The sequence below is a fragment of the Streptomyces flavovariabilis genome, assembly GCF_000725785.1.
Taxonomy (GTDB): Bacteria; Actinomycetota; Actinomycetes; order Streptomycetales; family Streptomycetaceae; genus Streptomyces; species Streptomyces hawaiiensis.
The window spans coordinates 228,468-286,138 of the sequence record NZ_JNXD01000006.1; the positions used below are offsets into that span (position 1 = coordinate 228,468).

A 57,671-nucleotide genomic window follows, 5' to 3' on the forward strand; every position below is an offset into this window, starting at 1 on the left:
GACCAGACTGGCCCGCTGCGCCAACGCCGCCAGTTCCGCGCCTTGTTCGGTCGCACGGGCCCGCAACTCCGAGGCCCCCAGCGTCATCCGGTGGTCGTCCAGCACGTCCAGACCCCGCCGGCAGGCCTCCAGCACACCCCGGGCCGACCCGGCGGCCTGCGCCCGCAGCGCCTGCGCCGCCCAGCCCGTCATCCGCGCCAGCGGCGGACCGCTGCGGCGGCTGCGCGCGGCCACGGCCAGATGCCGCTCCGCGTCCGCCGTCCAGCCCAGGCCCAGCGCGATCCGGCCCGCCAGCAGCGACGCCTCCGGCGCGGCCGGGGCGCCGAAGGACGCCAGTTTCCCGGCCACCGCGGCGGCGTCGGCGACCAGCCGCCCCGAGCCGCGCCCGGCCGCGTGCCGCGCCTCGATCAGCACCAGCCGGGCGTGCGTCTCCCACCAGGTGCGCCGCTGCCCGGCGAACAGCCGTACCGCGAGGGCGGCACGGGCGATCGCGGTGTGCGGGTCCCCGGCCGGCCGTGCGGCCCGAGCGGCGGCCAGCAGCAGCTCCGCCTTGCGGGTGGACTGCCCGCCGATCCCGTCCAGCTTCCCGATCGCCGCGTCCGCCTCGGCCAGCGCCTCCGGAGCGAGACCGGCCGCCATCAGCACCTCGCAGCGCCGGATGTTCAGCATGAACGTCGGCGTGCCGAGCCGGGCGTAGCGCTCCTCCGCCTCGTCCAGCAGCCGCAGCGCCGCCGGCACGTCCCCGGACCGGAACGCGGCCAGACCCCGGCTCTCCACCGCGTCGGCCTTGTCGTGCTCCTGGCCGGTGGTGTCCCACAGCGCCTCGGCCGCGGTGAAGTCCGCCTCCGCCCGCTCCACCGCACCCAGCGCCAGATGCACGGTGGCGCGCAGGGTCAGCGCCCGCGCCGTCCAGATGACGTCGTCCGCCTGCCGCAGCACGGGCACCGCCCGCCGCACGTCCTCCAGCGCCTCCCTGTGATGGCCGAGCACCCACCACACGTACGCCCGCCGGTACAGCACCCGCGCCCGCGTGTGCCCGCCGCCCCGCGCGACCCCCCGCTCGAATGCCGCCAGCCCTTCCCGGGTGCGGCCCGCGTGCACCAGCGCCACGCCCAGCGTGGCCAGCACATCGGCCTCACGGTCGGCCGAGTCCGCGCGCGCCGCGCACTCCCGGGCCCGCCGCAGATGATGCAGCGCGAGCCGCAGATCGCCGAAGTCCCGCTGCCAGATGCCGATCACCTGATGGGCCACGGACGCGTCCAGCGGGGACGGATCGGCGTCGAGCAGCGCCCGGGCCCTCGTGAGAGCCTCGCCCGGGTCGGCGAACACCATCGGCAGCAGTTCCGTAACCGAGTCGCTTCCCGCTGTCACTCCTCGGATGGTAGTGGCCCCGGAGCGCGCCACACAGGTGTCGAGCTGTATCAAGGGACGGCCCGGCGGCTCTTGCTGTCGACCGCTCAGCGGCACCGACCGACGCCGTCGCACCAACGGGAGGACCCGCATGGCACCTCAGCGATTCCACGAGCAGTTCGACCAGATCCAGCGCTCGATGCCCGACGTACCCCTGGCGATGGGCCCGGACGACTCGGCGGAGTTCATGTACGAGAAGGGCGTGGTCCTCGTCCGCGACGGCGAGGAGGCCCAGGTCGTCGAGGACACGGTACGGGCGCACTTCACGGCGGCACCCGACCTCGACCAGGAGCAGATCCGCCGGGCGGGCCCGCGGAGCAACCGCAGCGGCATCACCCGGATCCGCGTCGGCGACCCCGGCGAGGGCGGCCGGGACGCCGACCGCGCCGTCGCCCACGCCCTGCGCTCCGTCCGGGAGCACGAGTCCCGGGCCGGGCACCGGATGGCCGCCCGCAACCATGTCGTGCACATCGCGGTCAACGCCTGCCCCGGTGACGAACCGGTCCCCGCCCCGCTGAGCGAGCCGCCCAACCCGGCCGCCGCCGACACGCCCCACGACCCGGACACCGCCGTCGGCGTCCTCGTCGTCGACACCGGCCTCATGCACGACTACCGCGCCTGCGGCCTGCTGGCCCACACCGACGGCGACGCCCAGGTCCAGGAGTGCGACGACGGGGGCATCCTCCGGCAGTACGTCGGCCACGGCACGTTCATCGCCGGGCTCGTCGCCGCCGTCGCGCCCAACACCGACATCACCGTCCGCGGCAGCCTCAACGACGCGGGCGCCATCCTGGAGTCCGAGTTCGGCGAGAAGCTCTTCGAGGCCGTCGACGCCGGCGGCTGGCCCGACGTGCTCAGCCTCTCCGCCGGCACCTCCAACGGCCGCACCGACGGCCTGCTCGGCGTCGAGAACTTCATGCGGGAACTGCGCGAGCAGCGCACCCTGCTGGTCGCCGCCGCCGGCAACAACGCCGGCGCCGCCCCGTTCTGGCCCGCCGCCTACGCCGATCTGCCCGGCTGGGAGGACTCCGTGCTGTCGGTCGGCGCCCTGCGCAGCGACGGCGAGTTCGGCGCCTGCTTCACCAACCACGGCCCCTGGGTGAAGGTCTACGCCCCCGGCGAACGCCTCACCAGCGCCCTCACCGGCTTCGACTCACCCGTCCCGTACGTGTACCAGCACTCCACGTACGACGCCTGCCGCTACGGCTTCTCCTACGGCTGCACCTGCCAGCACCCCCGCCACAGCGGCATGCTGAGCGACGAGGGCAACGCCGCCAAACCGGACCAGGTGATGTTCGAGGGGTTCGCGCAGTGGAGCGGCACCTCCTTCGCCACCCCCGTGACCGCCGGCCTGGTCGCCGCCCACATGACGGCGCACAAGGAGACCGACCCGCGCGCGGCCCGGCGGCAACTCCTCGCCGCCAACGCCGAGTTCGCGGAAGTACGGGGCGCGCGCGTCGCGGCCCTGCGTCCGCCCACCTGGCGCCCGGTCCCGGTCGTGCGTCTCGGCCCCGGGCTGTGAGGGCCGAAGCCGTCCCCTCCACGGCGTACGATGACGTGCCGTACTCGAGGGGTGGGGCTGCCGTGGACCGTACTGATGCCGGCGCGCTCGTCCAGGCAGCCGCCGACGGCGACGCGGCGGCCTGGAAGGCGCTCGTGGAAGGGCTGAGCCCCCTGGTCTGGTCCGTCATCCGGGCGCACCGGCTCTCCGACGCGGACGCCCACGAGGTCTATCAGACGGCCTGGTTCCGCTTCGCCCAGCACCTCGGGCGGATCCGTGAACCCGGCAAGGCGGGCGCGTGGCTGGCGAGCACCGCGCGCCACGAGTGCCTGAAGGTCATCAAGAGTTCGCAGCGGCTCACCCTGACGGACGATCCGCGGCTGCTGGACCGGGTCAGCGAGGACGGCACGCCGGAACAGTCGCTGCTCGACTCCGAGGAGGCCGCCGCGCAGAGCGAACGCGTCCGGCGGCTGTGGCAGGAGTTCGAGGAACTGGGCGAGCGGTGCAGGCAGTTGCTGCGCGTGCTGATGGCCACGCCGCCGCCCAGCTACCAGGACGTGTCCGCCGCGCTGGGGATCGCGGTGGGCAGCATCGGCCCGCTGCGCCAGCGCTGTCTGCGGCGTCTGCGGGCCCGGCTCGAGGCACGGGGGGCGATGTGAGCGACATGAACGGTGACCCGTACGGCGACGGCTTCCTCGGCGAAGAGGAGTGGGGCGACGAGGAGTTCGACGCCCGGATGCTGGAGGAGGAGCTGCGGCAGGCCGCCGCCGTCCTCGACCCGGTGCCGGCGGAGCTCCAGCAGATTGCCGTCGACGCCTACGCGCTGCACGATCTCGACGCGCGCGTGGCCGAGCTGACCTTCGATTCGCTGGTCGACGCCCTCCCGGTCCGGGGCGCCACCGACGTGCCCCGGATGCTGACCTTCCGGGCGGGTGAGGTGACCGTCGACGTCGAGGTGACCGCGCGGGGGCTGATGGGGCAGGTGCTGCCGCCGCAGCCGGCCCGGATCGAGGTCCTCGGCGGGCCCCGGCCCGGCTCCCCGCTCACGGCCGACGACCTGGGCCGCTTCACCGGCGACGTAACGCTGTCCGGGCCGTTCGCCCTGCGGCTGCGGACCGGCGGGGACGTGGTGGTGACGGAGTGGCTGCGGGCCTAGGCCCCGCGTCCGCGGCCTGATCCGAACGACGGGCCCGCGTCACCGGGTCGCGAGCCCGACACCGGCCCGTATGCGTGTCACCAGGTGCAGGGCAGTGTCCGCGGTCCCCGGATCATCGTCTTGCGCCGCCACGCGACCTGGTCGGCGGGGACGGCGAGCCGCAGGCCCGGCAGCCGGTCCAGCAGGGTGGTGAGCAGCAGCTCGGTCTGGAGGCGGGCGAGGACGGCGCCGGTGCAGTAGTGCGGTCCGTTGCCCAGCGCGAGGTGCGGGTTGGAGGTCCGGCCGGGGTCGATCCGGTCGGGCTCGGGGAAGACGTCCGGGTCGCGGTTGGCGGCGAGGTACGAGACGTACACCGCATCGCCCGCTCGGATGCGGTGCCCGTGCAGGTGGACGTCCTCCAGGGCGATCCGCGCCAGTCCGACCGAGCTGCGGTGCGGGATGTACCGCAGCAACTCGTCCAGCAGCGCGTCCCGCGCCTCGGGCCGCTCCTGCCACCACTGCCGCAACTCCGGCCGGGTCAGCAGCAGATACAGCATCTGGCCGCAGTTGTGGGTGACGGCCTCCCCGCCGATCTGGAGCGGACCGGCGAGGCCGGCCGCCTCCGTCTCGCTGAGGTCGTCACGGGCCACGGCGGCGCCCAGCAGGGAGTACACGTCCTCGCCGGTGCTGTGCGCCCGGGAGCGGATCGTCTCCGTGATCCAGCCGTACAGACTGTGCTTGGCCCGGTCGGCGGCCTCGGCCCCGCCGGACGTGGAGATGATCTGCCGGGTCCAGGTGTGCACCGCTTCCCGCTCGGCGGCGGGCACGCCCATGACCTCGCTGACCAGGGCGATCGGGAACGGTTCGAGAACCCGCTCGATCAGCTCGGCCGGCGGCCCGTCCCGCATCACCCCGTCCACCAGCTCGTCGAGCATCTCCTGCGCGCGGGGCCGCAGCCGCTTCATCGCGCCGACGGTGAAGGCCCCGGCGACCGCCTTGCGCAGCCGGTTGTGGTCGGGCTGGTCCGCGAAGGCGAGCGAACCGGGACGCGGCTTGAAGTGCGGTGCCATCCGCGTCACTTGGCGGCCGGTCACCTCCGACCGGCTGAACCGCGGGTCGTTGGTGATCAGCTTCACGTCGTCGTGGCGGGTGGCCAGCCACGCCCACCCCTCGCCGAACGGCAGCCGGATCCGGGTCAGCGGCCCCTCGCGCATCAGCTCGGCGAGGACCGGGTCGAACTCCGTACCGTCCAGGTCGAGGGCGGGCCAGTCCCGTACCGGGGGCGGGGCCTGGCCGGTCAGTGTGGTGGTCTCCTCCGTCATGCACCCACCCTCGCCGCGTCCCCGCCCGCTTGTCGCGCGGGAGTGCTCCAGCCGGTGACGGCCCCGGGGACGGTGACGGTTCAGCGGGACACGGCGTCGACCAGCCCGGCCAGCGCGCCCGCGAGACGCTCCAGCCCGGGCCCGGCGGGACCGCCCGGCTCGGACATGTAGGTGTCCCGGCGGATCTCCACCATGAGCGCGCTCACCTCGGGCCGCTTCCCGTGGAACTCCAGGGGGACGTAGGTTCCGCCGAACGGGGTGTCGAGCTCCGTCTCCCCGAACGCCTCCCGGGCGGCGTCCAGCAGCGCGACAGGCGTGTGAAAGGAGTCGGTACCGAGGCAGACGGCGGGGCGGGGACCCTCCCCGTGCAGCTCGTACGGCAGCCTCCGGCTCGGGTAGGAGTGCACATCGATGATCACGGCCCGTCCGGTGGCCGCCAGCCGGTCCGCCACGGTCTGCGCCATCGCTCGCGCGTACGGCTCGAAGTACCGCTCGACGAGCGGCGCGGCATCGACGCCCTCGGGCCGCAGCACCCCGCCGTGCGTGGTGCGCGTGTACACCGCCCCCATCCCGGCGGCCAGCATCTCCTCCCGCTCGTCCGGGAACCGCTCCGGGTCGACGACCAGCCGCGACAGCCGATTGACGAACCGCCACGGGGTGACGCCGGCCGCCCGGGCCGCGAGCTCGGCGATCCGGTCCGTGTGCGCGTCCGTGATGTGGTCCAGCTCCCGCGCCAGTTCCTCGTCCCCGAGCACGATCCCCGCCCGCACGGCGTCCGGTATCTCCCGCGCGGAGTGCGGCACATGGAGGATCACGGGGGAGTCCGTGGCCCCCGGCAGCAGCTCGAAGGGCGGCGGTGCGTCGGTCACGGGGCGACTCCGGGGGGCGTTGTCAGTGGTGTCCGGCAGGATCAAGGTGCCACATCGCCGGACCATCGAGGCCGAGGACGTCATGCCGATCAGCAACGAGCAGGTGAGCACCCATCCGTTTCTCCGGGGGCTGTACGACGACACCTACTACCCGGACCACGTCGTGGACCGCGGCCGCGCGATCCTGCTCGCCCTGTGCGAGCGCATCGAGCGGGAGCGGCCGGCCGGCCTCGCCGCGCTGTACGCGCTGACCCACGCGGCCACGGAGGAGTTCAACGACCTGGAGGCCGCGTTCGTGGCGGCGGGCAGCGAGATCGAGACGGTGGCCCGGGAGGAGATAGCCGGGGACTTCGACTTCCTGGCGCGTGCCTACGGCTTCCCGGACGCGGACGTGGAGGAGCTGATCGCCACACGGGACTGGTGAGGGCCGGGGCGCGAGCGCACAGGGCCGGGGGCGCACAGGGCTCCGCCCCGGCCGGGCGCTGGGCCGGCCGGGGCGGAGTCGGTGGAGCGTGGAGGCCTGGGCGTCAGCTGAGGGACGCCAGGGTCTCGTTCCACGTGGCGGACGGGCGCATGGCCGCCGCGGCCTTCTCCGGGTCGGGCTGGTAGTAGCCGCCGATCTCGACCGGCTTGCCCTGGGCCGCGATCAGCTCCTCGACGATCTTCTGCTCGTTCGCGGCGAGCGTCTCGGCGAGCGGGGCGAAGGCCTTCGCCAGGTCCGCGTCGTCGGTCTGCCCGGCCAGCTCCTGAGCCCAGTACAGGGACAGGTAGAAGTGGCTGCCGCGGTTGTCGATGCCGCCGACGCGGCGGGTCGGGGACTTGTCCTCGTTGAGGAAGGTCGCCGTGGCGCGGTCGAGGGTGTCGGCCAGGACCTGGGCGCGGGCGTTGCCCGTCACCTTCGCGAACTGCTCGAAGGACGGCACCAGGGCGAAGAACTCACCCAGGGAGTCCCAGCGCAGGTAGTTCTCCTTGACCAGCTGCTGCACGTGCTTCGGCGCCGAGCCGCCCGCGCCCGTCTCGAACAGGCCGCCGCCCGCCATCAGCGGGACGACCGACAGCATCTTGGCGCTGGTGCCCAGCTCCAGGATCGGGAACAGGTCGGTGAGGTAGTCACGCAGCACGTTGCCGGTGACCGAGATCGTGTTCTCGCCGCGGCGGATGCGCTCCACCGACAGCTTCGTCGCCTCGACCGGGTTGAGGATCCGGATGTCCAGGCCCTCGGTGTCGTGCTCGGCGAGGTAGGTGTGGACCTTGGCGATCAGGTTGGCGTCGTGCGCGCGGGTCTCGTCCAGCCAGAACACCGCCGGGTCGCCGGTGGCGCGGGCGCGGGTGACGGCCAGCTTCACCCAGTCCTTGATCGGCGCGTCCTTGGTCTGGCAGGCGCGGAAGATGTCACCGGCCGCGACGGCCTGCTCGATGAGCGCGGTGCCGTTCTGGTCGACCAGGCGGACGGTGCCCGTGGTGGGGACCTCGAAGGTCTTGTCGTGGCTGCCGTACTCCTCGGCCTTCTGCGCCATCAGACCGACGTTCGGCACCGAGCCCATGGTGGACGGGTCGTAGGCGCCGTTGGCCCGGCAGTCCTCGATGACGGCCTGGTAGACGCCCGCGTAGGAGGAGTCCGGCAGGACCGCGAGGGTGTCCGCCTCCTCGCCGTCCGGGCCCCACATGTGGCCGGAGGTGCGGATCATGGCCGGCATGGAGGCGTCGACGATGACGTCCGAGGGGACGTGCAGGTTCGTGATGCCCTTGTCGGAGTCGACCATGGCCAGCGCCGGGCCCTCGGCGAGCTCGGCGTCGAAGGAGGCCTTGATCTCGGCGCCCTCCGGCAGGGCCTCCAGGCCCTTGTAGATGCCGCCCAGACCGTCGTTCGGGGTGAGGCCGGCCGCGGCGAGCTTGTCGCCGTACTGCGCGAACGTCTTCGGGAAGAAGGCGCGCAGCACGTGGCCGAAGACGATCGGGTCGGAGACCTTCATCATCGTCGCCTTCAGGTGCACCGAGAACAGCACGCCCTGCGCCTTGGCCTCGGCGACCTGCGCGGTCAGGAACTCGCGCAGCGCGGCGACGCGCATCACGGAGGCGTCGACGACCTCACCGGCGAGCACGGGTACGGACTCGCGCAGCACCGTGGTGGTGCCGTCGTCGCCGACGAGCTCGATGCGCAGCGCGCCGTCCTCGGCGATCACGACGGACTTCTCGGTGGAGCGGAAGTCGTTCTGGCCCATGGTCGCCACGTTGGTCTTGGACTCGGCGGTCCAGGCGCCCATGCGGTGCGGGTGGGACTTGGCGTAGTTCTTGACCGAGGCGGGGGCCCGCCGGTCGGAGTTGCCCTCACGCAGGACCGGGTTCACGGCGGAACCCTTGACCTTGTCGTAGCGGGCGCGGATCTCGCGCTCCTCGTCGGTCTTCGGGTCGTCCGGGTAGTCCGGCAGCGCGTAGCCCTGGCCCTGCAGCTCGGCGACGGCGGCCTTGAGCTGCGGGATGGACGCCGAGATGTTCGGCAGCTTGATGATGTTGGCGGCGGGCGTCTTGGCCAGCTCACCGAGCTCCGCGAGGGCGTCCGGGATGCGCTGGTCCTCGGTCAGGTACTCCGGGAACAGGGCGATGATGCGCCCGGCCAGCGAGATGTCGCGCGTCTCGACGGCGACACCCGCCTGCGAGGCGTACGCCCGGACCACCGGCAGGAAGGAATACGTCGCCAGGGCGGGGGCCTCGTCAGTGTGCGTATAGATGATGGTCGAGTCAGTCACCGGGTGCTCCGCTCCACGTCTGCAACATTGCTCGACATCAAGATATCTCGTGACCGACCTCGTCTCGACAGGGGCCCGCGACCATTTTCGTGCAACCGATCGCCCCGTTCCCATGTCCTGGAGAGAGATCACTCACTCCCAGCCACGGCCGGAACTGACCACCCGGCCGCCCGAGCGAAAGCGGACCATGAGATATCGCACCAGAGTGACGGCCCCCGCGGCCGCCCTGATCGGCACGGCGGCGGCACTGACCGCGGGGACCCCGGCCCAGGCGGCCACCAGGACCGGCGCCACCCCGGGCCCCGAGACCCTCGGCGACCCCGTCTACCCCGCCCTCGGCAACGACGGATACCGCGTCTCGGCCTACCACCTCGACTTCGCGTACGACGCCACGACGAAGCTCGTCGAGGCCACCGCGACCCTGACCATCCGCACCACCCAGGCCCTGAGCCGCTTCTCCCTGGACGCGCGCGGCCTGGACATACGCTCCGTCCGGATCGACGGCCGCACGGCCGCCTTCGAACAGGTGGCCGAGAAGCTGCGGATCACCCCCGCACGCAAGCTCGCGGCGAAGGCCCGGGTCACCGTGTGCGTGGCCTACGGCGCAGACCCGCGCCGGACCCCGCCGCCCGCCGGCGGCTGGGTGGCCACCCCGGACGGATTCGCGGTGTGCTGCCAGCCGGACCTGGCGCACACCGTCTTCCCCTGCAACGACCACCCCTCCGACAAGGCCGACTTCACGTTCCGCCTCACCGTGCCCGCCGGGCTGCGGGGCGTCGCCAGCGGCCGGCTGGTGCGCACCGAGCAGCTGGCGGGCGGCCGGACCGCGTACACGTACCGCTCCGGTTCGCCGATCGCCACCGAGGTGGTGCAGATCACCGTCGGCGACTATGTGATCAAGGACCGGCAGGGCCCGCACGGGCTGCCGCTGCGCGACGTCGTCCCCGTCACCCGGGCCGCCGCCCTGGAACCGGCCCTGGCGCTCACCCCGGCCCTGGTGGCGTGGGTCGAGCAGCGGCTCGGCGCGTACCCCTTCGAGACGTACGGCCTGCTGCCCTGCAACAACGACGCCCCGGACGCCTTCGACTTCACCGGCCTGGAGACCCAGACCCTCACGATCTACAAGCCGAACTACCTCCTCCAGGAGGAGAGCAAGATCGGCTCGCACATGATGCACGAGCTGGTCCACTCCTACTTCGGCAACAGCGTCAGCCCCGCCACCTGGGCCGACCTGTGGCTGAACGAGGGCCACGCCGACTTCTACGGGCTGCTCTACCGCTACGAGCGCGGCTGGCCGGACTCTCTGGGCATGACCACGCTGGAAGCCCGCATGAAGCACACCTACGCCCAGGGCGACCAGTGGCGTCGCGACTCGGGGCCGGTCGCGGCGCCCAATGCGGCCAACCTGTTCGACGGCCAGCGCTATCTGGGCGGCGTGCTCGTGCTGTACGCGCTGCGGCAGCAGGTCGGCGAGGCGGCCTTCACGGCCCTGGAGCGCGCGTTCCTGGAGCGGTACCGCGACTCCGTCGCCTCCACGCAGGACTACATCGCCGTCGCGTCGGAGGTCTCCGGTCAGGACCTCACCGGTTTCCTGCGGGAGTGGCTGTACGGCACGAAGACGCCGCGGATGCCGGGGCACCCGGACTGGACGGTGACGCCGGTGAAGGCGTCCCTCTCGGCGCCGCGCGACCGGAGGGACAGCCACCATCACGAGAACTCCGCGACGCTGTAGGAAGCCGGCGCGCCTCAGTCGAGCCGGGCGGAACCCAGTCCGCCCGGCTCGAGCTCCCCGGACCGCTGCTGCGGGATGACGACCCCGCCCTGCTGGAGCGCCACCGTCCGGGCCGGGGCGGGGATGCGGATGCCCTCCGCGCGGTAGCGCTTGTGCAGGCGCTTGATGAACTCGTGCTTGATCCGGTACTGGTCGCTGAACTCGCCGACGCCCAGGATGACGGTGAAGCCGATGCGGGAGTCGCCGAAGGTGTGGAACCGGATGATGGGCTCATGGTCCGGCACGGCGCCGTCGACCTCGGTCATCGTTTCGGCGATGACCTCGTTGGTCACCCGCTCCACGTGCTCCAGGTCGCTGTCGTAGGCCACCCCGACCTGGACCAGGATGGTCAGCTGTTCCTCGGGGCGCATGAAGTTGGTCATGTTCGCCTGCGCGAGCTGACCGTTGGGGAGCACGATCAGGTTGTTGGACAGGTTGCGGATCGTCGTCTGCCGCCAGTTGATGTCCTCGACGTAGCCCTCCTCGCCGCTGCTGAGCTTGATGTAGTCACCGGGCTGGACGGTCTTGGAGGCGAGGATGTGGATGCCCGCGAAGAGGTTGGCGAGGGTGTCCTGCAGCGCCAGCGCGACCGCCAGGCCGCCGACACCCAGGGCGGTGAGCATCGGGGCTATGGAGATCCCCAGCGTCTGCAGCACCACCAGGAAGCCGATCGCCAGGACCAGGATCCGGGTGATGTTGACGAAGATCGTGGCCGATCCGGCGACACCGGAACGGGACTGGGTGACGGTGCGCACCAGTCCGGTGACCACCCGCGCCGCCGACACCGTCGCCACGAAGATGAGCAGCACGGTGAGCACCTGGTTGGTGCTGTGCTGCACCGTGCGGGTCAGCGGCAGCACCGCAGCCGCGCCCGCCACGCCGCCCACGACCGCGGCCCAGGGCACCACGGCCCGCAGTGCGTGCACGATCACGTCATCGCCGGTCCAGCGGGTGCGGTCGGCGTGCCCGCCCAGCCAGCGCAACAGCAGGCGCAGCGCGAACGCCGCCAGCAGGCCCGAGGCGAGGGCGATGCCGGCGAACAGCAGATCGTCCACGGTGAGTTCCCGGTTCACCGGTCACCCCCGGGGCGGGGACTTGCGGCGAACGCCGCCGCCAACGGCCGGATGTGAAGTCTCGTCACGTCGTCACCTGCTCGTTTCCCGGGATGTTCGAAGGTGCCGGACCACCCTGACCCGCGGTCGGCACGACCGTTCATCCTGCCGTATCCCGAACGGGGTTCCGTACCGCGGACGGGGGTGAGCGGAGCGTGAGTTACTGCACATGACGCGCTGTCACGCGCGGGTCAGATCACCTTCAGCCGCACCAGCGCCCCCAGCGTCAGCGCGCCCGGCACCAGCGGGAGCCAGACGGTGATCACCCGGAAGGCCAGGACCACGGCGGTGGCCACCGTGGCCGGGCCGCCCGCCGCCACCAGCGCCACGACCAGCGCCGCCTCCACCGAGCCGATCCCGCCCGGCGTGGGCACCAGCGCGACGGCGACCGTCGCCGCCAGGTAGGCCACCGCCATGTGCGCGGCCGGGACGTCCAGCCCCAGCGCCCGCCCCACCAGTACCAGTACGGACGCCTGCAGCGCCGGGAACGCGAAGGACCCGCCCCACAGCGCCAGGGCCCGGGCCGGACGCGTGTGCACCGAGCGCGCCTCGCCGAGCGCCGTCCGCAGGAAGGACACCAGAGCCGAGCGCAGCCGCCGTACGAGGGCGAGCACGGTCGCGGCGATCACGAGCACCACCGCGACGCCGGCCAGCAGCGGCCCGAACGCCGTCTCCGGCACCAGCGTGCCGAGGCTCAGGGCGTCGGGGAACGCGATGAGCAGGACACCGAGCAGAGCCACCCGGCCGACGCTCTCCGCCAGCAGATACAGCGCGAGGGCGGCCGAGGAGCGGGCGAGCGGCAGCCCGCACACCGTCATGAACCGCAGGTTGACCGCGCTCGCGCCCAGCCCGGTCGGCAGCAGGTGGTTGGCCGCTCCCGCCGCGAACTGCGTGGCCAGCAGCCGTCGTCGGGGCAGCCGTTCGACGACCGCGCCCTGCCGGGTGCAGGCGGCGGCGACCCAGGTCAGACAGGTCGTTCCGGCCGCGGCCAGCAGCCAGGGCCACTCGGCGGTGCCGAGATGCGCGAAACCGGCGGCCAGCACCGACCGGTGCTGCACCGCGACCACGGTGACGAGCAGGAGCGGGAGCAGACACAGGATCTGCCGCAGGCGGCGGACCGGGACGCGACGGGGGAGTCGTCCCGGGCTGAGTTCGGGGAGTTGTACCGCTGTCACATCTCCAGAGGCTGTCCAGGACGGGCCAACTGCGGGTTGCGGGAGCGGGGACTGGGGATTGCGCGCCGGAAGCGGCTGTGTGGGGAGCGTCATCGGGGCCTTTGCGCGGAGGGGCGGGGAAGAGGGGGATCGGGCCGATTGTGCGGGATGTCGGGACAATGTGCGAGCTTCTTGACCTCAAGAATGCTTGAGGTTCTACGGTCGTCTTCATGAGCATGGAGACCACAGCGTGGACGCAGCTGCACAGCGTCATGAACGCCGAACAGGAACGCCGCCCCTTCGCCTCGGCGACCCTGCGCCGCATCGGCGCGTTCGCCCGCCCGCACCGGCGCCGCATCGTCCTCTTCGTCCTGCTGGGCGTGGGCACCGCCCTGCTGGCCGTGGCGACGCCCGTGCTGGCCGGGTGGGTCGTGGACACGATCGTCTCGGACGGCGACGAGGGCAGGGTCGTACGCCTCGCCCTGCTCATCGCACTGATCGCGGTGGCGGAGGCGACGCTGGGCATCCTCGGCCGGAGGCTGTCGGCGACGCTGGGCGAACACCTCATCCTCGATCTGCGGACGGCCGTCTTCGACCATGTGCAGCGCATGCCGGTCGCGTTCTTCACACGCACTCGTACGGGCGCCCTCGTCTCCCGGCTCAACAACGACGTCATCGGCGCCCAGCGCGCGTTCAGCAACACCCTCTCCGGAGTGGTCAGCAACGTCGTCACCCTGCTGCTCACGCTCGCGGTGATGCTCACGCTGTCCTGGCAGATCACCCTGCTGGCGCTGGTGCTGCTGCCGGTGTTCGTGATCCCGGCCCGGCGGATGGGCAGCCGGATGGCCCGGATGCAGCGTGAGGCGGCGACGCTGAACGCGGCGATGGGCACCCGCATGACCGAGCGGTTCTCCGCCCCCGGCGCCACGCTGGTCAAGCTCTTCGGGCGGCCGGAGGAGGAATCGCGGGAGTTCGCCGAGCGGGCCCGCCGGGTCGCGGACATCGGGATCCGGACGGCGACCGCCCAGGCGGCCTTCATCACCGCCCTCACCCTGGTCTCGGCCCTCGCCCTGGCCCTCGTCTACGGCCTCGGCGGCTGGTTCGCCCTGCGCGGCGCCCTGGAACCGGGCGCGGTCGTGGCGCTCGCACTGCTCCTGACCCGGCTCTACGCGCCGCTGACCGCGCTCGCGGGGGCACGCGTCGAGGTGATGAGCGCACTGGTCAGCTTCGAGCGGGTCTTCGAGGTGCTCGACCTCAGGCCGCTCATCGAGGAGAAGCCGGACGCACGCCCGGTGCCCGACGGGCCCGTGGCGGTCGAGTTCGACGGGGTCCGCTTCGGCTACCCCGCCGCCGACAAGGTCTCCCTGGCCTCCCTGGAGGAGGTCGCGTCCCTGGACAAGCGAGGCGGCGACGAGGTCCTGCACGGCCTGTCCTTCCGTGCCGAACCCGGCCAGACCGTGGCACTCGTCGGCTCGTCCGGCGCGGGCAAGTCGACCATCGCGCAGCTGATGCCGCGCCTGTACGACACCGACGAGGGAGCCGTGCGCATCGGCGGCGTCGACGTCCGTGACCTCACGGCGCGGTCGCTGCGGCAGACCCTGGGCATGGTCACCCAGGACGGCCACCTCTTCCACGACACCGTCCGGGCCAACCTCCTGCTCGCCCGCCCCGAGGCCGCGGAGGACGACCTGTGGGACGCCCTGCGCCGGGCCCGCCTCGACACCCTCGTACGGTCCCTGCCCGACGGCCTCGACACCGTCGTCGGGGAACGCGGCTACCGCCTCTCCGGCGGCGAACGCCAGCGCATGACCATCGCCCGGCTGCTGCTGGCCCGCCAGCGCGTCGTCATCCTCGACGAGGCCACCGCCCACCTCGACAACACCTCCGAGGCCGCCGTCCAGGAAGCCCTCACCGAAGCCCTGGAAGGCCGCACGGCCGTCGTGATCGCCCACCGCCTCTCCACCGTCCGCGCGGCCGACCAGATCCTGGTCGTCGAGGCCGGCCGGATCGTGGAACGGGGCACGCACGAGGAACTCCTGGCGGCGGGGCAGCGGTACGCGGAGCTGTACCGCACCCAGTTCGCCGGACCGGCCGACGGGACGCGCGCAGCCGCGGTGGAGCAGGCCGCGTAGCGGCGTGAACGCCTGATGGGAGCCGTGCGTACTCCTGTCGAGTACTCCAGCCGGCAGCCCGCACCCGGAGAGGCGACGTGTCCCAGCAGCAACCGCCCGCACGACCCACCCGCCGCAGCCCGTCCCCCGCCCACCGGCCGCCGCGTGCCCTCGCGGCGGCCGGTGCCCTGCTGGTGCTGCCTCTCGTCGCGGCCTGCGGCGGCGGCGACCAGGGCGCCGGCGGCGGCAAGGCGGCGCCGAGCGTGACCGCCGCTCCCGCGGCCGGCGTCGTCGCACCGGCCAAGGTGGAGGTGATCGCCGGGCTGACCGGCTGCAAGGCGAAGATCCGCATCGACGCCGACGAGCTGCGCCAGGGCCTGTGCCACACCAAGGAGGCCGACTACGTCATCACCACCTTCCCCGAGGAGAAGTTCAAGGAGACGTGGCTGGAGGAGGCGCGCGTCTACGGTGGCAAGTACCTCGTCGGCACGCGCTGGGTGGTCAGTGTGAAACCGGCGCTGCTGGAGTCCTTCCGCGCGAAGCTCGGCGGCACGATCATTCAGCTGCGGGGCATCGGCCCCGAGCCGGGCAAGCGGTGACAGCAGCGGGGTCGTCCCGGGCGACTTCTTGTCGCTGATGCCGGCGGACGTCATGATGGTGCGGCTCGGCACATGAGCCGCCCCCCACGGCGGCCTCGGAGATTGAGTTCGTCGTGGTCGCCACCTTTCGTCGCCATTCGCTCGCGGGCGAGATGCTGGTGCTCCAGCTCGCCATCGTCGTGGTGGTGCTGCTGGCTGTCGCCGCGGTCTCCCTCGCCCAGTCGCAGGCCACCTTCAACCGCGTCGAGGGACGCCGGGTGAGCGCGCTCGCCGAGCAGCTGGCCGCCAACCCGCTGGTGCGCAGCCAGCTGGTGCGTCCCGCGCCGGGGGAGGCGCTCGCCCCGCTGGTGCTCGCCACGCAGGCGCAGTCGGGGGTGACGTCGGTGACGGTGGCCGACGGGGCCGGGCGGATCGTCAGCTCCACCAACCCGACGGTGATCGGCGAGCGGATACGGCTCGGGCCGGGCAGCGCGCGGGGGCGGGGCTGGTCCGGGCAGTTCACCCTGGACGGCAACCGCGAGCTGGCCGCCCAGGTGCCCGTCCTCGGAGCCACCGAGGAGAACCTGGGCCGGATCCTCGGCACGGTGATGATCGGCGAGGCCGATCCGACCGTGTGGCAGCGGCTCAGCGGCGCCTCCTCCTACCTGCTCGCCTATCTGGGCATCGCCAGCGGACTCGGCGTGGCCGGTTCCTGGCTGCTGGCGCGGCGGGTGAAACGGCAGACCCTCGGGCTGGAGCCGGGCGAGATCGCCGGACTCGCCGAGCACCGGGAGGCGATGCTGTACGGGATCGCCGAGGGCGTGATCGCCCTGGACCCGCAGCACCGGCTCACCCTCGTCAACGACATGGGCCGCCGGCTGCTCGGCCTGCCCGAGGACTGCGTCGGCCAGAGCCTGGAAGGGCTCGGCATCGACGGGCGGCTGCGCGACGTGCTGTCCGGCACCGCCGCCGGCGAGCGCGACGAGGTCGTCGTGCGCCACGGCCGGGTCCTGGTGATGAACCGGATGACCGTCACCAAGGACGGCCGGCCGCTCGGCTCGGTCACCACCCTGCGTGACCGCACCGAACTGGCCCGGCTGGAACGGGAGATCGGCTCCTTCCGCAGCTCCTCGGAGCTGCTGCGCGCGCAGGCGCACGAGTTCGCCAACCAGCTGCACACCATCTCCGGGCTGATCCAGATCGGCGAGCAGGACGAAGTCGTGCGCTACATCCGCGCGCTGAGCCGGCACCGCCAGTCCCTGGACGTCACCCTCAGCCGCCGCGTCCGGGACACCGCGGTGGCCGCGCTGCTGATGGCGAAGGCGTCCCTCGCGGCCGAACGGAAGGTCCGTCTGCGCATCTCGGACGACACCGCGCTGGAGCGGCTGGCCCCGGAGGACGCCGCCGATGTGGCGACCGTGGTGGGCAACCTGGTGGACAACGCCGTCGACGCCGCCGCCGCCCGGGACGACGCCTGGGTGGAGGTCGCGCTGCGGCAGGACGCCTCCAGCGTGGAGATCGTGGTGCGCGACTCCGGACCGGGTGTCGCTCCCGAACTGGCCCGCGAGGTGTTCTCCCACGGCTTCACCACCAAGGCCGCGCGGGAGGGCGAGCGCGGCATCGGACTGGCCCTGACCAAGCTGGTCTGCGAACGGCACGGGGGAGAGATCTCGGTGGCCAACACCCCCGAAGGGGCCGTGTTCACCGCACGCATGACCGTCAGCCACCTCACCGGCACGGTGGCGGAAGGAGCGGCCCCATGACCACTGCGAGCGACAAGGCGGGCGCGATCGACGTCCTCGTGGTCGACGACGACTTCATGGTGGCCAGAGTCCACCGCGCGTTCGTCGGACGCGTCGAGCCGTTCCGCGTCGTCGGCACGGCCCACACGGGCGGACAGGCCATCGAGGCGGTCGACGAACTGCGCCCCGACCTCGTCCTGCTCGACCTGTACCTTCCCGACCTCTTCGGGCTCGACGTCATTTCCCGGCTGCGCACCGCCGGGCACGACTGCGATGTCATGGTCATCAGTGCGGCGACGGAGGCCGACACCGTACGCGGCGCGGTCCGCCGCGGTGTGGTCGACTACCTGCTCAAACCCTTCGAGTTCGACGATCTGCGTCTTCGCCTGGAGCGCTACGCCGCCCAGCGGGGACGGCTGCTCACGACGGTGGTCCGGGGGCAGGCGGACGTGGACCGCGTCCTGGCCGGCGCGTTCGCCCCCGCACCGGCGTCCACCCTGCCCAAGGGCATGAGCGTGGAGACCGCCGTCCTCGTCGAGCGGGCCCTGCGCGAGGCGGACGGCACCCTGTCCGCCACCGAGTGCGCAGCCGCCACCGGCGTGTCCCGGGTCAGCGCCCGCCGCTACCTGGAGTACTTCCACGGCACGGGCAGCGCGGAGGTGTCCCTGCGCTACGGCGCCGCCGGCCGGCCCGAGCGCCGCTACGGCTGGCGGGCCTGAGCCACCACCCGGAGCCCCGCCGCGGGGCCCGTCTCCTCGTGGTGGGCCTGCACGCGCCGCAGCAGGGAGGCGAGTTGCTCCCGTTCGGTCTCGCTCAGCGGCGTCAGGAGGTCGTCGTCCGCGGACGCGATGTCGGCGCTGAGGTGGTCGAGGGCGGTCCGGCCCTCCGGGGTGATGCGGACGTCGACGCGGCGGCGGTCGGTGAGGCTGCGGACGCACTCGACCTGCCCCGCGCCGGCCAGGTCCTTCACGATCTTCGCGAGGTCACTGGCGTTCATGTCCAGCCGGGCGGCCAGCACGCCCTTGGGCTGCGGACCGAGGTCGGCGACCAGGGTCAGCACGGTCAGGTGCCACAACCGCAGCCCTCTGGCGGTGAGCTTCTCCGACAGGGTGCGGCGGGCGGCCTTCCCCGTCGCGTACATCAGGTACGCGCTGAGGTTCAGCACGCTGGGCGGCGTCATGCGTGAACGTTAGCCCGCCTGTGCCCTTCCTGTGAACGCCGGTCGGAAACCGGCGACTTGAGTACTGCCGGGCGGCACGTCAGGGGCGGTTGGTGAGGTAGCCGCCCATGGAGGTGAAGTACTCGGCCGCGGGCAGCTCCCGGCCGTCCTCGGTCCGTACGCGTGTGAGGGCCAGGCCGTGGTTGCGTCCGGTGCGGGCGTCGGCGCCGGCGACGATCACCACGCCGTCGCCCTCGCGGTAGAAGACGCGGCCGGGCGTGCCGCCGTAGCGGCCCTCGGACACGAACGAGGCCAGCACCTCGAGCCGCTTGCCCTTGTGGAAGGTGTAGGCGCTGGGGTACGGCTCGGACTGGGCGCGCACCAGGCGCTCCAGATCCTCCGCGGGCCACGTCCAGTCGATGCGGCTGTCCTCGTCGGCCCGCTTGTGGAAGAAGGACGCGTGGGAGCGGTCCTGCCTGGTGAACTCCGTCTGCCCGGAGGCGATCAGGCCGAGCGCGCCGATGGTGACCGGGGCGATGAGGTCGACGGTCTTGTGGAAGAGGTCGGTCGCGGTGTCCGTCGGGCCGACCGGCACGGCCTCCTGCCGGACGATGTCGCCGGCGTCGAGCTCGTCGTTCATCATGTGCGCGGTGACGCCCACTTCGGACTCGCCGTTGATGAGCGCCCAGATCAGCGGGGAGAACCCGGCGTACTTCGGCAGCAGCGAGTCGTGCACGTTCAGCGTGCCGTGGCGCGGCAGGCCGAAGATGCGCGGGGGGATCCAGGTGCGCCAGTTGTTGGCCACGATGATGTCCGGGTCGGCCTCCTTGAGGCGCTCGAACAGTTCCTCGTCGTCAGGGCGGTTGCGGATCAGCACCGGGACGCCGTGCTCCTCGGCGAGGTCGGCGACGGAGTCGCTCCAGATCTTCTCGTAGGCGTGCTCGCTCTTGGGGTGGGTGACGACCAGCACCACGTCGTGCTCGGACTCCAGGAGGGCTTGCAGGGTGCGGTGCCCCCAGGTCTGGTAACCGAACATGACGACCCGCATGGGGTTCCTCCTCAGAGCAAGGTGATGGCGAGGCAAGTAAAGCAAGCCTTACCTTAGTACGCAATGGGGCCGCGTGAGGGCCGAGTTGACGGAGCCCGGTCCGCGGGGTGTCCGTTTCGTCCTGTCGACACCTCAACGGGTTTAGCTTAGGCTCACCTAAGTTCCGTGGTGTGCCGCTTCGTTGGCATGCCCGCCTTTCGTTCCCTCCACACCTGACACGCGGCTGCCCCGCACGATGGGAGTGACATGTCGCAGGTTCTTCCTGGTGACGCACCACCGGTCCATGACCTGATCGGTATCGGCTTCGGGCCGTCCAATGTGGCCATGGCGATCGCGCTCCGCGAGCACAACACCCGCGTCGGCAGGCAGGAGGCGGTCACCGCTCACTTCTTCGAGCAGCAGCCCCGCTTCGGCTGGCACCGCGGCATGCTCATCGACGACGCCACCATGCAGGTCTCCTTCCTCAAGGACCTGGTGACACTGCGGAACCCGGCCAGCGAGTACAGCTTCCTCTGCTACCTGCAGAGCAAGGGCCGGCTGATCGACTTCATCAACCACAAGAACCTGTTCCCGCTGCGCGTGGAGTTCCACGACTACTTCGAGTGGGCCGCGGCCCAGGTCGACGACATGGTCTCCTACGGCCACGAGGTCGTCGGTGTCGCGCCCGTGACCCGCGACGGCGTCGTGGAGTACCTGGAGGTGACCGTCCGGTCGGGCGGCGGCCTCGAAATCCACCGGGCCCGCAACCTCGTCATCGGCACCGGCCTGCGCCCCCTCATGCCCGAGGGCGTGGAGCGCGGCGAACGCGTCTGGCACAACTCCGAACTGCTCGCCAAAGTCGACGGGTTGGAGGGCACCTCGCCCTCCCGGTTCGTCGTCGTCGGCGCCGGTCAGAGCGCCGCCGAGAACGTCGCCTACCTGCACCGCCGCTTCCCCCGGGCCGAGGTCTGCGCCGTCTTCTCCCGCTACGGCTACAGTCCCGCAGACGACAGCAGCTTCGCCAACCGGATCTTCGACCCCCAGGCGGTCGACGAGTACTTCGCGGCGCCCGAGGACGTCAAGCGCCGGCTGATGGACTACCACGGCAACACCAACTACTCCGTGGTGGACATCGACCTGATCGACGACCTCTACCGGCAGTCGTACCAGGAGAAGGTCCTCGGCACCGAGCGCCTGCGGTTCCTCAACGTCTCGCGGCTCACCGCCGTGAAGGAGACACCCACCAGCGCCCTGGCCACCGTGACGTCCCTCGTCACCGGCGAGGAGACCGACCTGGACGCGGACGTCGTGGTCTTCGCCACCGGCTACAGCCCCGCCGACCCCACGAGCCTGCTCGGCGAGGTCGCCGACCGCTGCCTCCGCGACGACGAGGGCCGCGTCCGCGTCGACCGCGACTGGCGCATCGCGACCGACCCCGCCCTGCGGTGCGGCATCTACCTGCAGGGCGGCACGGAGCACACGCACGGCATCACCTCGTCCCTGCTGTCCAACACCGCCATCAGGGTGGGCGAGATCCTGGACTCGCTCCTCGGCCGCGGGACCGGGTCCGCCGCGGACCGGACGCGCACGCTCGCCGACGGCACGGGAAGCACGGCCCGTCAGTAAACACCGAGCACGATCAACTCACCGCCGGCGCAAGGGATAACGTACGTCCGCATGGGCACGACTGCTGTGGTGGAGCGCCCCGCGCCCGGGGGCATGGCGAAGGCCCGTCGGCGACGGGTCCTGGGTCTGGGCATCCTTCTGGCGGTCCTCGTGGCCGCGGCGACGCTGTCGCTCGCCGTCGGCGCGCGGGCGCTGAGCCCAGCGGAGGTCTGGCACGGGCTCTTCGGAGCCCCGACGTCCGACCAGCGGCTCACGGAGATCCGGCTCATCGTGGAGACCGTACGGGTGCCCCGTACGGTGCTCGCGGTCGTGGCGGGCATCGCCCTGGGGATCGGCGGGGCGCTGATCCAGGGATACACCCGCAACCCGATCGCCGACACCGGCCTGCTCGGAGTGAACACCGGCGCCTCGTTCGCCGTGGTGTCGGTGATCGCCGTGTTCGGGTTCTCCGACCCGTTCCAGTACGTCTGGTTCGCCTTTCTCGGGGCGGCGGTCGCCGGTGTCGTGGTGTTCGGGCTCGCGAGCATCGGCCGGGGGGCCGGCAACCCGCTGACGCTGGCACTGGCCGGGCAGGGCATCACGGTGTTCCTCATGGCGATGACCACGGCGGTCGCGCTGTCGAACCAGGCCTCGCTGAACGCGCTGCGGTTCTGGAACGCGGGCTCCGTGGCGGGCGTCGGATTCGACGTCATCCGGCCGGTGACCGTGTTCGTCGCCGTCGGTCTCGTGCTGGCCCTGACCACACTGCCCTCCCTCAACCTGCTCAACCTGGGCGACGACGTGGCGCGGGGGCTCGGCGTGAACATCGCGCTGAGCCGGACCGTCGGCATCACCGCCATCACGCTGCTGGCGGGGGCGGCGACGGCCGCGTGCGGCCCCATCGCCTTCCTCGGCCTCATGGTGGCCCACGTGGCCCGCCATCTGACCGGCCCGGACTACCGCTGGCTGGTGCCCTGCGCCGGACTGCTCGGCGCCGTCGTCCTGCTGGTCTGCGACATCGTCGGCCGGCTGGTGGTCAGGCCGGGCGAGCTGGACGCCGGTGTCGTCGTGGCGCTCCTCGGCGCCCCCTTCTTCGCGGTGCTCGTCTGGCGCGGAAAGTTCAGGAGCGCATGAACGTGACCGATGTGAAGCCGTCGCTGCCGCCGGGCGTGCGGCTGGGCCGGGTGTCGTTCGTCTGGCGGCCCTGGCTCGTGAGCGTCTCGCTGGTGCTGGCGGCGGGGGCCTTCCTGGTGTTCTGCGTGTCCATCGGCGTCGGGGATTTCCCCATCGGCCTGCCGCAGGTGATCCGTACGCTCCTCGGGCGGGGCGAGCAGGTCGACGAGTTCGTCATCATGGACCTGCGGATGCCGCGCGCCCTGGCCGGGCTCGTCGTGGGGATCGCGCTGGGGGTGTCCGGGGCGATCACTCAGTCCATCGCCCGGAACCCCCTGGCCAGCCCGGACGTCCTGGGCATCACCGCGGGCGCCAGCGCGGTCGCGGTGTTCCTGGTGACGGTGTCGGGCGGTGCCGCCGCGGCCGTGGCCGACACCGTGGGCCTGTCGGCGGCGGCGCTCGCCGGCGGTCTCACCACGGGACTGCTGGTGTACTTCCTGGCCTGGCGGCGCGGAATCGACGGCTTCCGGCTCATCCTCATCGGCATCTCCGTGAGCGCGGTCATGGAGGCCATCACCACCTGGCTGCTCGTCACGGCCGACATCAGGGACGTGGCCCAGGCGCAGGCCTGGCTGGTCGGCTCGCTCGACGACCGCTCGTGGGGCGAGGTCCAGGTGGCCCTGTGGGGCACGCTCGTCCTGCTGGTCGTCGTGGCCGCCGTCGCGTTCCAGTTCAAGCCGATGCACTTCGGCGACGAGGTCGCCGCCGGCCTGGGTGTGCGGTACACGGCCGTGCGGGCGGTGCTGCTGCTGTGCGCCGTACTGCTGGCCGGTGTGGCGGTGAGCGCGGCGGGCCCGGTCCCGTTCGTGGCGCTGGTCGCTCCGCAGGTGGCGATGCGTCTGGCCCGTTGCCCCACGCCGCCGATGGTGGCCTCGGGCCTGGTGGGCGCGCTGCTGCTGATCGGCTCCGATCTGGTCGCGCGGGCGGTCCTGCCGGTCTCGCTCCCGGTCGGCGTGGTCACCGCGGCGATCGGTGGGCCCTTCCTCGTCTACCTGCTGGTGCGCGCGAACCTCCGGTAGATGTACAAGAGTCAGGTGAACCTAAGCAAGGGGGGACCCGTGGTCGCACAGTCCGTCACCGAGGCCGCGGTCGGCGGCGCCTCGCGGCTGGCAGCCCGAGGCGTCACGGTCGGCTACGGCGGCCGGGTCGTCATCGACGGCCTCGACGTGGCGATACCGCCCGGCGTCATCACCACGATCATCGGTCCCAACGGCTGTGGGAAGTCGACCCTGTTGCGGACGCTGTCGCGGCTGCTCAAGCCGGCCAGCGGGACGGTCGTCCTGGACGGCGAGGACATCGGCAGGCTCAGGACGCGGGACGTGGCGAAGAAGCTCGGTCTGCTGCCGCAGGCGCCGGTCGCGCCGGAGGGGCTGACCGTGGCCGACCTGGTGGCCAGGGGCCGTCACCCGCACCAGAGCTGGCTGCGGCAGTGGTCGTCCGACGATGCCGGCGTGGTGGAACGCGCCCTCGCCATGACCGGGGTGTCCGACCTGGCCGACCGTCCGGTCGACGCGCTGTCCGGCGGGCAGCGGCAGCGTGTCTGGATCTCCATGACGCTGGCTCAGGGCACCGATCTGCTGCTCCTGGACGAGCCGACGACCTATCTGGACCTGGCGCACGCCGTCGATGTCCTCGACCTGGTGGACGACCTGCACGAGTCGGGCTGCACCGTCGTCATGGTGCTGCACGACCTCAACCTGGCCGTGCGCTACAGCGACAACCTCGTGGTGATGCGGGAGGGGTCGATCCTGGCGCAGGGGCATCCACGGGATGTCGTCACCGCCGAACTGCTGCACGAGGCCTTCGGGTTGCGCGCTCAGGTGATCGACGACCCGGTGGGCGACCGGCCGCTGATCGTGCCGATCGGGCGTACTCATGTGCACCCGGGACACATCCCGATAAAGGAGTAGAAGTAAGGCTAGGCTAACCTCATTCGGTCGCGATAAGGTTTGCCTGCCCTTAGGCGAGGGTGCAGCGAACTAGCGCGAAAGCAAGGGGTTCTGGATGCTCCTCCATCGAACGACGCCCGGAAAGCCACGGCGGCGGCTGGCGGCGGTACTGTCCGCGGTCGCCCTCGGCGTCGGTCTCCTCGCGGGATGCGGTTCCGACTCGGCGGACACGGCGGGCGACAAGAGTGACGGCACTCAGGCCGCGGCCGCCGGCGCGTTCCCGGTCACCGTGGAGCATGCGTTCGGATCCACGAAGGTCGAGAAGGCGCCCCAGCGGGTCGTCTCCGTCGGCTACACCGACGACCAGACCATCCTGGCGTTCGGCATCAAGCCCGTCGGCATGGTCGACCAGTACCCGAACCCGCCGGGCAAGAGCCCCGACATCAACACCCAGTGGCCCTGGGTGAAGGACAAGTGGGGCGACACCAAGCCCGAGGTCGTCATGAAGAACGGCGACTCCGGCCCCAACTACGAGAAGATCGCGGCCCTTCGCCCCGACCTGATCGTCGCGGTCTACTCCGAGATCGACCAGGCCGCCTACGACAAGCTCTCCAGGATCGCCCCCACGGTGGCCCGCACCAAGGGCGAGAAGGAGCCCTTCAGCGCCCCCTGGCAGGACAACGCCCTGCACATCGCCAAGGCCCTCGGCAAGGCCGATGAGGGCCAGAAGATGGTCGACGACATCCAGGGGCAGCTCGACACGGCCAAGAAGGAACACCCCGAGCTCGGCAAGGAGACCGCCGTCGCGCTGTCCTGGTACGAGAACTCGGTGGCGCCGTTCACCTCCACCGACGTGCGTGGCCGGCTCGTGACGGGTATCGGCTTCAAGTACCAGACCGGGATCGACAAGGTCGCCGGAGGCAGCTTCTACACCAAGCTCTCGCCCGAGCGCATCGACCTCGTCGACGTGGACCGCATCTTCGTCATCAACGACAAGGCCGACACCGAGGCGCTCAAGAAGTTCAAGCTGTTCGCCAACCTCGACGCCGTGAAGAAGGGCAACGTGTCCTACCTGCTCGACAGCGAGGGGCCGGCGGTCGGCGCGGCCATCTCCCAGGGCACCCTGCTGTCCATGCCGTACGCGATCGACGAGCTCGTCAAGTCGGTCGAGTAGGACGTGAGCACCACCGACACGCGCGTCGCCCCGGCGACCCTGCGCACGACGACCGGACGCGAAGCCGGCCGCTGGGTCGCGGCACGCTGCCGCGAGATGCCCGGGCTGACCACCGCGACCGTGCTCACCACGGTCGCGGGGGCGGCGCTCCAGGTGCTCCCGGTGCTCCTGCTCGGCCGGGTGGTCGACGGGGTCGTCGGGGGCGAGGACCGCTCGGTCCTCGTCACGATCGGTGTCCTGATCGGTGCCGCCGCGCTGCTCGGCGCGGCGGCCACCGCGGTGTCCACCTACCTGATCGGACGGCTGGGCGCTGATCTGCTCGCGCGGCTGCGCGAAGGCGCGGTCCGCGCGGTGCTCGGCATGCCGAGCGCGCGGATCGAGCAGGTCGGCCGGGGAGACGTACTCTCCCGGGTCGGTGACGACGTGGCCGTCATCTCCAAGGGCATCCGCACGGCCGTCCCCACGGTGTTCTCGGCGGGCGTGCTGGTCGTCATCGCGACCCTCGGCATGTTCGGGCTGGACTGGCGGCTGGGCCTGGCCGGCGCGGGTGCGCTGCCCGCGTACGCGCTGGCGCTGCGCTGGTACCTGCCCCGCTCCGCACCGCTCTACCGGAAGCAGCGCGTGGCCCAGGCCGATCGCGCCCAGGCTTTCATCAGCGGCCTGAACGGCATCGACACGGTCCGTGCCTACCGTCTGGAGAACGCCTTCCGCGAGAAGGTCACCACCGAGTCGTGGCGGGTGCGCGAGCTAGGTATCGAGGTGTTCCGGTTCTTCGGCCGGTTCGTCGGCCGGGAGAACCGCGCCGAGTTCATCGGGCTGGTCCTGATCCTCGTGGTCGGGTACGCCCTGCTGGAGACCGACGCGGCCAGCCTGGGCGAGGTGTCGGCGGCCCCGCTGCTGTTCCACCGGCTGTTCACCCCGCTGGGCGCCATCATGTTCACCTTCGACGAGGCGCAGAAGTCGGGCGCGAGCCTGACCCGCCTGGTCGGGGTGCTCGGGGAGTCCGCCGAGGAGCGGCTGGTCGGCGACGAGTCCGTCCCGGCGGCCCGGGCCGGGGCGTACCCGGTGACCGTCGAGGGGCTGACGTTCCGTTACCCCGGCTCCGAGGAGCCGGTGCTGCGGGACGTCGACCTGACGATCCCGGCCGGCGGGTCGCTCGCCCTGGTGGGCGCCACGGGTGCGGGCAAGACGACCCTGGCCGCCCTGATCGCCGGTATCGGCACTCCGGAGGCCGGGTCGGTGCGTATCGGGACGACGGACCTCGCCGACCTGGACGAGGCCGGGGCGCGGGCCCTGGTGAGCATCCTGACGCAGGAGACGCACGTGTTCTCCGGCCCGCTCGCCGACGACCTGCGGCTGTCCGCGCCGGGGGCGAGCGACGCCGAGCTGAGGGAAGCGTTGCGGACCGTCGGTGCCGAGGGCTGGGTGTCCGCGCTGCCCGACGGGCTCGACACCCTCGTCGGCGAGGGCGGTGAGCGCCTGGACGTCACCAAGGTCGCCCAGATCGCCCTGGCACGGCTGGTGCTGGGCCGGGCGCCGGTGGTGGTGCTCGACGAGTCGACCGCGGAGGCCGGCAGCGAGGGCGCCGCCGAGCTGGAGCGGGCCGTGGTGGCCGCCTGTGCGGGCCGGACCACGCTGTTCGTGGCGCATCGGCTGACCCAGGCGATGGCCGCGGACCGGATCGCCGTGCTCGACGCGGGGCGTGTCGTGGAGCAGGGGACGCACGAGGAGCTGGTGGCTCTGGGCGGCCGGTACGCACGACTGTGGCGGGCCTGGCGAGAGGGTAGTTAGGCAAGCCTTATTTAGGTTAGCCTAACTCCACATTCTGGAAGGGACGCTGAGTCTTCGATGATGCAACCGCGCGCTCGTCTCGCACCGCTTTCCCCCACGCGCCTGGCCGATGTGCGCCGGCGGATCGGCGACTACCCGGACGGGACCATCACCGAGGCCTGCGCCATCGCCCTGTCGTACTGGGCGACGGGCCGGAGCCCCGAGGGCATCGACCTCACCCCCGGCACGCTCTTCGCCGACGTCCTCGGCTGGGTCGACAACGGGGGCAGCGCGCCCGGTGGTTGGGAGGTCACCCCGGACGGCCACGGCATCACCGTCCCCGACGGCGTCACACCCGAGGACGCGCAGCTCGCGCTGGACGACCTGGCCGACTTCCCGGACCGGCCGCTCGGCACCGTCGGCCCGTCCAGCGTCGCGGCCAGGCTCCGGACCCTGGCCGGGTGGAACGACAACCGGGCCGACCGGGTCCGCCCCACCATCGTGGAGATGTTCCACGAGCAGGCACGTACCCGGCCGGACGCCGTGGCCGTCGTCGACGAGCACCGCACGCTGACCTACCGTGAAGCGGCCGAGCACGCGGGCCAGTTGGCCCACCACCTGCTCGCACGCGGACTCGGCTCCGAGCAGGTCGTGGGCATCTCCCTGACCCGCTCCGCCGACATGGTCATCGGGCTGCTCGCCGTGCTCCAGGCCGGCTGCGCCTTCGTACCGCTCGATCCGCAGTGGCCCGCCGCGCGCCGGATCGTCGTCATCGAGGACGCCCGGGTCGTCGTCCAGCTCAACGCCTCGGGCGAGCACGACCCGGCCGAACCGGACGCCGTGGCCGTCGACCTCGGCGACTGGCAGTACGGCTCCTACCCGGCGGAGGGGCCCGGCGTCACCGTCCTCGGCGACGCCCTGGCGTATGTGATCTTCACGTCCGGTTCGACCGGCCGCCCCAAGGGCGCGATGATCCGTCACGAGGCGATCAGCGAACGCCTGCTGTGGCAGGTGAACGAGATCCTCGGCTTCGGCCACGACGACGCCTCGCTGTTCAAGGCGCCGCTGTCCTTCGACATCTCCATCAACGAGATCTTCCTGCCGCTGGTCTCCGGCGGCCGGCTCGTCGTCCTGCGGCCCGGCGGCGAACGCGACCCGCACCACCTGCTGAGCGTCATCGCCGAACAGCGCGTCACCTTCACGTATCTGGTGTCCTCCATGCTGGACGTGCTGCTGGAGATGGCGGGCGACACCGGCCGTCTCGACAGCCTGCGGCACGTGTGGTGCGGCGGGGAGGTGCTCACCCCCGAGCTGTACGAGCGGTTCCGCACCAGGCTCGACAACGTCCCCATGTACCACGGCTACGGCCCCGCCGAGACGACGATCGGTGTCTCGCACGTCATCTACCGGGGCGCCGCGGAACGCCTGTCGACGTCGATCGGCAAGGCCAACCCCAACACCCAGCTGTACGTCCTGGACGAGGAACTGCGCCCGGTACCGGTCGGGGTCGGCGGCGAACTGTACGTGGGCGGCTTCCTCCTGGGCCGCGGATACGTGGGCGCCCCCGGCCTGACCGCCTCCCGGTTCGTGGCCAACCCCTTCGCGGACGACGGCTCCCGGCTGTACCGGACCGGCGACCTCGCCCGCTTCGCCCCCGACGGATCGCTGGACTTCCTCGGCCGCGCCGACAACCAGATCAAGATCCGCGGCATGCGACTGGAGATCGAGGACGTCGAGGCCGGTCTCGCCGAACACCCCCGGGTCCGGCACACCTGCGTCGTCGCGAAGAAGAACACGGCGGGCGGCACCTACCTGGTCGGCTACGTCATCCCGGCCACCGGCGGCGAGGACCTGCGGGCGGACGAGGTCAAGGCGTGGGCCGCCGAGCACATGGTCGAGTACATGGTGCCCGCCCACCTCGTCGTGATGGAGGAGTTCCCGCTCACCGCCAACGGCAAGCTCGACCGCAACGCCCTGCCCGAGCCCACGATCGAAACGGGCTCGCTCGTCCGGCCCACCACCGACGACGAGCGCGCGGTGTGCGCCGCGGTCGCGCAGGTCCTGCGGCTCGACGAGGTCGGTGTCGACCAGGACTTCTTCCAGCTCGGCGGCGACAGCATCCTGGCGATCTCCCTGCTGAGCGCCCTGCGCGACGAGGGCCTCCACGTCACGGCACGGCAGATCTTCACCCACAGCACCGTGGGCGCACTGGCCGCGGTCGCGAGCCGTGAGGACGTCTCCACCGCGGACCACGGCGACGTCGCCACCGGAACCGTCGTGGGATCGCCCATCGTGCAGTGGCTCGGTGAGACCACGGACGCCGTCGACGGCTTCGTCCAGTCCGTCGTGCTCAACACCCCGGCGGACCTGACCGCGGACGCCCTCGACGAGATCCTCTCGGCCCTCGTCCGGCACCACGACATGCTGCGCGCCAAGCTGGTGCGCGGCGACGACTGGAGCTTCGACATCCCGGAGGCGGACGGGGCGTTCGTGACCTGGCAGGAGAGTGATCTGCCGGTCGAGGAGTGCGTCGCGCTCGCCACCGAGGGGCTGGACCCGGACGCCGGCTCGATGCTGCGTGCCGTCTGGCGCCGTGAGGCACGGCAACTGGTCCTGGTCGCCCACCATGTGGTGATCGACGGCGTGTCCTGGCGGGTCCTGATGGAGGACCTGGCCACCGCCTGGCGGCAGTCCACCTCGGGCATGCCGATCGAACTGCCCCCGGTGGGCACGTCGTTCCGGCGCTGGACCCAGCTGCTGGAACGTGCCGCGTTCGACGCGGACAGCGCCTACTACCGGCGCCCCCTGCCGGGAGAGGACCACCCGCTGGGCAGGCGCGCCCTGTCCGCGGCCGACACCGTCGCGCACGAGCGGCTGCGGACCGTCTCGGTCGGCCCCGAGATCACGGCCGCCCTGCTGGGCGAGATCCCCGCGAAGTTCCACGCGGGCGTCAACGACGTCCTGCTGACCGCGCTCGCCGTCGCCCTCGCCCGCCGGCGCCGCGACCTCGGCCAGGACCAGACGTTCGCCCACATCGAACTCGAAGGCCACGGCCGCGAAGGACAGTTCGTCGCGGGCTCCGCAGGCTTCGATCCGGAACTGTCGCGCACCGTCGGCTGGTTCACCACCCTCTTCCCGGTGACCGTCGACCCCGGCACGGCGGCCGACCTCACCACCCCCGCGTATCTGACCGCCGCCCTCAAGGCGGTCAAGGAGGACCTTGCCCGGGTGCCGGACAACGGCATCTCCTACGGCGCCCTGCGCTACCTCACCCACAGCGAGTTCGACGCCCCCGCACCGCAGGTGCTCCTCAATTACCTCGGCCGCTTCGCCGCCGGCGCCCCCGGCGACTGGCAACTCGCGGGCACCACCGGCCAACTGGGTGAGAAGCGCGACCCGCGGATGCGCCTGCCGCGCGCCCTGGAGTTCAACGCGATCGCCGAACCCGCCGCCTCCGGCGCGTACGAACTGGTCACCACCATCTCCTGGCCCGACGGCATGTTCACCGACGCCGACATCACGACACTCGGCGACTACTTCCGCACGGCCCTGGCTGGACTCGCCGCGCTCGGCGAGGGCGGCCACTCGCCCAGCGACTTCCCCCTGGTGCCGCTCACCCAGACCGACGTCGACGCCCTGGACGGCCCGGCGCTGCGGGACATCCTGCCGCTGACCCCGCTGCAGGAGGGCCTGTACTTCCACTCGGTCTTCGACGACGACTCGGCGGGCGCCTACGTCGAGCAGCAACTCCTGACCCTGGACGGCGAGGTGGACGCCGACCGGCTCGCGGCGGCCGCCACCCGCCTGCTCACCCTCTTCCCGAACCTGGCCGCCCGGTTCACCGCCCTCGCCGACGGCCGCGTGGTCTCCGTGCTGGAGAGCGGCGTCCAGGCCCCCTTCACCACACTGGACCGCCCCGGCATCACCGACGAGGAGATACGCGCCCTCACCGAACGGGACCGCCGCGCCGGATTCGACCTGGCCAACGGCCCGTTGATGCGATACACGCTCATCCGCACCGGCTCCGGCCGGAACGTCCTGGTGCAGACCGTGCACCACATCATCGCCGACGGCTGGTCCGTGCCGCCGATGCTCCGCGCACTGCTCGCCGAGTACCACGCCCCGGGGACCGTCTACCCGATCGGCGGCTTCGCCGACTACGTGCACTGGCTCGCCCGACGCGACGACGACGAGAGCGACCGCGTCTGGAGTGCCGAACTCGCCGGCCTGCCCGGCCCCTCGCTGGTCGCCGAGGACCACACCCCGTCGGACCGCTTCGCCGACACCGCCGCGGAGCCGGAGGGCGACCTCGACGCCGCCGTCCGCGAGGCCGGCGTGCCGCTGAGCGTGGCCGTGCACAGCGCCTGGGCCGTGACGCTCGGCGGCATCCTGCACGGCAGCGACGTGGTGTTCGGCTCCACCGTCTCCGGACGCGACGCCGAGGTGCCCGGCATCGGGGACATGGTGGGCCTGTTCATCAACACCATCCCCGTACGCGCCCGTTGGGCCGATGGAACCACCTCCTCCGACCTGCTCGCCTCGGTACGCGAGCACCAGAGCGCGGTCCTGCCGCACCAGCACGTCTCCCTGGCGAGGATCGGCCGCCAGGCCGGCGCCGGCTCCCTGTTCGACACCCTCGTCGTCTTCGACGTGGCGACCGATGTCGCCGCCCTGCGACGACCCGACGACACGCTGGTCGTCTCCGACCTCGTCAACGAGGGCGCCCCGCACTACCCGCTCACGCTGGTGGTCGAGCGCGCGCTCGACGGACGGCCGCGCTTCAACCTGATCTACGACGGCGAACTGCTGCGGGAGACAACCGCACAGTCGATCCTGCACACGTTCACCCACACCCTCACCGGCCTGCTCACCCGGCCGGACGCCCTGGTCGACGACCTGGCACCCGAGAGCGAGCGGCGTCCCGCACCGATCACCCCGACGACGCTGGGCGGCCTGTTCGACGCCGCCGCGCGCCGCGACCCCGCCGCCACCGCCGTCACCCAGTGCGGCCTCGACGGCGGCACCCGGTCCCTGACCTACGGCGAACTGGCCGACACCAAGAACGAACTGGCCTCCGCCCTGCGCGCGGCCGGGGTCGGGCTGGGCAAGCGGGTCGCCGTGGCCGTCCCGCGCTCCCTGGAACAGGTCGTCGCCCTGGTCGCCATCGTCAGCGCGGGCGGCGCCTACGTCCCGCTGGACCTCGCCTACCCGGACGACCGGCTGGAGTACATCCTCGCCGACGCCGCACCCCAGGTCGTCCTGGTGGACCGTGAGCAGCGCGACCGCTTCACGGAGCTGCTGGCCAGGGCAGGCGTCCCGGCCCGGGTGCTCGTGCAGGGCGACGAACTGCCGGCGGGGGACACCACCGAGCCCGAGGTGAGCTGGCACAACCCCGCCTACGTCATCTACACCTCCGGATCGACCGGCAGGCCCAAGGGCGTCGCCGTCCCGCACTCCGGCGTGGTGAGCCTGCTCGCCAACACCCAGCCCGACATGGACTTCGGCCCGCAGGACGTGTGGGTCCAGTTCCACTCCTTCTCCTTCGACTTCGCGGTCTGGGAGCTGTGGGGCGCGCTGGCGTACGGCGGCGAACTGCTGGTGCCCGAGTACGGGCTGACGCGCTCCCCGGTCGACTTCCACCGGCTGGTCCGCGAGCACGGAGTCACCGTGCTCAACCAGACCCCGTCGGCGTTCTACCAGTTCATCGAGGCCGACCGGCTCGCCGGCGAGCCGCTGCCCGCACTCCGCCGGATCATCTTCGGCGGCGAGGCGCTGGACCTCGGGCGGCTGCGCGGCTGGGTCGAGCGGCACGGCACGGGCGCGCCCGAGCTGGTCAACATGTACGGCATCACCGAGACGACCGTCCACGTCACCCGCCGGGTGCTCACCGACGAGGACTTCGGCCCCGGCGACGACGCCAGCCCGATCGGCGGCCCGATCCCCGGCCTGGTCACCTACCTGCTCGACGACCGGCTCCGCCCGGTGCCGCCCGGCAAGGTCGGTGCCATCTACGTCGCCGGCGACCAGGTGTCGCTCGGCTACCTCGGCAGGCCCGGACTCACCGCCGGCCGCTTCGTGGCGAACCCGTTCGCGGACGACGGCTCCCGCATGTACCACACGGGCGACCTGGCCATCCGCACCCTCGACGGCGAGCTCCAGTTCACCGGCCGCGCCGACGACCAGGTACAGCTGAAGGGCTTCCGCATCGAGCTGGGCGAGGTCGAGTCCGCCGTACGGGAACTCGACGGTGTGGTGGACGTGGCCGTCACGGTGGCGGACAGCGGCGATCACCTGGTCGCGCACGTGGTGGGCCAGGCACCGGGCGACTTCGCCGAGTTGCTGTCCACGAAGCTGCCCGTGCACATGGTCCCGGGTCGACTCCTCACGATCGACGCCCTGCCGCTGACGGTCAACGGCAAGCTGGATCGAAAGACCCTGACTGAACGTACCTTTGGGGGCGCGGGGCTGTATCCATATGCGGCTCCGCCGCGGGGCGCGACCAGCCCCAACGCACCCGCAGACAAGAACTCAGCAGTCACCGCACTCATCGAGATCTTCACTCAGACACTGCCCGGCACAGCCGTCGACGCCGACACCGACTTCTTCCACGCCGGAGGCGACAGCATCGTCGCCATCACGGTCGTGAACAGGGCCCGGACCCTCGGCCTGCAGATCTCACCCCGGGAGGTCTTCCTGCTCAAGACCCCCCGCGCACTGGCCGACAACCTGGCGACGAGCACACCGCAGACAGCCGCCCCCGCCCCCGCCCGCCGCGAGGACGGCCCCCTCACCCCCACCCCCATCATCCTGCGCCAACGCGAACTGGGCGGCTCCCTCACCCGATTCGCCCAGGCCAGGACCCTCCAAGCTCCCGAAGGCACCGCCTTCACCGACGCCCAGCGCGCCGCGAACGCCGTAGTCGCCGCCCACCCGACCCTGCGACTGCGCCTGCGCATCGAGCACGGCGTGTGGGCCCTGCGCACCGAACCGGCCCACGAGGTCACCGTCGTACGACCGGACACCACCGACGCCACGGCCGTGGCGAACGAGGCCGCGGCACAGCTCGACCCCGAGTCCGGAAACGTCATCGCCTTCGCCTGGCTGGAAGCCACCCGCACCCTCGTGGTCACCGTGCACCACCTCGCCGTCGACTCGGTGTCCTGGCTGATCCTGCTGGACGACCTGGCCGCAGCCCTCCGCGGGGAGACGCTCGCACCGCCGACCACGTCGTACGCCGAGTACGCCGAAGCACTGAAGCTCCACTCCACCCACGCACTCGACGACCTCGGCCACTGGACCACCACGCTTCAGGCGCCCGAACTGCTGCCCACGGTGGGCGGACTGCGCGAGACCACGGTCGTGCTCGCCCCCGACGTGAGCGACCGCCTCACCCGCACCGCGCCCGCCGCACTCGGCGTCGGTCTCACCGAGCTGCTGTGCGGGGCGCTGCGCACCGCGCTGACCCGCGTCCAGCCGTCGCCCACCGATCTCGCGATCGAACTGGAGCGGCACGGCCGGGTCCCGGTCCTCGAACAGCACGACTACACCCGTACGGTCGGCTGGTTCACCTCCATCGCACCCGTACGGCTCACCCCGCACACCGACCCGGTCGCCGCGGCCCGCGAGGTCGCCGAACGCCAGCCGGACGAGCGCGCCCACGTCGCCTACGGGCAGCTCAGGTATCTCGACCCGCAGACAGCCCCGCTGCTCACCGCCCGCCCGCAGGTGCTGTTCAACTACCTCGGCAGGGGCAGCGAGTCCCAGGCGCTGCACCTCACCGGCGGCGACCAGGGCAGCCCGTACGCCGTCGAGGTCAACGCCTGGACCGACGAGGCGACCGGCAGCCTGCTCGCCGAGTTCACCCTCGCCGAGGGCATACCCGACGAGATCACCGAGCACTGGCGCGGCGCGCTGGAGCACATCGCGGACGCCGCCACGACGGCCGAGCGCACCGCACCGGTCACCCCGCTCCAGCGCGGCCTGTTCTTCCAGGCCCAGATGGCGGGCACGGCCGGACACTACGTCGCGCAGAGCTGGTTCACCTTCGACCGGCGCCTGGACACCGACGCGCTGGCCGAGGCGATGACGTACGTGATCGCACGGCACCCGGTCGTGGGCGCCGGCTTCAGCACGGACGACGACGGAAATCCCGTCCAGGTCCTCAAGGCCGGCCGGCGGGTCGACGTCCGTACGGTCGCCCTGTCGACGGACTCGGAGGTCGACGCCTTGCGCGCCCGGGACCGCGACACGGGATTCGACCCGGGGGAGCCTCCGCTCATCCGGCTGACCGTGGTGCGGCTGCCCGACGACCGCGACGGCCTGCTGCTCAGCTACCACCTGCTGCTGTGGGACGGCTGGTCCCGCGAGATCGTCCTGCGGGACCTGTTCGACGCCTACCGTGCCGTCCTCGCGGGCGAGCCGCTCGACCCGATGCCGGCCACGCCGAGCTTCGAGGAGTACGCCCGGGCGCTCGACGCCAAGGACCCCGCCGTATCGGAACGCTTCTGGGCGGAGCACCTGGCCGGTCTCCCCGGCCCGACGCTGCTCGCCGGACCGGCGCCGGCCCTCTCGGACGACCTGCCGCGCGCACTCGTGCACACGCTGTCCGCCGAGCAGTCAGAACTGCTGCGGGACGCGGCCAGGGTGCACGGCGTCACGCTGAACTCGGTGCTGACCGGGGCGTTCGGCCTCCTGCTCGGCGCGCACACCGGCCGCAGCGATGCCGTGTTCGGCGTGACCGTCTCCGGCCGCGACGGCGAGGGCCTGGACGGCATCGTCGGGGTGCTGCTCAACACCGTGCCCACCTGGACGCGGGCCCGGCCCGACGAGTCGGTCCGGGAGTACCTGTCGGCCGTACAGACGGCACGGGTCGAGGCGATGGAGCACGAGCACCTGGGGCTCGGCGAGATCCAGCGGGCCAGCGGGCACGACACCCTGTTCGATAACCTGTTCGTGCTGCAGAACTTCCTGGACATGGACGCGTTCGCCGAGATGAACGCCCGGCACGGCATCACCTCGGTGAAGGCCGACGACTCCACGCACTACCCGTTCACCTGGGTCGTCACCCCGGGCGACCGGCTCACGGTCAAGCTGGAGTACCGCGACGGAGACACCGCGGGCGCCCGCCGTCTCCTCGACGACTTCCTGAGCGTGCTCCAGGACCTCGCCCGGTCGACCGGGCCCGTGGGCGCCCTGCGGGGGCTGGGCCCGGTCCCCGAGCCGGCCGCACGCACCGACGTCGGCACCGACACCGTCGTCGACCGGTTCGACCGGGCGGCCGACCGCGACCCGCAGCGGGTGGCGCTCGTCGCCGACGGCTCGACGATGACCTTCGGCGAACTCCGGGACCGCAGCCGGGCCGTGGCGGGCGTGCTCGCCGGACGCGGCATCGGCCCCGAGACCACCGTGGGCCTCGCGATCCCGCGCTCCCTCGACTGGATCGTGGCGCTGTTCGCCGTCCTGCGGGTTGGCGCCGCGTACGTGCCGCTGGAGCTGGACCACCCGGACGAGCGGATCGCCGCCATCGTCGAGGACGCCGGGCCGGACCTGATCCTCACCGTGAGCACCGTGTCGCCCCGGCTGGCCGGCGAGCTGATCGAACTCGACCGGCCGCTCCCCGAGACCGGGCCGTTCGTGACGTTCGCGCCGGACGACCCGGACCGGCTGCGCCATCCCGCGTACACGATCTACACCTCCGGCTCGACCGGGAAGCCCAAGGGCGTGGTGACCGAGTACGCCGGGCTCACCAACATGCTGATCAACCATCAGCGCCGGATCTTCGAACCGGTACTGGCGGAGCACGGCCACCGGATCTTCCGGATCGCGCACACCGTGTCGTTCGCGTTCGACATGTCCTGGGAGGAACTGCTGTGGCTCGCCGACGGCCATGAAGTGCACATCTGTGACGAGGAGTTGCGCCGCGACGCGCCCCGGCTGGTCGAGTACTGCCTGGAGCACGGCATCGACGTCGTCAATGTGACCCCGACCTACGCGCAGCAGTTGGTGGCCGAGGGTTTGCTCGACAACCCGGCACGGCGGCCTGCGCTGGTGCTGCTCGGCGGTGAGGCCGTCACGCCGACGCTGTGGCAGCGGCTCTCCGACACCGAGGGCACGGTCGGCTACAACCTGTACGGGCCCACCGAGTACACCATCAACACGCTCGGCGTCGGCACCTTCGAGTGCGAGGACCCGGTCGTGGGCGTCGCCATCGACAACACGGACGTGTACGTCCTGGACCCCTGGCTCCGGCCCCTTCCGGACGGCGTCCCCGGTGAGCTGTACGTGTCGGGCATCGGCATCGCGCGCGGCTACCTCGGGCAGCCCGCCCAGACCGCGCACCGCTTCGTCGCCTGCCCGTTCGGCGAGCCCGGCGAGCGCATGTACCGCACTGGAGACCTGGTGGTCCGCCGGCCGGACGGCAACCTGATGTACCTGGGCCGCACCGACCAGCAGGTCAAGATCCGCGGCCACCGGGTCGAACTCGGTGAGGTCGAGGCGGTGTTCGCGGCGCATCCGGCGGTGCGGTTCGCCGCCGCGGTCGCCCAGCCCGACCCGCAGGTCGACGGTGCCTACCGGCTGGCCGCCTACCTGGTGCTGGAGGACGCGCAACTGGCGGCCGTCGCCGCCGAAGTGGGCGCCGGGCTGCCGGACTTCCTGCGGCCCACGCACTACGCACAGGTCGACAGCATCCCGCTGACGGTGAACGGGAAGGCTGACACCAAGGCGCTGCCCGAGGCCAAGCCGCTGGGCGCGCTGACCACGGTGGGGGAGCGGGGCCCGGAGACCGAGACCGAGACCGTGGTGTGCGAGTACTTCGCCGAGGCACTGGATCTTGACGACGACGAGGTGAGTGCGGTGAGCGACTTCGTGTCCCTCGGGGGACACTCCATGCTGGCGGTACGGCTCGTCGGGCTGCTCCGCCGCGAGTACGGTCCCGTGATCACGATCCGCGATCTGTTCACCCTGCGAACCCCGGAAGCGATTGCCCGCCACCTCGATGACAACTGACACAGAGCGGCCCCGCCACGGGGCCGCCATCCTCCGCACGGCCCTGCGCCGCAACATCGCCGCCATGGTCTGGGGCACTCTCCTCATGGGCCTCTACCAGGCCGGTGAGACGGCCTTCCCCATCGCGCTCGGCCTGATCGTCGAGCACACGATGCGGGACGGCCGCAGCCTCCAGGCGCTCGCCCTGTCGATCGGCGCGCTGGCCGTGATCATCACGACGGTGTCGCTGTCGTGGCGATTCGGCATGCGGATCCTGCAGAAGGCCAACACGACCGAAGCGCACCGCTGGAGGGTGAGGGTCGCGGCCTGCGGCCTGCAACCGGTGGCCAGGGACGTCGACCTCAAGTCCGGCGAGGTGCTGACCATCGCCACCGAGGACGCCGATCAGACCGCCGACATCATCGAGGTGGTGCCGCTGCTGATCAGCTCGCTCGTCGCGGTGCTGGTCGCGGCGGTCGCGCTGGGTCTGGCCGACATCCGGCTCGGACTTCTGGTGATCGTGGGCACCGTCGCGATCCTGTCCATCCTCAGTGTGATGTCCAAGCGGATCGGCTCCAGCACCCAGGAGCAGCAGGCCCGGGTGGCGCGTGCCGGTGCGAAGGTCGCCGACCTGATCACCGGCCTGCGCCCGCTGCACGGCTTCGGCGGCAACCACGCGGCCTTCCGGTCCTACCGCAAGGTCAGCACCGAGGCGAAACACCAGTCGATCACCGTCGCCAAGGTGAACGGTGCCTACGCGGGTACCGCACTGGCCCTCAACGCGGTCCTCGCCGGCGCCGTGACCCTGACAGCGGGCTGGCTGGCGTTCGAGGGCCGCATCAACATCGGGGAACTGGTCATGGCCGTGGGCCTGGCGCAGTTCATCATGGAACCGCTCAAGCTGTTCTCGGAGATGCCCAAGTACGTGATGATCGCGCGTGCCTCGGCCGAGCGGATGGCGCTGGTGCTGTCGGCCCCGCCGGTGCAGACCCCGGGCTCCGAACGCCCGTCCGCGGGCGGCGACCTGGAGATCGACTGCGTCCGACACGGCACCCTGACCAACCTGAAGTTGCAGGTGAAGGCAGGCGAGTTCGTCGCCATCGCCCCCTACCAGCCCCGCGCGGCGGCCGACCTCGCCGCCGTCCTGGCCGTGCACGTCCCGCCCGCCGCGTACGAGGGAACGGTACGGATCGGCGGCCAGGAGCTGGCGGATCTCTCCGTCGAGGCGGTCCGAGAGCACATGCTGGTCAACCCGTACGACGGGGAAATCTTCGCGGGCACCCTCCGCACGAACATCGACCCGTCGGGCACCAGCCGGACGGTCCCCGACGCCGTCGAGGCCTCCATGCTGACCGACGTCGTGGCCCTGCACCGCGAAGGCCTCGACTACGGCGTCCGCGACCGGGGCGCCAACCTCTCCGGAGGCCAGCGCCAGCGCCTCTCCCTGGCCCGCGCCCTGGCCGCCGACACCGAAGTCCTCGTCCTGCACGACCCGACCACGGCGGTGGACGCGGTCACCGAGCAACTCGTCGCCCGCAACGTGGCGAAACTGCGCCGCGGCCGCACGACGATCGTCATCACCAGCAGCCCGGCGTTCCTGGACGCGGCGGACCGGGTCCTGGTCCTGGACGGCGGCACGATCACAGCGGAGGACACCCACCGCAACCTCCTGGCCAACGACGAGGCCTACTGCCTGGCGGTCGCACGGTGAGTGGCAAGGGGGCTGGGGGACAGGCCCTCAGGGGCGCGGGGAACTGCGCGACCAGCCCCCACCGGCCCGCACACGACTACTCACCGAGGGCCCAGCCGACGTCCCTGAGCAGGGCATGACGCCACCCGGCGCGGTCATGCCCGGACGCGGACCGAGAGACACGCACCACCGCACCGGCCCGCTGCACCAAACCCTCGGTCACCTCACAGTGAGGCAGCATCCGGTCCTCGTGCTCCCCGACGTCGAACGCGACCCGCAGCCCCGACAGATCGACACTCTCCCGCAGCCGCTCAGCGATCACACCCCCGACCGGACCCCCCAACGGATCGGCCAGCCGCATGGCGTCCGGCGTCCACCAGAACGACCCCGACTGACAGGCGACCCGTGACACCAACTCGGGAAACTCCAGCGCCGCGTACACCGCACTCAGCCCTCCGAGGCTCTGCCCGGCAACCACGAGCCGCTCCGGATCGGCGTTGACGCCCGACTCCGCTACCAACGGCAGCAGTTCGTCCCGCACCGCCTCCCACAGCTCGGGCCGGCAGGTGAACTCGGCGGCCCGGTCCTTGGCGGGCAGGAAGACAAGAGTGACCGGCGGCAACTCACCCGCCGCCACGGCCGAGTCGAACGCGGTCACCGCCGGATGCAGATACAGCCAGTCGTCCCCGTCGAGCAGCAGCACCACCGGCCCGCCGCCCCCCGCCGGATGCACCCGCACCGTACGCCGCCCGCCCAGCCGCTCACTCGCCCAGCGGATCCGTGCCCGCGGCACGGGCAGCACCGCGTCGGCCCCGACGAGGGGCCAGTGCGGCTGATCCGGGGCGTCCGGGGTCGCGGCGACGGACCGGTCGCCGCCCGCCCCGGCCGGGTTGAACGGGTCGGCATGGGAGACACCCCCCGCCTCGAACCGATACGTCACCCGCAGCCGCGCGGGCATGCGCACCTCGGCGTACCAGCAGTCCGAGCCGTCCCACCGGCGCAGGGGGGCGGGATCCGACCAGCTCTCGAACTCGACGGTCACCGGCCCGGACCCGCGCCACAGGAACAGGGTCACCCATCCGCCGTCACCGTCCGGTACGGACGCCGGGGCGGCCACCCCGGCCCAGAATCCGTCGGTGCCGGGCGTCCCGGGCAGCCCGAACCCGGCGAACGCGTCCTCCCTGTCGGCCGCGGCCACACGCATGAACGTCTCCTTGTGAGAGGGAAGGGCCAAAGGCTAAGCTCTGCCAATTAGGCGAGCCTAACCTAATCTTGGCCCTCCGAGGAGGCACCGCACATGAGCACCAACCCCTTCGACGACAACGAAGGCCGTTTCCTGGTCCTGGTGAACGACGAGGGCCAGCACTCCCTCTGGCCGTCCTTCGCCGAGGTGCCCGGGGGATGGACCATCGCCTTCGCCGAGAACACGCGCGAGGCATGCCTGGAGTACGTCGAAACCCACTGGACGGACCTGCGCCCGAAGTCCCTCGCCGCGACCCAGGACGCCTGATACCGCCGATGCTGTGCACCAGGCTGACCAACGCCCGCTTCCTCACCATGGATCCGGACCATCCGGTCGCTCATGACCTGGGCATCTGGCAGGGCCGGATCGCGGGCCTCGACGAGGCCGTGACCTCCCTGCCCGCCCGGGAGGTCGTCGACCTGCAGGGCGCCACGGTCCTGCCGGGGTTCATCGACGCCCATGTCCACCTCGCCTGGACCGGGTTCAAGCAGAACACCCCGAGCATCGCGGGCCGCACCCGCGTCGACGACGTGCTCGCGGTCGTGGCCGACGCCGTCGCCCGCACCCGCGCCCCCGGCGACTGGGTGAGCATCGCCGGCTACGACCAGCGGGCCCTGGGCCGCCATCTCACCGCCGCCGACCTCGACCGGGTCAGCGACGGACGCAAGCTCTACCTGCTGCACGATTCCGGGCACGGCTGCGTCGTCAACACCGCCGTCCTGGACCTGCTCCCCGCCGGCATCCCGCACGACAACGGCTTCCTCGCCGAGCAGGCCATGGGTGCCGCCCGCGCCCTGTGCCTGCCGCACTCCCAGGAGGACCTGGCCGAGGCGATCGGCCGCGCGGCCCGCACCTGCCTGGCCGAGGGCGTCACCGCCTGCGCGGAAGCGGGCATCGGAGGCACCCTCTTCGGCCACAGCCCTGTCGAACTCGGCGCCTACCAACTCGCCCGTGACAAGGGCCTGCTGCCCCTGCGCGTACAGCTCATGGTGTCCGCCGACCGGCTGCACACGGTCGCCGCCCACGAGACCGACGGCATCCCGCGCGCCCTCGACCTCGGCCTGCGCACCGGGTTCGGCGACGACCGGCTCTCCGTGGGCGCGCTGAAGGTCTACACCGACGGCGGCATGATGGCCCGTACGGCCGCACTGACCAGCCCCTACGAAGGGCTCGGCCATGCCGGGCAGTTGCAGGACGACCCGGACGTGCTCACCGGCCTCATCGTGGACGGCCACCTCGCCGGCTGGCAGCTCGCCGTGCACGCGATCGGCGACCGCGCGGCCGACGTGGCCCTGGACGCCCTCGAACGCGCCCAGCGCCTGCGCCCCCGCCCCCTGGCACGCCACCGCATCGAACACGCCGGGCTGATCCGGCCCGACCAGCTCCCGCGCTTCGCGCGACTCGGCGTCACCGCGGTCGTCCAGCCCAGCTTCCTGCGCTACTTCGGCGACGACTACGCCTCGATCATGGGCGAGGAACGGGCGCCCTGGATGTACCGGGGCAAGGCGTTCCTGGACCATGGCATCCCCCTCGTGGGCAGCTCCGACCGACCCGTCGCCGACGGATCGCCCCTGCGCGCCGTCCAGTTCATGGCTGAGCGCGCTTCCACCTCCGGGCAGCTCATCGGCCCGGACGAGGCCGTCACCGTCGACCAGGCCCTGCACGCCTACACCGTCGCCGGCGCCCGGGCCTGCCACTGGGAGGACCGCCTGGGCAGCCTCACCCCGGGCAAACACGCCGACATGGTCGTCCTCGGAGACGACCCCCGGCGCGTCGACACCTCGCGCATCGGCGACGTCGACGTGGTGGAGACGTACGTCGACGGCCATCCGAGCCGCCCGCGCACCTGATCCCCGGTCCGAACCGAGGAAGGAACCCCTTGACCACGGCCACGCCGCGCCCTGTCGCGTTGCCGCGCGCCCTTGTCGCACCGGCGCCCACCGTGCGCACCGCCCGCCCGGACGAGGCCGCCGCCCTCGCCGCCCTGTCCCGGCCCTTCGTACGCTCGGGCGCGCTGCGCGAACGCCCCGCCGCCCTCTATGCCGCCCGGGCCGCCGACTTCCTGGTGCTGGAGGCCCCCGACGGCACCCTCGACGGCTGCGTGGGCCTGCGCGCGTACCCCGCGGAAGCATGGGAGGACCGCCGACACGAGGGCGTCGTCTACAACTTCTGTGTGGCCGCGCACCGGCAGGGCAGCGGAGCGGGAGCCGCGCTGTTACGCGCGGTCCTCGACACCGCACACGCGCAGTCGCTGGAGTCCCTGTTCACGGCGACCACCGGAGGCGCCGGACTGTTCCTCCGCTACGGCTTCACGCCGACGACGCCCCGTCGGGCCCCCCGTGCCTGGGCGGAATCCCTGGACCCGCGGCGCAACGCGCGCGTCCTGGTCAGGACGTGGTGACCATGTCGGGAACCACGGTGGTGCCGGGGCTGGTCGCGGCGAGCACACTGCGCAGCACCGCGTGCGGCACGCGCCCGTCCACCACATGCGCCTTGCGCACCCCGCCGCGCACGGCCCGCAGACAGCCCTCCATCTTCGGCAGCATCCCGCTCGCCAGCCCGGGCAGCAGCCCGTCCAGCGCACGGGCTGTCAGACGCCCGATCACCTCGGTGCTGTGCGGCCAGTCCGCGTACAGTCCCTCGACGTCGGTGAGCATCACCAGCCGCTCGGCGTCCAGAGCGACGGCGAGGGCGGCTGCCGCGAGATCGGCGTTCACGTTGTAGACCTGCCCGTCCGCGCCGCGTGCCACGGGGGAGACGACGGGGATGTGGTCCTGCTCCAACAGCGCGCGCACCATGGCCGGGTTGACGTCCACGACGTCACCGACGAGACCGATGTCCACCGCCCGGCCGTCGACCCGGGCCGGCCGCCGCACGGCCGTCATCGTGTGCGCGTCCTCCCCGGTCAGGCCCACCGCGAAGGGGCCGTGGGCATTGATGTGACCGACCAGCTCCCGCTGGACGCGCCCCGTCAGCACCATGCGCACCACGTCCAGGGTCTCGGGTGTGGTCACCCGCAGCCCCGCCTCGAAGCGGGTCTCCAAGCCGAGCCGGTCCAGCATCGCGCTGATCTGCGGCCCGCCGCCGTGCACGACGACCGGGCGCAGGCCCGCGTGCCACAGCTCCACGACGTCCTGTGCGAAGGTCAGTTGCAGCCTCGCGTCCACCATGGCGTTGCCACCGAACTTGACGACGACCACACTGCCCCGCAGTTCCTCGGGCCAGGGAAGCGCCCGGGCGGACGGATCCCCTTCTCGGGCGGCTGTCACGGTCACGCGGTCACTCCGTTTCGTGCCGGGGCCGGGCGGGCCCGGGCGAAGTGGTGCTGCAGGCCAGGCGTCCCTGCGCGGTTCGTTAGCACTTGCTCCCAGTAAGGCTAGGCTAATCTAACTGACCCATGCGGCCGGCATCCAGAGCGGCACCGAACGCCTCGAAGTGATACGGGTGCGGAGCGATCACGAGGCGGACGACCGGACAACGGTCACGACGGAGGGCCTGGCGTCGCGTCCTCACGTGCGCCGGCACTGACCAGCCCTGTCTCGTAGGCGACGATGACGGCCTGGACACGGTCACGGAGTCCGAGCTTGGCGAGGATGCGGGCGACGTGCGTCTTGACCGTCGTCTCGGCCAGGCGGAGGCGAGTGGCGAGTTCGGCGTTGCTCAGTCCTCGGGCCAGCAGGCCGAGGACCTCCAGTTCGCGCGGGGTGAGCGAGGCGAGGTCGCGGTGGAGGCTGGCGGTGTCGCTGCCGCGCTGGGTGAACCGTTCCACGAGCCGGCGGGTGATGGCGGGCGCGAGGAGAGCGTCGCCGGTACGGACCGTGCGGACGGCCGCGGTCAGACGCTCGGGGGTGACGTCCTTGAGGAGGAAGCCGCTGGCCCCGGCGGACAGTGCCGCGTAGACGTACCGGTCGAGGTCGAAGGTGGTCAGGATGATGACGCGGGGTGTGTCGGGGGCGCCGGTGAGGATGCGGCGGGTGGCCTCCAGGCCGTCCATCTCGGGCATCCGGACGTCCATCAGGACCACGTCGGGACGTGTACGGCGGGCCGCTTCGACCGCTTCGGTCCCGTTGGCCGCCTCGGCGACGACGTCGATTCCGTCGGCGCCGAGGATCAACCGGAATCCGGTGCGGACCAGGGTCTGGTCGTCGGCGAGGAGCACACGCAGCGGCTCGGTCACGGTGTCTCCAAGGGGATCAGGGCCTCCACACGGTAGCCGCCGGTCAGGCGTCGGCCGGTGTTCAGGGTTCCGTCGTAGACGGCGAGGCGCTCGCGCAGGCCGATGAGGCCCCGGCCGTTTCCGGCGGCAACGCCCGCGCCCGGGTGTCCACCGGTGTCGGTGACTTCCACCCGGAGCCGCTGCGGGCCGTATTCGACGGTCACGGCGGCGGTGGCGCCGGACGCGTGCTTCACGGTGTTGGTCAGGGCTTCCTGCACCACGCGGTAGGCGGCGAGTTCGAGGCCCGGCGGGAGGGGGCGGGGCGGGCCGGTCACGGTCAGGTCGACGGGCAGTCCGGTGTCCCGGACCCGTCCGACCAGAGTCTCCAGCTGGTCCAGGCCCGGTTGCGGGGCCAGCTCCGCCGCCGAATCGGCCAGGTCCGCATCTCCGTCCGTCCCCTCGCCCACGCTGCCCATGGTGAGCAGTCCCATGACGTGGCGCAGCTCGGTCATGGCCGCCCGCCCGCCCGCCTCGACGGCGAGCAGTGCCTCGCCGGCCTGCTCGGGGGAGGTGTTCATGATCTTGCGGGCGGCGCCCGCCTGGATGATCATCACGCTGACGTTGTGCGTGACGACGTCGTGCAGTTCGCGGGCGATTCTGGCCCGCTCATGCTCGACGGCCCGGCGGAGTGCCTCGGCCTGTTCGCGTTCCAGGGCCAGGAGCCGGGTGCGGCCCTCGTCGGTTCGGAGTTTCCAGGTACGCAGGCCGACGGCGGCCACGGCCATCGGGACCAGGATCAGCAGGGCGATGTACTGGTTGGGCACGATCGGTGCCACCGAGTTCCCCGACGTGCCGACCAGGGTGACCGACACCGGCAGCGCCGCCAGGGTCGCCACCCGGTACGGGCTGTACACGGCGGCGCTGTACACGGCGATGACGAACGCGTAGAAGGTCAGCCGCCCGACGCTCTGCGGTGTCGCCAGTGTCGCGGCCGTCACGACGCACAGCACGGCGAGCGGGTACCGGCGGCGCAGGGCCAGGGCACCCGAGGCGATGACCGCGAGGGTCACCATGAAGGCCAGGCCGCCGGGGCCGGACGGGCGCGGCACGACGTGCACCACGCCGGGTGCGATCTCACGCACCACGACGACATCGGCGTTGTCGATGCCGTAGTAGACGGTGGCGATTCCGAGTACCAGTGCCACCAGCGCGTCGAACTGCCAGGCGCGGCGGGTGGGCCGCAGCGGGAGACCGCTCGGAAGCCTGGCGTCGCGGACCGTCCTCCGGGCGGCTTCCCGCAGTCGCTCCAGCGTCGTACGTACGTCCGTCACCGGTTCATTGTCGCCACCGCGCGGGGCCCTCCGAGTCCGTCCCGGTGGTCATTCCCGGCGCAGCGGATACATCAGCCGCCTACATCGCAGGGATGACGTGTGTGGGGATCGTCCCAGCGCGGTACCGCAATGGGTTCGGACGGGCGACGCGCGCGGGCCGGGTCCGCTCCTAGCGTTCACGCAGCCAACTGCCCGTACCCAAGGAGCTTTTATGACCACGCCGGTGATCGAACTGCGGGGGGTGAGCCGCCGGTACGACGACGGCCCGCCCGCTCTGCACGAGGCGTCGCTGACCGTGCAGCCCGGCGAGGCCGTCGCGATCCTCGGTCCTTCCGGCAGCGGCAAGTCCACGCTGCTCAACCTGATCGCGGGCCTGGACCGGCCCGATACGGGGACCGTCACCGTGGACGGGGTGCGGGTGGACCGGCTGGGCGAAGCCGGATCGGCGCTCTACCGGCGGTCGAAGGTCGGCATGGTCTTCCAGTTCTTCAACCTGCTCGACGATCTGACCGTCACCGACAATGTCGTCCTGCCCGCGCGCCTCGCGGGTATGGCACGTGCCGAGGCGGACCGCCGGGCGGCGGAACTCCTGGAACTGCTGGGCATCGACCGGCACGCCCGCGCCTACCCGGGGCGGCTGTCCGGCGGCGAGCGGCAACGCGTCGCGGTGGCCCGGGCGTTGATGAACCGGCCTACGCTGCTCCTGGCCGACGAGCCGACCGGTGCCCTGGACACGGCCGCCGGACAGGACGTCAGCAGGCTGCTCACCGGCCTCAATGCCGAGGGCCAGACCATCGTCGTGGTCACCCACGACCTGGCTCTGGCCCGGTCCTGCACGAACCGCACGGTCCGGATCGCCGACGGCCGGATCACCGAAGACCTCGGGTCGCAGGCCGTCGCCTCGGACGCCGTAGCCTCGCAGGCCGCCCGATGAGCGCGCTCGGCAAGGTGGTGCGCTCGGGGGTGGGGCGACGCCGGGTGCAGACGCTGGTGATCGGGCTCGCCGCGATGATGGCGGTGGCCGCCTCCGTCCTGGGCGGATCGCTGCTCGTGGTGTCCGGCGCGCCCTTCGACGACGCCTTCGCCAAGCAGCACGGCGCGCACCTGTCCGTGCAGTTCGACGCGGGCAAGGTGAGTGCCGGGCAGCTGTCGAAGTCCAAGAACGCCGAAGGGGTGAGCAGCGCCGCCGGGCCGTTCCGTACGGCGACGGTCACCCCACGGTCGGACGGGGCGGTCCCCGGGTGGCCGATGACCGTGGTCGGCCGGGGCGATCCCGGCCGGGACGTGGACGAGGTGGCACTGCTCGACGGGCGGTGGGCCACACGCTCCGGCGAGATCGTGCTGTCCGCCAACTCGTCGCTCATCCCGACCATGGGCATGAAGATCGCCTTCCCCGGTCTGTCCGGCGGTCCGGCACTGACGGTGGTCGGCGTGGCCCGCTCGGTCACGCAGACCGCCGACGCCTGGGTGCTTCCGTCCCAGATGCCGGCGCTCACCGCGCCCGGCAGCGGCGGCCACCAGATGCTCTACCGTTTCACCGACGCGGGCACCGCCGCGCAGATCACCGCGGGCGGCAAGGCCGTGACGGCATCCCTGCCACCGGGAACGGCCGTCGGGGAACAGTCCTGGCTCACCGTCAAGAAGACCGCCGAGCGCGACACCGCTCTCTACGTCCCGTTCCTCATGGCGTTCGGCGCCCTGGGCCTGGTCATGTCGGTGCTCGTCGTCGGCAACGTCGTCGCGTCGGCCGTCGGCACGGGAACGCGCCGCATCGGCATTCTCAAGGCCGTCGGCTTCACCCCGGCCCAGGTCGTGCGGGCCTACGTGGGCCAGGCGCTGATCCCGGCCGCCGCCGGCACGGCCCTCGGTGTCCTCGCCGGCCACCTTCTCGCCGTCCCGGTGCTGGCCGAGACCGAGGAGGTCTACGGCACCTCGTCTCTGGGCGTCGCCCCCTGGGTCGACCTGACGGTGATCGCCGGGGTGCTCGGCCTGGTGGCGGCGACCGCGTGGGCGAGTGCCTGGCGGGCCGGCCGACTGCGTACGGTCGATGCGCTCGCCGTAGGGCGTACCGCTTCGGCGGGGCACGGCCGGTGGGCGGCCCGCCTGGCCGGACGGCTCCCGTTGCCGCAACCCCTCGCCCTGGGCCTGGTCCGGCCCTTCGCGCGGCCCGCCCGCGCGCTGGCCATGGGCACGGCGATCCTGTTCGGCACCGTCGCCGTCACGTTCACCGTGGGGATGGGCGCCTCGCTCGGCCAGGTGATGAAGGCCAAGGCCCACGACGCCGCCGATGTCGTCGTGCCCGCGCCCTTGCCGGACTTCGGCCCCCAAGGCCCCGGCCCCGGCCCCGAGAAGCAGGCCAAAGCCGATCCCGCCGCGGTCGCCGCGGCCGTCGAGGCCGCCGCCGGAACCGGGAAGTACTACAGCGCCGCGACGGTACGGGCGACCGTGTCCGGCCTGACCGGCACCATCGACGTGATCGCCTTCACCGGCGACGCTTCCTGGGGCGGTTACACGATGGTCTCGGGCCGCTGGATCGACAGGCCCGGCGAGGCCGTGGTCCCCACCCCCTTCCTGACCGCCACCGGCACCCGCATCGGCGACACCGTCACCCTGCACGGCCTGGCCGAGCCGGTCACGGTCCGACTCGTCGGTGAAGTCCTCGACCCCCGCAACGACGGCATGCAGGTCTTCACCGACGCCTCGACCCTCACGGCCGCACACCCCGACCTGACGGAGACGAGCCATCACATCGCGATCACGCCAGGCACCGGCACTGCCGAGTACGTCGACGCGCTGAACAAGGACCTGGCACCGCAGGGGGCCACCGCTCGGGTGGGCGGGCTCGACGCCGGCGGCGACATGGTCGTCACGCTCAACGCGCTGTCCGCGATCCTCACGCTGATGCTCGTCGCCGTCGCCGCGCTCGGCGTGCTCAACGGCGTGCTGCTCGACACCCGCGAGCGCGTGCGGGAGATCGGTGTCCACAAGGCGCTCGGCATGACCCCCCGGCAGACCGTCGCGATGGTCCTCACCTCGGTCGTCGTGACCGGACTGGTGGCGGGCGCCCTGGGTGTGCCGCTGGGCGTGGCCCTGCACGGCTGGGTCCTCCCCGCGATGGGCGACAGCGTGGGGCTCCGCCTCCCCGGTTCCGTCATCGCCGTCTACCACGGGGCCGAACTGCTCCCACTCACACTCGGCGGCCTGCTCATCGCCACCCTGGGTGCGCTCCTGCCCGCCGGCTGGGCCGCCAGGGCCCGGACCGCCACAGCCCTGCGCACCGAATAGGAGGTCGGGTCAGGTCCCGTGCAGGCGATGTGCAGTCCCCTCACCTCGCCGCTGCCGAAGCCGAATCCCGGTGTCGTGGCCCGTCCTCATCGGGCGACGTAGCCGCCGTCGACGGGGAGGGCGACGCCGACGACGAAGCCGGCGCCGGGGCTGCACAGCCACAGGACGGCCTGGGCGATCTCCTCGGCGGTTCCGAGCCGGTTGATGGGCTGGCCGGCCTCCGCGTCGGCACGGTCGAGCTCCCCCTTTGCGATCATGTCGCCGACCATCGGGGTGTCGATGGTGCCGGGGCACACGGCGTTGACGCGGATGCCGCGGGGGGCGTATTCGAGGGCGGCGCTGCTGGTCAGGCCGATCACGCCGTGCTTGGAGGCGTGGTACGAGGCGCGGCCGGGCAGCCCGACCAGGCCGCCGAGCGAGGAGCAGTTGACGATGGCGCCGCTGCCCTGGGCGCGCATGTGCCGCAGCTCGTGCTTCATGCAGGCCCACACGCCGCGGAGGTTGATGGCGTTGACGCGGTCGAACCGTTCGGCGGGTTCCTCGGCGGCGTCGCTGGGCGGGATCTGGATGCCGGCGTTGTTGTAGGCCATGTCGAGGCGGCCGAAGGCTTCGACGGTGCGGTCGGCCGCGGCCGCGACCTGGTCCTCGTCGCTGACGTCGCAGGTGAGGGCGAGGGCTTGGTGGCCGGCGTCGGTGAGTTCCCTCGCCGCCGAGTTCACGGCTGCCTCGTCGATGTCGGTGAGGGCGACGGCGGCCCCGGCCTCGGCGAAGGCCCGGGCGGTCGCCAGGCCCATGCCGGCGCCGGCCCCGGTGACGAGGGCGACCTGGCCGGTGAAGTCGTAGGTGGGGTTCACGTCGTGCTCTCCCATCGTGAGTGGTGCTGTGGTTCGGGGTTGCCCGTTCGGCTCATGGCGGGGGCGGCTCGCCTGCTCTGTGCGCCGGTCCGCGTCGGCGGGGTGAGGCGGCCGGGACGCGGTCAGTGACGGGACGGCGTCCGTGCCGGTTCGTCGCTCGGCGCGTGGGCCGGAGCGGTTCGCTGGGCCACGATGCGGCTCTTGCCGGAGGCGCCGCGCACGGCGAGGGCGATGAGCGGGAGCAGGGTGAGGGCGGCGATGACGGCGCCCACCAGGGGCGGTCCGGTCACGCCGAGGGCGGAGTCCAGGGCAGTACCCGCGATCCATGACCCGCCCGCCACGCCGACGTTGAAGGCGGAGGTGGTCAGCGCGGACGTCAGGGTGGGGGCGTCACCGGCGAAACGCATGGCGAGCGCCGTGACGACGGGGTTCACCGCGAAACCGGTCAGGCCCATGAGAAAGACCAGGACGGTGGCCGTGACCGCGCCGGCGGACAGCGGGATCAGCAAGAACAGCACGAGAGCGGTGGCCGCGGCGGCGGTGAGGGTGGTGGCCATCGGCCGGTGCTCGCCCAGTCGGCCGCCGGTGGTGGTGCCGCCCAGGGCGCCGACGCCGAAGGCGATGAGGACGAACGGCACGGCGCCCGCCGGGATGCCGGCGCGGTCGGTCAGCAGCGGGGTGACGTAGCTGTACGTCGCCAGGACACCGCCCATGATGAAGACGGCGGCGCTCAGCGCCAGCCACAGCCGACCCTGGCGCAGGGCGCCGAACTCCGCGCGCAGCGAGACGGTCGCGCGCTCTTCCCGGGCGGGGATGAAGCGGCCGATGAAGGCGGCGGCGAGCGCGGCGAGGGCGGCCAGCGCCCAGAACGGGCCCCGCCAGCCGACGAACTGGCCGGCGAAGGAGCCGATGGGCACGCCGACGACGTTGGCGAGGGTCAGACCGCCGATCATCACGCCGGTGGCGCGGGTGGCCTTCTGCGGGCCTGCGGCGGCGGTGGCGACGACGAAACCGACGGACCAGAACGCTCCGGTGGCCAGCGCGGTGACGACGCGGGCGGCGAGGACGACGGTGAAGGAGCTGCTGAGAGCCGCCACCACGTGACCGAGGCTGAACACGGACAGGGCCAGGATCAGCGTCTGACGCTGAGGCAGGCGCAGCGTGGCCAGGGCCATGGCCGGCGCCCCGATGATCATGCCGACGGCGAAGGCGGTGATCAGCAGGCCGGCCCGGGAGGTGCTCACACCGAGGCCGGTGGACAGTTCGGGCAGCAGTCCGGCGATGACGAACTCGGTGGTGCCCATCAGGAACGTGCCGGCGGCGAGCACCCAGACGACGAAGGGAAGCTTGCCGGGGGTGGCCCCGGACGCGGAAGGCATACGTGCGGTCTCTCCTCGAGCGGAACGGCGGAATACGGGCAGGTCAGGGGGCGGTGGCTGTCGGCCGGGTCAGGGGGCGGCTTCGATGGTGACGTGTTCGGCGTTGGCGAGCCGTCCGGTGTCGCGGTCGTCGACGTGGCCGAGGACGATCAGGTCGGCTGAGGCGGAGTCGCCGTCGCGGTAGAACAGGGCCAGGTTGCCCCAGGGGACGTAGTAGGCCAGGTCGCCGGCCTTCGGTGCGGCCGGGTCCGGGGCGCCGGAGGTGTCCAGCTTGCGTGGCGGATACGCGATCCGCTCCGTCTGGTGGAAGTCCTCCAGATCGAGGCTGAGCGGGAGCAGGGAGGCGAAGTCGCGCGCTACGGCGTTGTCGTTCAGGGTGGCGTCGACCGGTTGGCCGTCGAGGGTGATGCGGATGTTCATGGCGGTGTTCCTGTCGGACGATGCGGTGGATGCCGGGGGTGCCGGCGTCTGGTGCCGTCCGGAAGGGGACGACCCGGAGGACGCGGCGGGCGCGTTGTCGGTGCAGGCGGTGACGGCAAGCAGCAGGGCCGCGGCTACGGCGCCACGGGCCGCGAGGGCGGGAAGGGCGGTCGGCGTCACGGGGCGTCCAGGCATTCAGCCGGGCAGGGGCTCGGAGTAGTGGCGGAAGCCGTCGCGCCCGGTGTGGATGTCGTACAGGCGCCGGGCCAGCGCGTCGGGACTGCTGTGTTCGGAGTCGGGCCGGATGGCGCCGGGGACGATCAGCTGCGCGGCGTGGATGTTCTCGGCGGCGAGGGTGTCGTGGAGCATGCGGGCGTACGCGCTCTCGGCGGCGAAGGCGATGGAGGTGCCGGCGACGTTCGGGTTGGGGCGTACGGCGCTGGAGCCGTTGACGAACAGCAGCGTGCCGCGGCCGAGGTCCCGCATGCCGGGCAGGACGGCGTTCACGGCCGTGACGGGGCCCTTGACGGAGAACCCGAGAGGGGCGTCGAGGTCGTCGGCGCCGGTGTCCAGGACCGGTTTCATGAAGTCGGCGCGTGGCACGGGGCTGTACTGGAGGACCTCGACGGTCCCCAGTGAGGTTCCGGCCGCGTACAGGGCCGCGGTCAGGGACTCGATGTCGAGGACGTCGGCGGTGAAGCCGCGGGCTTCGATGCCGTCGCCGGCCAGCTCGGCCGTGAGCTCGTCCAGGTGCTGGGCGTTGCGGGAGATGAGAGCGACGGAGTGGCCGGCGGTCCCGAAGCGGCGGGCGGCGGCGAGCCCGAGGCCGGGGCCGGCACCGATGAGGGCGAAAGTGGTCACGATGAGTCCTTTTGCGGGCGGGGGACCGGGCGGAGAATGCCCGGCACCGATGGCGGGACGGTCTGCGGTCAGGGCTTCAGAAGGGCCTTGACGGCACGGCGCTCGTCCATCGCCCGGTAGCCCTCGGCGACCTGGTCGAGGGGCAGGGCGAGGTCGAAGACCTTGCCCGGGTCGATCCGGCCGGCCAGGACGCGGTCGATCAGGTCGGGCAGGTAGGCGCGCACGGGGGCGGGGCCGCCGCGCAGGCCGACGTGGGAGAAGAACAGCTCCTGGCCGTCGATCGCGACGTCGTGGGGGACGCCGACGAAGCCGACGTTGCCGCCGGGGCGGGCGGAGTGCAGGGCCTGCCGCATCGACTCGGCGGTGCCGACACACTCCAGGACGGAGTCGGCGCCGATGCCGCCGGTGAGGTCCTTGATCCGGGCGACGCCGTCCTCGCCGCGCTCGCCGACGATGTCGGTGGCACCGAACTCCAGGGCGAGCTTCTGCCGGGACTCGTGCCGCGACATGGCGATGATCCGTTCCGCGCCGAGTTCCTTGGCGGCGATGACGCCGCACAGGCCGACCGCTCCGTCGCCGACGACCACGGCGGTGGACCCGGGCGTGACCTCGGCGGCCACGGCGGCGTACCAGCCGGTGCCCATCACGTCGGAGACGGCGAGCAGGCTCGGCACCAGCTCGGCGTCGGGGTGCTCGTCGGTGGCGACGAGGGTGCCGTGGGCGTTGGGAATGCGCACGTAGTCGGCCTGACAGGTGCTCATGAACTCCCGGTTCAGACAGGACGACTGCCAGCCGTTGCGGCAGTGGGCACAGGTGTTGTCCGAGGTGGCGAAGGAGCCGACCACGAAACGGCCGGGCTTGACGTGCGTGACCTCGCTGCCGACCTCCTCGACGATGCCGACGTACTCGTGCCCCATCGGATGAGGCTCGTCCACCGGCTCCGCGCCGCGGTAGGGCCACAGGTCCGAGCCGCACACGCAGGTGGCGACCGTGCGGATGATCGCGTCGGTCGGATGCAAGATCTTCGGGTCGTCCAGGGTCTCGAAACGCACGTCGCCGGGGGCGTGAATGACTGCTCCGCGCATGGTGGTGCTTCCTTCGGTAGAAGGGTCTGTGTGCCGCAGTCGACGTCGGGAACGGCTGCTCACGATCGAGCCTCACACGCGAGGGCAGGCGCGAAAAGCGGAGGAATTCATCCTGGGAGAGAAACATCCTGGGAGGAAATTCTCCCCCCTTCCCCGGGTGCGATCGATGTCATGCTGGGAAGCATGACCAGCAATGTCACCCTGAATGAACTGGGAGAATTCCTCAAGAAGCGCCGCTCGGAACTGAGCCCGCGCACGGTCGGGCTGCCGGAGACGGGCGGGCCCCGCCGGGTGGCCGGGCTGCGCCGCGAGGAGGTCGCCCAGCTCGCCTCCATCAGCACGGACTACTACACGCGTCTCGAGCAGGGACGTATGCAGGCGTCCGCTCCGGTGCTGGACACCATCGCCCGCGTCCTCCACCTGGACGACGACGAGCGGGGCTATCTCTTCCAGCTCGCGGGCAAGACCACCACCCGCGCCCCCCGGCGCCACGTCAGGCAGAAGGTCCAGCCCCAGCTGCAACGCGTGCTGGACGACCTGACCGCCACTCCGGCCATCGTGCAGGGGCGGCGCGGTGACATTCTGGCGTGGAACGCGCTGGCGGCCGCACTGGTCACCGACTTCTCCCGGGTCCCGGAGAAGCACCGGAACTACCCGCGGCTCATCTTCACCGATCCGGCGATGCGCGGCCTCTACGCCGACTGGGAGGGCTCGGCGCGGATCGCCGTGGCGCAGCTGCGGATGGAGGCGGCGCAGTACCCCGAGGATCCCCGTCTGATCGAGCTGGTCGGTGAACTGTCCACCCGGGACAAGCAGTTCGCCCGATGGTGGGGCGACCACAAGGTCGCCGCCCGCACCGTGGGCACCAAGACCCTCAACCATCCGGTCGTCGGCGAACTCGTCCTGGACTGGGACACCCTCACCGCCAACACCGACCCCGACCAGCACCTGACGGTCTGGACCGCCGCCCCCGGCTCTCCCACCCACGAGCGGCTGCGCATCCTCGCCTCCTGGGCCACCGACCAGAAGGTGTCGCCCTCTCCGCCCCTCCGCTGACCGGCGACGCGCCCATACCGACGAGGTGCGCGGCCGCGTCGGCCACAGCTCCGTCCAGGCCGCAGTGACCCCCGCCGGCCGGACCTCACCGCCCGGTCGGTCCACGAGGGTGACCTGCTGCCCGCGCGGGGGACGAGCCGGGCCCCGCGTCAGCCGATGTCCTGAGCACCGCACCCGATCGACCGGTCTGCGGCTGTTCCAGGCTGCGGCGGTGGCGCCTCGGAGCGGGTGGCGCGCATCAGCGCGAGCGCGGTCAGGGTACGAGGGTGAGGGCGGCCGCCACCGTGCCGACCAGCGGGGGCCCTGCTTGCCCCAGCGGTGAGGACAAGGCCATGCCCGCCGTCCAGGAGCCGACGGCGATGCCCACGTGGGGCGCCGAGCCGCTGAGGCCGGAGACGAGTGTGGGCGCGGAACCGGAGAAGCGCAGGGCCAGCGCGCCGATTTCAGGGCCGGTGCGCGACCGCTGAGGGGTGGAATGCGGAAGAGCATCGCACCGCACGGGCATTCTGAGAGAGGGAGAATTTTCTCCTTGCTTCTCCGGCGTCCGTGGACCTCAGTGGGGAAGCGGCCGGTGGATCGGTCCGGTGGCCCGGGACAGGGGCAGCCCCGTGCCCCGGTGGGTGTGGGCGATGATCTCCGCGGTGATGGAGACGGCCGTCTCCTCGGGGGTACGGGCACCGAGGTCGAGGCCGATCGGGGAGCGCAGGCGGGTCAACCGGTCTCCGGCCACGTCGGCTTCGCGCAGGAGGCGGAGGCGTTCACGGTGGGTGCGGCGGGAGCCCAGCGCCCCGACGTAGCCGACGGGCAGGTCGAGGGCCAGGCGCAGCAGAGGGATGTCGAACTTGGCGTCATGGGTGAGGACACAGACCGCGGTGCGTGCGTCCACCTCGGTGCGTTCCAGGTAACGGTGGGGCCAGTCGACGACGACCTCGTCCGCGTGCGGGAAACGGGCGCTCGTGGCGAAGACGGGGCGGGCATCACACACCGTGACCCGGTAGCCCAGGAAGGCGCCGGCCTGGCTGAGAGCTGCGGCGAAGTCGACGGCGCCGAAGATCAGCATGCGGGGGCGGGATGCGTGGACGTGCACGAGGACGGTCATCGGTTCGGGGCAGCCGTCCCCGTTCCCGCCGACCGTGGCCCTGGTGGTGCGCCCGGCCCGTAGCAGGGACCGCGCCTCCTCGGCCACCAGCTTGTCCGCCGGCCCGCCGTCCAGAGCGCCGTGGGTGACGCTGTCGCCGGAGAGGACGGTCAGGGTGGAGCCGATGAGGTCGCGCGGGCCGGCCACCATCTGGGCCACGGCGGTGGGCCGGCCCTGGACGACGTCGGTGAGGGCGGCGGCGAGGTGCGGCTGGAGGGCGGGATCGATGCGTTGGACGAGGACGTCGAGTTCGCCACCGCAGGTCAGTCCTACGGCGAAGGCGTCGTCGTCGGAGTACCCGAACAAGGCCCGCCGGGGCGCGCCCCGGTCGCTGAGCACCTGCCGGCACAGGTCGTAGACCGCGCCCTCGACACAGCCACCGGAGATGCTGCCGACCGCGTTGCCACTCTCGTCCACCGCGACCGACGTGCCCACCGGCAGCGGCGCGCTGCCGGTGACGTCGACGACGGTGGCCAGGGCGAAGGGGCGTGCCTCGCCGCACCAGCGGTGCAGTGTGTCCGCGATGTTCAGCATGAACGGGTCCTTCGGGCAAAGAGTGAGGGGGCCGCCACCGCGCCGTGGGGGAGCGTCATCACGCGGTGGCGGCCCTGGGAGGTCCGGCAGCCGGACGCGGGGATCGGCCACCGGACGAGGGAGTGCCCGGGACGCTGGGCCGCTCCGCAGGGGCCCGGGCACTCGGTCAGAGCAACGCCTCGGCGGTGATGGGCAGTTCACGGACCCGTCGGCCGGTGGCGTGGAAGACCGCGTTGCCGATCGCGGCCGCCACACCCACCTGGACGACCTCGCCGAGCCCCTTCACCCCCAACGCGTTGCCCGCGTTGTCCTCGCCGTCCAGGTAGATCGCCCGTACCCGGGGGACGTCGGCGTTGACGGGGACGAGGTAGTCGGCGAGGTTGGCGTTGACGATCCGGCCGTCG

The 57,671-nt window shown here is 72.0% G+C and carries 43 protein-coding genes (2 of these 43 cut by a window edge); 23 read left to right on the plus strand and 20 right to left on the minus strand.

The window, feature by feature from the left end; translation table 11 throughout:
* Positions 1-1,371 carry the 5' portion of a CHAT domain-containing protein gene (locus IO24_RS0113285; protein WP_078899249.1) on the minus strand. Its footprint begins 1,236 nt before the window's first position, so only the first 1,371 of its 2,607 coding nucleotides appear in the window; its start codon is at positions 1,369-1,371; its stop codon lies off the left edge, out of view.
* Positions 1,372-1,501: 130 nt separating this feature from the next.
* On the opposite strand from IO24_RS0113285, the gene IO24_RS0113290 reads away from it, so the two are divergent.
* The 3 genes from IO24_RS0113290 (at position 1,502) to IO24_RS0113300 (ending at position 4,067) form a co-directional block, all read left to right on the plus strand.
* A complete protein-coding gene (locus tag IO24_RS0113290; RefSeq protein WP_031135301.1) occupies positions 1,502-2,932 on the plus strand; it encodes a S8/S53 family peptidase in 1,431 nt (476 codons plus the stop codon).
* A 62-nt stretch (positions 2,933-2,994) separates the two neighbouring features.
* Entirely contained in the window at positions 2,995-3,570 is a 576-nt protein-coding gene (locus IO24_RS0113295; RefSeq protein WP_031135303.1) for an RNA polymerase sigma factor, read from the plus strand.
* 5 nt (positions 3,571-3,575) lie between these two features.
* Positions 3,576-4,067 carry a hypothetical protein gene (locus IO24_RS0113300; RefSeq protein ID WP_031135305.1) on the plus strand — a complete coding sequence of 164 codons (492 nt, stop codon included), beginning with the start codon at positions 3,576-3,578 and terminating at the stop codon, positions 4,065-4,067.
* A 77-nt stretch (positions 4,068-4,144) separates the two neighbouring features.
* Here the strand turns inward: IO24_RS0113300 and IO24_RS0113305 are convergent, their stop codons facing one another.
* Both IO24_RS0113305 and IO24_RS0113310 read right to left on the minus strand, forming a co-directional pair.
* On the minus strand, positions 4,145-5,368 hold the full coding sequence (locus tag IO24_RS0113305) for a cytochrome P450 (protein WP_031135307.1): 1,224 nt from the start codon (positions 5,366-5,368) through the stop codon (positions 4,145-4,147).
* 80 nt (positions 5,369-5,448) lie between these two features.
* Positions 5,449-6,237 (minus strand): N-formylglutamate amidohydrolase, encoded by a 789-nt coding sequence (locus tag IO24_RS0113310; RefSeq protein ID WP_031135309.1) that lies wholly within the window; start codon positions 6,235-6,237, stop codon positions 5,449-5,451.
* An 82-nt stretch (positions 6,238-6,319) separates the two neighbouring features.
* Here IO24_RS0113310 and IO24_RS0113315 point away from each other — a divergent pair, with 82 nt between their 5' ends.
* A complete protein-coding gene (locus IO24_RS0113315; RefSeq protein WP_031135311.1) occupies positions 6,320-6,661 on the plus strand; it encodes a DUF5713 family protein in 342 nt (113 codons plus the stop codon).
* A gap of 103 nt (positions 6,662-6,764) precedes the next feature.
* On the opposite strand, the gene IO24_RS0113320 is transcribed toward IO24_RS0113315, so the two are convergent.
* Positions 6,765-8,984 carry an NADP-dependent isocitrate dehydrogenase gene (locus IO24_RS0113320; RefSeq protein WP_031135313.1) on the minus strand — a complete coding sequence of 740 codons (2,220 nt, stop codon included), beginning with the start codon at positions 8,982-8,984 and terminating at the stop codon, positions 6,765-6,767.
* A gap of 187 nt (positions 8,985-9,171) precedes the next feature.
* On the opposite strand from IO24_RS0113320, the gene IO24_RS0113325 reads away from it, so the two are divergent.
* Positions 9,172-10,716 (plus strand): M1 family metallopeptidase, encoded by a 1,545-nt coding sequence (locus IO24_RS0113325; protein ID WP_031135315.1) that lies wholly within the window; start codon positions 9,172-9,174, stop codon positions 10,714-10,716.
* Positions 10,717-10,730: 14 nt separating this feature from the next.
* Here IO24_RS0113325 and IO24_RS0113330 read toward each other — a convergent pair whose 3' ends face one another.
* Positions 10,731-11,828, minus strand: a complete 1,098-nt coding sequence (locus tag IO24_RS0113330; protein WP_031135317.1) for a mechanosensitive ion channel family protein — start codon at positions 11,826-11,828, stop codon at positions 10,731-10,733.
* A gap of 230 nt (positions 11,829-12,058) precedes the next feature.
* Positions 12,059-13,042, minus strand: a complete 984-nt coding sequence (locus IO24_RS0113335) for a lysylphosphatidylglycerol synthase transmembrane domain-containing protein (protein WP_167551607.1) — start codon at positions 13,040-13,042, stop codon at positions 12,059-12,061.
* Between the two features lie 215 nt (positions 13,043-13,257).
* On the opposite strand from IO24_RS0113335, the gene IO24_RS0113340 reads away from it, so the two are divergent.
* The 4 genes from IO24_RS0113340 (at position 13,258) to IO24_RS0113355 (ending at position 18,171) form a co-directional block, all read left to right on the plus strand.
* Complete coding sequence (locus tag IO24_RS0113340; RefSeq protein WP_107062949.1) at positions 13,258-15,153, plus strand: ABC transporter ATP-binding protein; 1,896 nt, start codon at positions 13,258-13,260, stop codon at positions 15,151-15,153.
* Positions 15,154-15,230: 77 nt separating this feature from the next.
* Positions 15,231-15,731: a hypothetical protein gene (locus IO24_RS0113345; protein ID WP_031135323.1), complete on the plus strand. Its 501-nt coding sequence runs from the start codon at positions 15,231-15,233 to the stop codon at positions 15,729-15,731.
* Positions 15,732-15,844: 113 nt separating this feature from the next.
* Positions 15,845-17,473: a sensor histidine kinase gene (locus tag IO24_RS0113350; RefSeq protein WP_031135325.1), complete on the plus strand. Its 1,629-nt coding sequence runs from the start codon at positions 15,845-15,847 to the stop codon at positions 17,471-17,473.
* Positions 17,470-18,171 carry a response regulator gene (locus IO24_RS0113355; protein ID WP_031135327.1) on the plus strand — a complete coding sequence of 234 codons (702 nt, stop codon included), beginning with the start codon at positions 17,470-17,472 and terminating at the stop codon, positions 18,169-18,171. The genes IO24_RS0113350 and IO24_RS0113355 overlap by 4 nt, the downstream gene beginning before the upstream one ends.
* On the opposite strand, the gene IO24_RS0113360 is transcribed toward IO24_RS0113355, so the two are convergent.
* Together IO24_RS0113360 and IO24_RS0113365 are read right to left on the minus strand one after the other, a co-directional pair.
* Positions 18,153-18,632 carry a MarR family winged helix-turn-helix transcriptional regulator gene (locus IO24_RS0113360; protein WP_045296125.1) on the minus strand — a complete coding sequence of 160 codons (480 nt, stop codon included), beginning with the start codon at positions 18,630-18,632 and terminating at the stop codon, positions 18,153-18,155. The two genes, IO24_RS0113355 and IO24_RS0113360, sit on opposite strands and share 19 nt — an antisense overlap.
* A gap of 79 nt (positions 18,633-18,711) precedes the next feature.
* Positions 18,712-19,659 carry a methionyl-tRNA formyltransferase gene (locus IO24_RS0113365; RefSeq protein ID WP_031135330.1) on the minus strand — a complete coding sequence of 316 codons (948 nt, stop codon included), beginning with the start codon at positions 19,657-19,659 and terminating at the stop codon, positions 18,712-18,714.
* A gap of 246 nt (positions 19,660-19,905) precedes the next feature.
* Here IO24_RS0113365 and IO24_RS0113370 point away from each other — a divergent pair, with 246 nt between their 5' ends.
* The 8 genes from IO24_RS0113370 (at position 19,906) to IO24_RS0113405 (ending at position 39,946) form a co-directional block, all read left to right on the plus strand.
* Complete coding sequence (locus tag IO24_RS0113370; RefSeq protein ID WP_031135332.1) at positions 19,906-21,264, plus strand: lysine N(6)-hydroxylase/L-ornithine N(5)-oxygenase family protein; 1,359 nt, start codon at positions 19,906-19,908, stop codon at positions 21,262-21,264.
* Between the two features lie 51 nt (positions 21,265-21,315).
* Positions 21,316-22,377: a FecCD family ABC transporter permease gene (locus IO24_RS0113375; RefSeq protein ID WP_031135334.1), complete on the plus strand. Its 1,062-nt coding sequence runs from the start codon at positions 21,316-21,318 to the stop codon at positions 22,375-22,377.
* A complete protein-coding gene (locus tag IO24_RS0113380) occupies positions 22,374-23,435 on the plus strand; it encodes a FecCD family ABC transporter permease (RefSeq protein WP_031135336.1) in 1,062 nt (353 codons plus the stop codon). The genes IO24_RS0113375 and IO24_RS0113380 overlap by 4 nt, the downstream gene beginning before the upstream one ends.
* 39 nt (positions 23,436-23,474) lie before the next feature.
* Complete coding sequence (locus tag IO24_RS0113385; RefSeq protein ID WP_031135338.1) at positions 23,475-24,326, plus strand: ABC transporter ATP-binding protein; 852 nt, start codon at positions 23,475-23,477, stop codon at positions 24,324-24,326.
* 94 nt (positions 24,327-24,420) lie between these two features.
* On the plus strand, positions 24,421-25,479 hold the full coding sequence (locus IO24_RS0113390) for an iron-siderophore ABC transporter substrate-binding protein (protein WP_031135340.1): 1,059 nt from the start codon (positions 24,421-24,423) through the stop codon (positions 25,477-25,479).
* Positions 25,480-25,482: 3 nt separating this feature from the next.
* A complete protein-coding gene (locus tag IO24_RS0113395; protein ID WP_031135342.1) occupies positions 25,483-27,270 on the plus strand; it encodes an ABC transporter ATP-binding protein in 1,788 nt (595 codons plus the stop codon).
* A gap of 57 nt (positions 27,271-27,327) precedes the next feature.
* Positions 27,328-38,256 (plus strand): non-ribosomal peptide synthetase, encoded by a 10,929-nt coding sequence (locus IO24_RS0113400; RefSeq protein WP_031135343.1) that lies wholly within the window; start codon positions 27,328-27,330, stop codon positions 38,254-38,256.
* Positions 38,246-39,946, plus strand: coding sequence for an ABC transporter ATP-binding protein (locus IO24_RS0113405; RefSeq protein ID WP_031135344.1), 1,701 nt, complete (start codon positions 38,246-38,248; stop codon positions 39,944-39,946). Before IO24_RS0113400 ends, IO24_RS0113405 begins: the two co-directional genes overlap by 11 nt.
* Before the next feature lie 76 nt (positions 39,947-40,022).
* Here the strand turns inward: IO24_RS0113405 and IO24_RS0113410 are convergent, their stop codons facing one another.
* Positions 40,023-41,129, minus strand: coding sequence for an alpha/beta hydrolase-fold protein (locus IO24_RS0113410; protein WP_031135346.1), 1,107 nt, complete (start codon positions 41,127-41,129; stop codon positions 40,023-40,025).
* Positions 41,130-41,222: 93 nt separating this feature from the next.
* On the opposite strand from IO24_RS0113410, the gene IO24_RS0113415 reads away from it, so the two are divergent.
* Genes IO24_RS0113415 through IO24_RS0113425 form a run of 3 tightly spaced genes read left to right on the plus strand, consistent with a single transcriptional unit; the run spans position 41,223 to position 43,569 of the window.
* Positions 41,223-41,435 carry an MbtH family protein gene (locus tag IO24_RS0113415; RefSeq protein ID WP_031135347.1) on the plus strand — a complete coding sequence of 71 codons (213 nt, stop codon included), beginning with the start codon at positions 41,223-41,225 and terminating at the stop codon, positions 41,433-41,435.
* A gap of 8 nt (positions 41,436-41,443) precedes the next feature.
* Positions 41,444-43,018, plus strand: a complete 1,575-nt coding sequence (locus IO24_RS0113420) for an amidohydrolase (protein ID WP_031135350.1) — start codon at positions 41,444-41,446, stop codon at positions 43,016-43,018.
* A gap of 29 nt (positions 43,019-43,047) precedes the next feature.
* Positions 43,048-43,569, plus strand: a complete 522-nt coding sequence (locus IO24_RS0113425; RefSeq protein ID WP_031135352.1) for a GNAT family N-acetyltransferase — start codon at positions 43,048-43,050, stop codon at positions 43,567-43,569.
* On the opposite strand, the gene argB is transcribed toward IO24_RS0113425, so the two are convergent.
* From argB to IO24_RS0113440, 3 genes are all read right to left on the minus strand, one after another.
* Positions 43,556-44,437, minus strand: a complete 882-nt coding sequence (gene argB / locus IO24_RS0113430; protein ID WP_045296151.1) for an acetylglutamate kinase — start codon at positions 44,435-44,437, stop codon at positions 43,556-43,558. The genes IO24_RS0113425 and argB overlap by 14 nt on opposite strands.
* Positions 44,438-44,649: 212 nt before the next feature.
* A complete protein-coding gene (locus tag IO24_RS0113435) occupies positions 44,650-45,345 on the minus strand; it encodes a response regulator (RefSeq protein ID WP_031135356.1) in 696 nt (231 codons plus the stop codon).
* Positions 45,342-46,655 (minus strand): sensor histidine kinase, encoded by a 1,314-nt coding sequence (locus IO24_RS0113440; RefSeq protein WP_420823208.1) that lies wholly within the window; start codon positions 46,653-46,655, stop codon positions 45,342-45,344. Before IO24_RS0113440 ends, IO24_RS0113435 begins: the two co-directional genes overlap by 4 nt.
* Positions 46,656-46,866: 211 nt before the next feature.
* Here IO24_RS0113440 and IO24_RS0113445 point away from each other — a divergent pair, with 211 nt between their 5' ends.
* Together IO24_RS0113445 and IO24_RS0113450 are read left to right on the plus strand one after the other, a co-directional pair.
* Positions 46,867-47,589 (plus strand): ABC transporter ATP-binding protein, encoded by a 723-nt coding sequence (locus IO24_RS0113445; RefSeq protein WP_031135360.1) that lies wholly within the window; start codon positions 46,867-46,869, stop codon positions 47,587-47,589.
* Complete coding sequence (locus tag IO24_RS0113450; RefSeq protein WP_031135361.1) at positions 47,586-49,940, plus strand: ABC transporter permease; 2,355 nt, start codon at positions 47,586-47,588, stop codon at positions 49,938-49,940. Before IO24_RS0113445 ends, IO24_RS0113450 begins: the two co-directional genes overlap by 4 nt.
* A gap of 86 nt (positions 49,941-50,026) precedes the next feature.
* Here IO24_RS0113450 and IO24_RS0113455 read toward each other — a convergent pair whose 3' ends face one another.
* The 5 genes from IO24_RS0113455 to IO24_RS0113480 all read right to left on the minus strand — a co-directional run bounded on the left by IO24_RS0113455 (position 50,027) and on the right by IO24_RS0113480 (position 54,539).
* On the minus strand, positions 50,027-50,794 hold the full coding sequence (locus IO24_RS0113455) for a glucose 1-dehydrogenase (RefSeq protein ID WP_031135363.1): 768 nt from the start codon (positions 50,792-50,794) through the stop codon (positions 50,027-50,029).
* A 122-nt stretch (positions 50,795-50,916) separates the two neighbouring features.
* The gene (locus IO24_RS0113460) at positions 50,917-52,173 is read right to left on the minus strand and encodes an MFS transporter (RefSeq protein WP_031135365.1); all 1,257 of its coding nucleotides are present in this window, start codon (positions 52,171-52,173) and stop codon (positions 50,917-50,919) included.
* A gap of 69 nt (positions 52,174-52,242) precedes the next feature.
* Positions 52,243-52,773, minus strand: a complete 531-nt coding sequence (locus tag IO24_RS40605) for a cyclophilin-like fold protein (protein ID WP_037667818.1) — start codon at positions 52,771-52,773, stop codon at positions 52,243-52,245.
* Positions 52,774-52,788: 15 nt separating this feature from the next.
* Entirely contained in the window at positions 52,789-53,454 is a 666-nt protein-coding gene (locus tag IO24_RS0113475; RefSeq protein WP_031135371.1) for an SDR family NAD(P)-dependent oxidoreductase, read from the minus strand.
* A gap of 68 nt (positions 53,455-53,522) precedes the next feature.
* Entirely contained in the window at positions 53,523-54,539 is a 1,017-nt protein-coding gene (locus tag IO24_RS0113480) for a zinc-dependent alcohol dehydrogenase family protein (RefSeq protein WP_031135372.1), read from the minus strand.
* Between the two features lie 171 nt (positions 54,540-54,710).
* Here IO24_RS0113480 and IO24_RS0113485 point away from each other — a divergent pair, with 171 nt between their 5' ends.
* Positions 54,711-55,595: a helix-turn-helix domain-containing protein gene (locus IO24_RS0113485; RefSeq protein ID WP_031135374.1), complete on the plus strand. Its 885-nt coding sequence runs from the start codon at positions 54,711-54,713 to the stop codon at positions 55,593-55,595.
* Positions 55,596-55,848: 253 nt separating this feature from the next.
* Here the strand turns inward: IO24_RS0113485 and IO24_RS0113490 are convergent, their stop codons facing one another.
* The 3 genes from IO24_RS0113490 to IO24_RS0113500 form a co-directional block, all read right to left on the minus strand.
* Positions 55,849-56,094, minus strand: coding sequence for a hypothetical protein (locus IO24_RS0113490; protein ID WP_157851251.1), 246 nt, complete (start codon positions 56,092-56,094; stop codon positions 55,849-55,851).
* 54 nt (positions 56,095-56,148) lie between these two features.
* Positions 56,149-57,267 carry an XdhC family protein gene (locus IO24_RS0113495; protein WP_031135378.1) on the minus strand — a complete coding sequence of 373 codons (1,119 nt, stop codon included), beginning with the start codon at positions 57,265-57,267 and terminating at the stop codon, positions 56,149-56,151.
* Positions 57,268-57,433: 166 nt separating this feature from the next.
* Positions 57,434-57,671 carry the 3' end of a xanthine dehydrogenase family protein molybdopterin-binding subunit gene (locus IO24_RS0113500; protein WP_031135380.1) on the minus strand. The gene runs 1,958 nt beyond the window's last position, so 238 of the gene's 2,196 nt are visible here — the last part of the coding sequence; the start codon falls outside the window, past its right edge — the gene reads right to left on this strand; it ends in the stop codon at positions 57,434-57,436.

What these genes read in the sequence shown, in the direction of transcription:
- IO24_RS0113340 (WP_107062949.1), top strand. Translation starts at nt 13,258, where the DNA reads ATGGAGACCACAGCGTGGACGCAGCTGCACAGCGTCATGAACGCCGAA.
- IO24_RS0113415 (WP_031135347.1), top strand. Translation starts at nt 41,223, where the DNA reads ATGAGCACCAACCCCTTCGACGACAACGAAGGCCGTTTCCTGGTCCTG.
- IO24_RS0113300 (WP_031135305.1), top strand. Translation starts at nt 3,576, where the DNA reads ATGAACGGTGACCCGTACGGCGACGGCTTCCTCGGCGAAGAGGAGTGG.
- IO24_RS0113445 (WP_031135360.1), top strand. Translation starts at nt 46,867, where the DNA reads ATGACCACGCCGGTGATCGAACTGCGGGGGGTGAGCCGCCGGTACGAC.
- IO24_RS0113380 (WP_031135336.1), top strand. Translation starts at nt 22,374, where the DNA reads ATGAACGTGACCGATGTGAAGCCGTCGCTGCCGCCGGGCGTGCGGCTG.
- IO24_RS0113390 (WP_031135340.1), top strand. Translation starts at nt 24,421, where the DNA reads ATGCTCCTCCATCGAACGACGCCCGGAAAGCCACGGCGGCGGCTGGCG.
- IO24_RS0113495 (WP_031135378.1), bottom strand. Translation starts at nt 57,267, where the DNA reads ATGCTGAACATCGCGGACACACTGCACCGCTGGTGCGGCGAGGCACGC.
- IO24_RS0113325 (WP_031135315.1), top strand. Translation starts at nt 9,172, where the DNA reads ATGAGATATCGCACCAGAGTGACGGCCCCCGCGGCCGCCCTGATCGGC.
- IO24_RS0113360 (WP_045296125.1), bottom strand. Translation starts at nt 18,632, where the DNA reads ATGACGCCGCCCAGCGTGCTGAACCTCAGCGCGTACCTGATGTACGCG.
- IO24_RS0113315 (WP_031135311.1), top strand. Translation starts at nt 6,320, where the DNA reads ATGCCGATCAGCAACGAGCAGGTGAGCACCCATCCGTTTCTCCGGGGG.
- IO24_RS0113305 (WP_031135307.1), bottom strand. Translation starts at nt 5,368, where the DNA reads ATGACGGAGGAGACCACCACACTGACCGGCCAGGCCCCGCCCCCGGTA.
- IO24_RS0113405 (WP_031135344.1), top strand. Translation starts at nt 38,246, where the DNA reads ATGACAACTGACACAGAGCGGCCCCGCCACGGGGCCGCCATCCTCCGC.
- IO24_RS0113355 (WP_031135327.1), top strand. Translation starts at nt 17,470, where the DNA reads ATGACCACTGCGAGCGACAAGGCGGGCGCGATCGACGTCCTCGTGGTC.
- IO24_RS0113420 (WP_031135350.1), top strand. Translation starts at nt 41,444, where the DNA reads ATGCTGTGCACCAGGCTGACCAACGCCCGCTTCCTCACCATGGATCCG.
- IO24_RS0113480 (WP_031135372.1), bottom strand. Translation starts at nt 54,539, where the DNA reads ATGCGCGGAGCAGTCATTCACGCCCCCGGCGACGTGCGTTTCGAGACC.
- IO24_RS0113450 (WP_031135361.1), top strand. Translation starts at nt 47,586, where the DNA reads ATGAGCGCGCTCGGCAAGGTGGTGCGCTCGGGGGTGGGGCGACGCCGG.
- IO24_RS0113370 (WP_031135332.1), top strand. Translation starts at nt 19,906, where the DNA reads ATGTCGCAGGTTCTTCCTGGTGACGCACCACCGGTCCATGACCTGATC.
- IO24_RS0113375 (WP_031135334.1), top strand. Translation starts at nt 21,316, where the DNA reads ATGGGCACGACTGCTGTGGTGGAGCGCCCCGCGCCCGGGGGCATGGCG.
- IO24_RS0113485 (WP_031135374.1), top strand. Translation starts at nt 54,711, where the DNA reads ATGCTGGGAAGCATGACCAGCAATGTCACCCTGAATGAACTGGGAGAA.
- IO24_RS0113290 (WP_031135301.1), top strand. Translation starts at nt 1,502, where the DNA reads ATGGCACCTCAGCGATTCCACGAGCAGTTCGACCAGATCCAGCGCTCG.
- IO24_RS0113365 (WP_031135330.1), bottom strand. Translation starts at nt 19,659, where the DNA reads ATGCGGGTCGTCATGTTCGGTTACCAGACCTGGGGGCACCGCACCCTG.
- IO24_RS0113410 (WP_031135346.1), bottom strand. Translation starts at nt 41,129, where the DNA reads ATGCGTGTGGCCGCGGCCGACAGGGAGGACGCGTTCGCCGGGTTCGGG.
- IO24_RS0113400 (WP_031135343.1), top strand. Translation starts at nt 27,328, where the DNA reads ATGATGCAACCGCGCGCTCGTCTCGCACCGCTTTCCCCCACGCGCCTG.
- IO24_RS0113460 (WP_031135365.1), bottom strand. Translation starts at nt 52,173, where the DNA reads ATGCCTTCCGCGTCCGGGGCCACCCCCGGCAAGCTTCCCTTCGTCGTC.